This is a genomic window from Marinoscillum sp., assembly GCF_040222955.1.
Classification (GTDB): domain Bacteria; phylum Bacteroidota; class Bacteroidia; order Cytophagales; family Cyclobacteriaceae; genus Marinoscillum.
The window spans coordinates 1-57,671 of sequence record NZ_JAVKCA010000002.1 but is presented as its reverse complement, the minus strand read 5'-3'; the positions used below and the strand labels follow the sequence as shown (position 1 = coordinate 57,671).

The window sequence follows — 57,671 nt, the reverse complement described above, 5'->3', positions numbered from 1 at the left end:
CCAGGTATTTACTTTCTCCAGACAGCCGGGGGTAGCGTTTTAAGATTTATCAAAGAATAAGAGGGATAGCGTATGTTGAAAAGAACCAGTATTCTTATTTTAGGTATTTGGGTATGTTCTCAGCACTCCGGACAGGCACAGGACCTACCAGATCTTTTGTCTGATGAGGCTATATCTAAAGCGAATTATCTACCTGATTTTTCCTATGCCGGATATCACTTTGGTGAAGATCCCATTCCAGCTTCAGCCAGTGGGAAGGTACTTCATGCCACCGATTTTGGGGTAATCCCCAACGACGGGAAGGACGACAGTAAGGCGCTTCAGCGGGCGCTCAGTGCTGCGCACGAGGTGGTCGGACCGGTGACATTGCAGCTTCCTCCCGGACGTCTCATTTTGAGTGAGGTACTTTATATTGAGCGGAGCCATCTGGTGTTGAGGGGAAGTGGGAGTGGAGCGAGTGGCACCACCATTTATTGTCCCCGCCCCATGAGTTATTTCCCTGACCCTCCCGCACTCTCGGAGCTTCGCGAATACCTGGTGGAGCTGGATAAACGACAGAGAGAGCCGGAAAATAACATTGATCTGCCATTTTCACAGTATGCCTGGGCAGGAGGGGTGATCTGGACCCGTCAGCCCGGAGTGAGGACCAAGGCCTATCTGGATAAGTATGATGTTGACCCTGTGGTGCTTTGTAAAGTGCTGACAGGGGAGCGCGGAACTCATCAGGTGACAGTGTCTTCCTCTGAAAACTTAAAGGTCGGACAGGTGATCCAGATAGAATGGTACAATACCGAAGGGCAGGGGGGCTCGCTCATCAGGGCTTTGTATGGCGAACGCCCATTGAAAATAGGTTCGCACCACTGGAACTACCCCACGCACCCGCTGGTGCAGCAGCGCGCGCTTATCACCCGGGTGTCTGGAAATAATGTGACCATCAAGGATCCATTGCTCATGGACATCAGGGAAGCCTGGGCTCCGGCCATGGTGGAGTGGGCGCATCTGGAGGAAGTGGGTATCGAACACATCCGAATTGTTTTTCCAATGGCACCCAATATTGCCCACCATATAGAGGAGGGGTATAACGCCATCTACCTCACCCGGCTTTTCAATGGCTGGGTGACGGATGTGAAGATTGAGAACGCGGACAGCGGGATATTGACGGAAGAAATCGCCAATGTGACGGTCAGTGACATTGAAACCTCCGGGGAGAAAATAGCTCATTACTCTGTGGCCATGAGTGGAGTGCACAACGTGCTGGTGCAACGGTTGAGGGTTCGCAATGAAGTCCGGCATCCGCTGAGCTTCAATACTTTTTCTACCAGGAGTGTCTATACCGACTGTCAGGTGGAGGTGGCTCCCCTTCTTGATCAGCATGCCGGGGCCAATCATCAGAATTTGTTTGACAACATCCGGGTGAATGTGTCCTTGAATGGAGCCGATCAGTACCCCCTTTTTGCAGGTGGGGGAGCTGGTTACTGGAAGCCCGCGCACGGGGCGTACACCACTTTTTGGAACATCGGGGTGACCTTCGGGGATGGGTTTGATACAGCTGATGTGGTGACCTTAAATGGCATGACAGACGGACCGATGGCCCGTTTGATGGGAATATATGCCAACAGAAAAATCGAGGTAGTTTATGGGCCTGATGCCTATATTGAGCGGGTAAATTCGCAGATTAGTGATGTCCGGTCTCTTTATCAGTATCAGCTGGACAGCAGGATTAGATGAGCACAATAATATGGAGAATATTCCGTAAGTTTTACTTGTAGGTGTACCCCAAAGATGATGAGTGTAAAGTTGAAAAATACTTTAATTGAGTGTAGGAGCGCTTTTTGCGTGATGTTCCTGCTATTGGCGGGCTGGGTTAGCCATGGTCAGGAGCATCACAGGTTCAGACACCTTTCTACCGCCGATGGACTTTCGCAGGGCTCCGTGATTTCCATAGCTCAGGATCAAAAGGGTTTATTGTGGTTTGCTACCCGGGATGGCCTGAACACCTATAATGGCAATCAATTCACAGTTTTCAGAAATGACCCTAAAGATTCCACCTCCATCAGCAACAACGACGTACTGGAAATCCTCACCGATCGGCATGGAGACCTATGGATCGGTACGTACAATGGACTGAACCGATACAGTTACAGTGAGGGCCGTTTTTACCGCTTTTACAATGATAAGAATGACCCCACCTCGCTGGCAAATAACAGTGTGTGGGCCATTCATGAGATGGACAATGGAGAGATCTGGGTGGGTACCGGTGGAGGGTTGACTATCTACAAAGATGGCAAGTCTTTCAGGGTACAGCATGATCCGGAAGATGAAAATAGCCTTTCCGGTAATTATGTAGTGGAAATTTTTCAGGACAGTCGGGGGGAGGTTTGGATAGGTACCTCGAAAGGTTTGAACCGGGTATCCCGGCGAACGGGAAACAAAATATCCTTTGATCGCTACCTTGCTGATCCCGGTAATCCGGGTTCCCTCAGCGATAATTTCGTTCAGAGTATTGCTGAAGGTCCGGATGGTAAACTTTGGTTTGGCACTAGGGGTGGGCTGAATCTGCTGGCGGAAAAGGACAGATTTGTGGCCTTCCACCACGATCCCGAAGCGCCTGCTGCCATTAGCAATGATGATGTGAGGTCTTTGACATTCGACCAGGACAAGAACCTATGGATAGGTACTTACCGCGGCCTCAATAAAATGAGCACTCCGGGTGTTTTTTCATCCATCCTCAATGACCCGAATGATGCTCAAAGCCTGAGTAAGAATACGATCAAATCCACCTTTATTGATAAAAAAGGCTCTTTATGGGTAGGGGTGTACTATGGCGGGATCAACATGCTGGATGAGACCAACAGCAACTTCCGAAACTACCAGCAGCTACCAGCAGGCAACGGACTGAGCTATGATGTAGTAAGCTCTATTGTCGAAGATCAGTCCGGAAAAATATTCATTGGAACAGAAGGTGGAGGGATAAATTTCCTCCATCCTAAAACCGGCAAGATCAGTCACCTGAAGGCCAACGGCAAACCCAATGGGCTCTCCAGCAATAACATCAAGGCGTTGTACCTGGAGTCCGGGAAGAACCTGTGGATAGGCACCCTGAATACGGGGATTGATATTTTCGATACTGAGTCCGGTGCGTTCAAGGCCCATTTTGACAAAGAGTTGGGCATCAGTCACAATAGTGTCTATGCGATTCTGAAGGAAAATGACTCCCTTTTTTGGGTGGGAACTTTTGGAGGTGGCCTGCACCTGCTCAATATTCACTCCAACACCTCTGACAATATCCTGTATGATCCGGGGGATGCCACAAGCCTCAGCGATAATCAGGTGCGGCTACTTTGTAAGGATGCTGATAACAACCTGTGGGTAGGGACGCAGTACGGACTCAACAAACTATCTGCTCAGCGCATTGAGGATCGGGAATACACCTTTGAGCGCTTTTTTTACAACGAACAGAAAAAGTCCGGCGAAGATGTGCTGGTGATTTTCGAAGACCACCTCCGCCGCATTTGGGTTGGCACTTATGAGTCGGGGCTGAGCCGCTATGAACCCCACCGCAATGAGTTCATTTCATTCCCCATATTTGATTCGTCTGATGGCAACAGTAATGTGATTCATGGCATTCTGGAGGATAGCGAAAATTACCTTTGGGTGAGTTCCAATCAGGGCATTAGCAAGGTGAATCCGGAGGATGGAAGCACCCTCACTTTTGATGAGTCTGACGGTCTGGTTTCTAATGAATTTAACAACAATGCCTGCTTCAAGAGCCGGTCGGGGATGATGTACTTTGGTGGACCGCAGGGCCTCTCTGCATTTTTCCCCGATCAGATCAGGACCAACAGATACGCACCGTCCACGGTGATCACAGATCTCAAAGTATTTAACCAGAGTGTAAAAGTAGGAGCGGCTGATGGTATTTTGAAAAAGGCCATCATGGAGACGCGTCAGATTATACTGGATCATGATCAGGCGATTTTCTCCCTTGATTTCGCCATACCCAATTTCATCAATCCGGATAAAAACCTCTATGCCTACCGCCTGGCCGGACTGGAAGAAAACTGGAACATCACCCATAAGAATACGGCCACCTACACCATTCAGCGACCTGGTACCTATGTTTTCGAGGTAAAAGGTGCCAATAATGATGGCATCTGGAGTGAAGACATCACTTCCATGAAGATCGTGGTGAATCCTGCACCCTGGAGAACCTGGTGGGCTTTCCTGATCTACTTCATCATTGTGGTAGTGGCTCTGTATGCCCTGAGTAACATCATGCTGTCGCGCTCCCGGCTCCGTCACCAGCTGGAGCTGGAACATTTGGAAAATGAGCGTCAGAAGTCTGTGAACCAGATGAAGCTTCGGTTTTTCACCAACATATCACATGAGTTCAGGACACCGCTTACCCTGATATTGGGACCATTGGAGCAGATTCTTCAGGATTACAAAGGCAGCAATAAGGTATACAAGCAGCTCAGGGTGATGGAGAAGAACTCTGTAAGATTACTGAAGCTGGTCAATCAACTGCTGGATTTCAGAAAGTTTGAAAACAAGCACGAAAAGCTACATGCCGCTGAAGGGAATATGGTGAAGTTCATCGAGGAGATTGTGCTGTCATTCAGACAGTATGCCAAGATTCATCAGATCAACTATGAGTTTGACAAAGGCTCGGAGGAGATCAGAACGTGGTATGATCGGGACAAAATGGAGCGTGTTTTTTATAACCTCATCTCCAATGCCTTTAAATACACCAATGAAGAGGGCAGCATCCATGTGAAGGTTTGGCAGGAAGACCAACGCTTCTTTTTCAGGATTGCTGATACGGGTATTGGGATGGAGCGTGAGCACCTCGATCGCATTTTTGATCGGTTTTATGAGGTGGAGCACACGGAGGCCAGCCCTAAGCATCAGCATCAGAAAGGTACTGGTATAGGATTGGCCATTGCCAAAGGGGTGGTAGAAATGCATGGGGGCATTATCGAAGTGGAAAGTGAAAAAGGGCAGGGCACTGCGTTTACGGTGAGTATGCCGCTGGGTAAGGATCACCTGCAGGAAGACCAGATCATCAAAGACTTTAAAGACAGTGAGGATGTTTCCACTTATGTGAAAATCAGTGCAGTGGAAGCTGAGCTGATGGAGTCAGAAGAACCCCACATCGAGGAGGTTACCCATGTGATGGATGAAGATAAAATGCCCTGCATACTCATCGTGGAGGACAACCCTTCTGTGCGCCGATTCATTGTGGAGGTGTTCAGGGGTGAGTACCGCATAGAGGAGGCAGAAAATGGCATGGAAGGCTTCAAAAAAGCGGTGCAAATCGTTCCGGATCTCATTATTAGTGATGTGATGATGCCCAAAATGGACGGGATTGAGTTTTGCTTTCAGGCCAAATCCAACCTGAAAACCAGCCACATTCCCTTCATGCTGCTGACCGCCCGTACTTCGCTTATTTTTAAGTTTGAAGGATTAGAGTCTGGTGCGGATGAGTACCTCAATAAGCCCTTCAATGTGAAGGAGCTCAAGCTGAAGACCCGAAACCTGATCAATACTTACAGCAGGCTGCGGGAGAAGTTTGCCAGTGAGTCCATCGTGAAACCTAGTGAAATCACCGTTTCGTCCCTGGATGAAAAGCTACTGAAACGTGCGCTGGAGATTGTGGATGAAAACATTTCGAATGAGTTTTTTAATATTCAACTATTCAGTACCGAACTGGGGGTGAGCCGCACCATGCTCTTCACCAAAGTAAAAGCCTGGACCAACCTCACTCCGAACGAATTCATTCATTCGATGCGCATGAAGCGCGCCGCCCAGATCCTGGAGCAAAACAAAGTCTCCGTAGCAGAGGTGAGCTACCACGTCGGATTTTCCAATCCCAAGTACTTCAGCAAGTGCTTTCAGAAATACCACTCGGCCACTCCTACAGAATATGCAGGAAAATTCTCCGTGGCAGAGGTGGATGAGGGCTAAATCGTCGTTTTCAGGAGCTGAAATCACTTTTTAGGACTTCTTTATACCTACTTCTGGATTTTTGTGACCTGCCAAACCCCTAAGATTGACCTTGAATTAACAAACGAAAATTTTGTGAAACATCGAATCAGTTTTCTTGAGGTGGCCCTAAGTCTTTTGATCGCTTTTATGGTGCTCCTGATGATATACCTAGTCTAAACCAAAAAATGTATGAGAATGATTTTTACTTTGAACAAATACTATAAGACCCTGCTGTCTGTAGTATTGATGAGTGTGACATCCTGGGCGATTGCTCAGGAGCGGACAGTGAATGGTACGGTGACTTCCGCCGAGGATGGTACCGGTTTGCCAGGCGTGTCAGTACTAATAGAAGGTACTCAGAGTGGTACCATTACTGATATAGAAGGCAACTATAGCCTGACCGTACCAGGCGATAATGCGTCATTGATTTTTAGCTTCATCGGATTTGAGCAGCAAAAAATCAATGTAGCCGGGCGAAGTAGCGTGAGCGTGTCCATGGCTGTGGACCTGATGTCTTTGGATGAGGTGGTAGTAGTAGGATACGGTGCCGTGAAGAAGAGTGACCTTACAGGTTCTGTCTCATCCGTTAAAGCCGCTGAAATCAATGCTTTCCCGGCATTGTCTGCGGTGCAGACATTGCAGGGACGTGCCGCCGGGGTACAGATATCTTCCAACAACGGAGGCCAGCCAGGCACCAACTATAGCATTAGGGTGCGGGGAGTTAGTTCTATCAACTCTTCCAGTGAGCCTATTCGCGTTGTAGATGGTTTTGTGGGTGCAGAGATGCCGCCACCACAGGACATTGAGTCTATAGAAATATTGAAAGATGCTTCTGCTACGGCTATTTATGGTTCCAGAGGTTCCAATGGGGTAATACTCATCACGACCAAAAAAGGAAGCAGCGGCCAGATCAAAGTCGATTTCAACAGCTCTTATTCTTTTCAAAACACTACCAACAAGCTGGAACTTTTGGACGGACCGGAGTTTGCTTCTTACATCCAGAATTTTTCGCCCAATTACGAGTATTTGGGATCAAACACCGACTGGCAGGATGAAATCTATCGCCAGGGAATGATCGCCAACAATCAGCTTTCTGTGAGCGGCGGTACGGATAATGTCCGATACTACCTGTCTGGTACCTACTTCGATCAGGATGGAGTGGTCATCGGCTCGGAGTACAACAGGTATTCACTCAACGCCAACATGGATGTGAAGGCCAATGAGTTCCTGAAGTTCGGGTTGAACCTTTATGGTCGCCGTAGCCAGGATGAAGGCATTCGTACCCAGGAGGGTAGTGGTGGTTCAGGTCAGGCCGGCGTAGTGGGTGCAGCGATGCGCTTCAATCCTGATTTGGGGATTTACAATGAAGATGGCTCATATACAGTGGCTCAGGTGGGTGATCAGATCGACAACCCTTATGCCATGGCTACTGAGTATGACCGTGAGCGTATCACAGACAGGTTTCAGTCCAATACTTTTGCGGAGCTGGATATCACGGAGTGGTTGTCATTCAAGACCACCCTGGGGATAGGGGTGACCAACTGGCGTGATGGCGAGTTTTGGCCTACCACTTTGATTCGAGGAGCTGGGTCAGATGGCCTTGCCTCTGTTGATGCTCAGAAACAAACTTCATTCCTGAGTGAAAACTATTTTACCATTCACAAAGATTTTGGACAGCACCGCATTCTTTGGGTGAATGGTTATTCTTACCAGAAAAACAGCACCGAGTCATGGGGAGCTTCTTCTTCCGGTTTTATTAACAATGCCGGGCGTTTCTGGGCTTTAAATCAGGGCGCGACTCCAAGTACCCCATCGTCCGGGTATTCTCAGTCCTCTATTAAGTCTTTCTACACCCGACTGAACTACACCATCATGGATCGCTACACCTTCACCTTCACGGGCAGGAGAGACGGGGCTTCCAATTTTGCTGCAGATAAAAAGTGGGGATTTTTCCCTTCGGCAGCCTTCGCATGGGATGTGAAGGGTGAGTCATTTCTGAAATCTGTGGATGTGATAGACCAGCTGAAAATGCGGGTGAGTTATGGCTCTGTAGGAAATCAGGCCATCGGACCATACCAGTCTTTGGCTACCCTGTCTGTGCGAAATCCTCACATAGCAGGCACCAATGCCCTCGGAGTAGGATCACTTGCCAACAATGTATTGAGCTGGGAAACCACCAATCAGTTTGACCTGGGTGCGGATATTGGTCTGGTCAAAGGACGTGTGAACCTGACTGTAGACTATTACAATAAGCAAACCAAAGATTTGCTGTTCAACCGACCACTACCCAGCTACATTGGGGTGGGCTCGCAGTGGCAAAACATCGGTGTGCTGGAAAACAAAGGATTTGAATTCTCTGTGAACACCAGGAACCTGGTCGGAAAAGTCCAGTGGGAATCCAACTTCAATATTTCGGCTAATAGAAACAAAATTGTGGAGCTGGCCGACTCGGTACAGATCTACGGTGCGTCACCTGGGCACATGCTGTTGGGTAGTTCTCAACTTCTTTTGGAAGGAGAGTCCATCGGCGTTTTCTACGGATACGAGTACCAGGGGATTTATCAGAATGGGGACACCTTCCTGCCTGGTTCCGGCTTTGAGCAAGAGGCTGGTGGTGAGAAATTTGCAGATGTGAGCGAAGATGGTGAGCTGAGCAATGATGACCGTAAAATCATCGGGAACCCACATCCTGATTTCATCTGGGCGTTTGGTAATACAGTGAGTTACAAAAACTTTGACCTGAATGTATTCTTTCAGGGATCACATGGCAATGACATGCTAAGCTACACACAAATGGAATTGGAAACCCTTTCGGGAAAAGCCAATGCTTCCCGGATTGCGTTGCGAGCGTGGACTCCTGAAAACCCCAATACGGACATTCCTAAAGCCTCAAGTGGCCGAACGTACAAGGTGTCTTCCCGATGGGTATATGATGCCAGCTATGTCCGACTGAAGAACATTGCTTTGGGCTATACTTTCCCTACGGCGCTGCTCAACGGACTGCACATCAGATCATTGCGCATCTATGCCAGTGCTCAGAACCTCCTCACCATTACGGACTATCCCGGACTGGACCCTGAGGTGAACTATCAGAATAGCAGCAGAAACATTGGACTGGATTACGCCAGTTATCCCAATGTGCGCACCTATACTTTCGGTATCAACCTGGGACTATAATGAAGGCTTTAAAACATAGAATCATGAAAAGATCATATATATTATCAGCATTTTTTGCACTGGGTATGTTGTTCGCATTTTCCTGCGACGACCTGGTGGAGGAGCCTGTAGGCTTATTGTCTCCGGAAGGGTTTTTCAAGACACCTGCAGATGTACAGATAGGCCTCAATGGCGGCTATTCGGCCATGGAGCACGAAGCATTCTGGGGTAGAAAATTGTTCCTGACCCTTATCCTCAGAGGGGATATGGTGAGCATCGGGGATCAAACCACAGCGGCTCGCAGAATAGAAGTAGACAAGATGAACATGAGTTCAAATAATGGAATGGTCAGTGAGTTTTGGCCGAAAGGGTACGAAGCACTTGCCGCCATCAACTACGCACTGGAGGGAGCCAAAAGTGTGGACGCACCTGAGGAAGAGCTCAATGCAGTTGTGGCAGAGGGCCGCTTTTTGAGGGCCTTTATTCATTATCATTTCGTGCGTTTGTTTGGAGAAATTCCATATATCGATGTGGCTTTTTCAGATCCCGAATTGGCGTATTCGTTACCACAAAACCCTGTGGCTGACACCTATGCCGGCATTATTGCCGACCTGGAGTTTGCCAAAGAGTGGTTGCCGGATGCTCCGGCATTGCGTTCCAGACCGGGCAAAGGTACCGCAGCAGGTTTGCTGGCTTCAGTACATCTGACCCTGGAAAACTGGAATGACGCCTACGACGAAGCAAAATGGGTGATTGATAACAGTGGCACTTTTCAGTACGCATTGGAGGGAGAGTTTGCAGACTTGTTTGACCCATCTATCAGTGCGCCTTCCAATGAACTGCTGTTCGAGATCGATTTTTCTGGCAACGATGCGGCCGGAGCCATTGGGGGATCCAATCCTTCCACAGACTATCTGGCATCAGTCACCGGCCCACGTAAAGATGAGCGGTTTGGCATGGGCGAGGGCTGGAGTGTAGCAGTGCCTACATTGGCCGTGTATGACACCTGGGATTCCAGAGACTATAGAAAAGCCGTAAGTTTTGATACGCTGATGACCTACCTTGGAGAGGATACACCATACACTGAGTGGGGCAGTATCCCATTGAATGTGGCACGACCCCATATTGCTAAGTATTACAGGTCTCTCGGAGTATCGGGAGCACCTTCGGGTCTCAATGGTCGTGATTCTGAGATTGACCAGCCTGTGATGAGGTATGCTGAAGTATTGTTGATTGCCGCAGAGGCGTTGAATGAGAAAAACTCAGGACCAAATGCAGAAGCTGAGGGTTATGTGAACCAGGTGAGGTCCAGAGCCCGCAGAGAGTTGGATGGTGATGCAGGTAATGACCGTGCATTCCCGGCCAATATCGCTTCAGGGATGAGCCAGGCTGATTTTCGCACGGCAGTTCTGGAGGAGCGTCGCCTGGAGCTGGCTTTTGAGGGCGGCAGATGGTACGATATTCAGAGAAGAAAAATGGCTGAGACGGCATTTGGTGCAGGAGGCCTTGAGCAGCAGGCATTCAACCCTGCCCGTGATTACTACCTGCCTAAGTATCAGAACGACGTAGATAAAAACGAAAACCTTACTCAGAACCTCAACTACTAATCACGGGATGAACAGGATATTGATATTGTGCGGATTGATAGGGGTGTGGATGAGTGCTTGTAATCAGGGGGGTGCGCAGCCAGAGGAGACGGATGTGGAGAGTACCCCGGTAACAGTTAGCGATTCGGGCCTGAGTGCCCGGATCACTAACATGCTTGATTACCCGGCAATAGCCGGCAGTTTCCCCAGAAGTCTGGAGCCCAACGGCGAAATACGGGGGGTAGCCTCTCGCGACTGGACAAGTGGATTTTACCCGGGCGTGCTTTGGTACGCTTATGAGTACACGGGCAATGAGGCTTATAAAAATCTGGCTCAGGAATGGACCACACTTGTGGAAGATCAGAAAACCAATGCGGGTACCCATGACATGGGTTTCAAAATCAATTGCAGCTTCGGGAATGGCTACAGGATCACCGAAGATCCGAAATACCGGGAGGTCATGATCGAAAGTGCCAAGACCCTCAGTACCCGATTCAACCCCGTGGTGGGCTGCACCCGGTCCTGGGATTTTAATAAGGACATCTGGACTTTTCCGGTCATCATTGACAACATGATGAATTTGGAGCTACTCTTTCTGGCTACCACATTTACCGGAGATTCCACCTATTATGAGATGGCCCGGACACATGCCATTACCACCATGCGGCATCACTTCAGGGAGGATAATAGCTCATGGCACGTGGTGGACTATGATCCGCAGACAGGCGCCGTAAGAGGTAAGCAGACCCATCAGGGGTACTCCGATGAGTCCTCATGGGCGCGTGGGCAGGCCTGGGGCCTTTATGGGTATACCATGGTGTACCGTTTCACAGGGGAGGCCCGGTTTTTGGAGCAGGCTCAAAAAATCTACACCTACATTTTCAACCATCCCAATCTGCCTGAGGACCTGATTCCGTACTGGGATTATAATGATCCCACTGCAGGTAAACCCAGAGATGTATCGGCGGCCACAGTGACTGCCTCAGCACTTTATGAGCTGAGTGCTTATGCGGCTGATCCGAAGATGATTGAACAGGCTGATGCCATCCTGGAAACGCTGCAATCAGACGCTTACCTGGAGGATCGACCCAATAATATGTTTATTCTGACACACAGTACCGGGAATATGCCCAAAGATGATGAGGTGGATGTACCTCTGATCTATGCGGATTATTATTTTATGGAGGCGTTGCTCAGACAAAAAGAGTTAAAGTAAATGAAAAGACAGTTAGCAAGGCCGATAATAGGCGGGGTGTTATATTTCCTTTTGATTGGATCAGTTATTGGCCAGTCATTTTCAGATCGTCAAACCAACATCAATCTGGGGTGGTCCTACCTGGAAAATCCGGAAATGAAAGTGGATAAAGCCCGTACGATGGAAGGCTGGGCCTCCCTAGACCTGCCACATACCTGGAACAACATAGACGCCACAGACCTGGAGCCCGGCTACAGACGCAGCGCAAGCTGGTACAGGAAAGTACTGAATCTTACGCCCGAGCGTGGAAGCAGGTACTTTATCTATTTCGAAGGGGCCAATAATGTCACACATCTCTACGTCAATGGTGCCAAATCCGGTGAGCATATCGGCGGATATGTAGGTTTCGAAATCGAGATTACGGGGCAGTTGACAGATGGAAAAAACGAAGTACTCGTGCGGGTAGACAATGGTTATGACCCACAGCTGATACCATCCCATCAATCGGATTTTTTCATTTTTGGGGGCATTACGCGGGATGTGTGGCTTAAGAAAACAGCCGGATCGTACATTGGAGACATCACCATCCAAACCCCGGAAGTCAGCGCAGCATCAGGGACTACCCGGATCATTGTGGATACCGATTCCCAGGGAAGTGCTTCAGGTCTATCACTGAACCTTCAGATCAAAGACCCATCCGGAAAAGTTGTTCATAGCAAGCAGACTGATGTGCGGGCCGGACAAGCCGAAATACGTTTCACTTTGAAGAATCCTGAGCTTTGGGATGTAAAAAAACCTGCACTGTATACCACAGAGGTACAGCTGCTGCAAGGCAGGAAGGTAATTGATGCCGTATCGGAGACCTATGGCTACCGCTGGTATGAGTTTAAGGATCATGGGCCGTTCTACCTCAATGGGGAGCGGGTGATTCTACGAGGTACCCACCGCCATGAGGAGTATGCCGGATATGGTGCGGCCATGCCCAATGCGCTGCATCGCAGGGACATTGAAGACATCAAGGCCATGGGTGCCAACTTTGTTCGTCTGGGTCACTACCCCCAGGACCCGGAGGTGTATAAGGCCTGCGATGAGTTGGGTATTTTGGTCTGGGATGAGTTGCCCTGGTGTCGGGGAGGCGTAGGTGATGACGTTTGGAAGCAGAATACCAAAAGACTTTTTGAAGAAATGATTGATCAGAATTACAACCATCCGAGTGTGATCCTCTGGTCATTGGGCAATGAGATTTACTGGCTGCCTGAGTTTGAAGACGGAGACAACCCGGAGAAAATCAATGCTTTTTTGCGAGAGCTGAATGATTTGGCACATACCCTGGACCCTTATCGGAAAACAGCGGTGCGCAAGTACTATGAAGGCGCTGATATTGTGGATGTTTTCAGCCCCTCCATCTGGTCAGGGTGGTATTCAGGTACTTATAAGAACTATCAGAATGCGGTTGACAACTCCCTGAAAAAGTATCCGCATTTTGTACACATGGAATACGGTGGGTCGAGCCACATGGGTAGGCATACCGAGAGCCCGGTGACCGGAGATGGGTTGATCAATGCCAATGAATGGGAAGAGCCTATTAATCAGGTGCAGATCGTTAACATAGCCCAAAATGGAGACTGGAGCGAAAACTACATTGTAGACCTGTTTGACTGGCACCTCAGAATATCTGAAACACACCCTGATTTTGCGGGCAACGCACAATGGGCCTTCAGAGATTTTGGTACTCCGTTGCGCCCTGAGAATGACATACCCTATGTCAACCAAAAGGGATTGGTGGACAGGGCCGGAAACCCAAAAGATGCCTATTATGTCTTCAAAAGCTACTGGTCCGATGAACCTTTCGCGTATATAGAATCGCACACCTGGACGGAGCGCTCAGGGCCGGAAGATGTGACCCGAAACATCAGTGTCTTTAGCAATGCCGACAGTGTGGAGCTTTTCATCAATGGGCAGAGCCTGGGGATAAGAATACGCGATATCACGCAGTTTCCCGCCTGCGGACTCAACTGGGACGTGTTGTTTCCTGCGGGAGACAGCCAATTCAGGGCAGTGGCATACCAGGGCGGTCAATCGGTGGCAGAGGATACCCTCACAGTAAATTATACGCATCAGAAGGCCGGCACCCCGGAAGCTCTGGAGTTATCTTATAAGCTTTTAGAAAACGGAAATTACCTGATCACCGCCACGGCCGTAGACAGTGAGCAGAGAAGATGCCTGGACTATGAAGAGCGGGTTTACTTTCAGTGCCTGGCGGGAGGTGTTTTGGTAGAACATATGGGTACGCCAACGGGAAGCTCCTCTATCAAAATGGCCAATGGACACGCAGCCATTGAAGTGGTGCCAGGGAAAGCTTCAAGGGAGTTTGTGATGACCGTTCTGAATCAAAATTTTAAAGGGACCTTTCTCAAGGTGCCCATCAATGTGACCCCTTAAAGTTTGAGTTTTCATCCTCTTCATAGTTGGTGCCCCGGTATTTAGGATCGGGGCATTTTTTGTTGAAGCGGTTGTGGTGATTTCGGGCTACTTTACTTCATAGTAAATCTTCACGGGGCGCACACCCCAGATCAGGGCTTTTTGGATGTCTTCACCCATGTAGATGTCAATTTTTTTGGTCCAGCGGGGATGCATTTTGTCCTTGACGAGAAAGATTCCTTCCATTCCCTCAATTTTCACCTGCGTGTTATGCGTGAGCCCCAGCGCTATTAAATCCCTGGAAACGGCTATCACCTTCATTCCGGGTACCAGCTGATCTCCCCAGGCGGCCGTGGTGGCATCGTTGGGCTTGGTTTGAGCGATGACCGAATTATAGGCGGAAGCCTTCACTTCCAGCGTATCCCATCGGGTGGGCTGAGCCATCGCATAGGCCGATAATAGCAACCCGAAGATCAGAAATAACCAGGGGTAGGAGGTGTGGGAGGGAGTCATTAAGGTCATAGAAGTGCAAACGTACATCGTCCTTCTGAATTATATCCTAACTACCAATAATCCGATGCAAACAGTGAACATGCTCCCTATTCCAAAGAGATCAGGGTGAGCGTGTCCCAGCCGCTTAAGTCTTTGTGATGATCGGACTGTTCTATGGCGGTCAATATTTTCTGCTTGAATGCCCAGCATGTTTCCCGCCGCAGTTCCAGCAGTTCGGAGAGTTCGTTCAGCGTATAGTCAGCATCTTTTCTATTGATCAGGTAGACCATGTAAAATGCCTTTTCTATAGGAAATTTGAGTTTGTGAAAGAGCGTAAACGTAGTAGGTGACTCGTCATAATTACAGTTTTTACAACGTCTTCCAAAGGGAATTCTGCCTTCACTATACTTGTTGTAACCACATTTTTTGCATTTGAATCCGGTTTTCCATTTTAATTCTGACAGGAATTTGAAACACTCTATTTTGTCGGAAAAGATTTTCTTGAATTCCTCAAAATCTACCCCTTTCATCAGCACCCTCGCCCGGCTCACCTCATCAATGTCTGTTTGTAGTTTCTTGTTGTCCTTGCTCAGGAGTTGATTCATTTCAGAAACTTGTGCATTGAGGTCTTCCAGTCGGACATTGTTGGCTTCCAGCAACTCATTTTTTTCAGCCAGGTCTTCCAGCAGGTCTTCTATTTTTCTGGTGCGTTCAGCCACCTTTGCTTCCAGTCTGGTATTCAGTTGATCCTTCACCCGGTTGTGTTCCTGCAGTATAATGATGCGCTCCTTGTTAGCTCGCTCATTCTGCCTTCTCAATGAAACGATCTGACTGATGATGGAAAGGGAGAAAAACGAAACCTCCAGAAAAATGCCCGCATTGAACAGGTACCAGTTGATGACCAGGTTGCTGATAATGGTGATGTCGCTGGCGTACACCTGCACAAAGGATAGAAACAGGCACAGAAAAGCAATGTTACTCAGCCAGAGAAACTGATTTCTCCTAACCTGTGCGATCAAACCGGCCACAAAGGGCACTCCCAGTATTCCAAGACTCAGGATGAACCCAATGTCTGATGAGATAGGAGTGACTATTTCTTCGTAAAAAGAAATACAAAATTTGAGCCCAATGGCTGTCCACGTGAGTAGTCTGATGCGGTGGTAATCGCCCGTATTATTCAGGAATTTGCTTGAAAAAGCCAGGGTACTTATGATCAGCAGCAACTCAGCGATTCGTTGCTTGGCGAAGTAGTTGATGGCCGGAAAGGATGGCCAGAGAAACTGAAACCCCAGACCATCACGGCTGAAAGAATACCAGATGGTGGTGGCAATGAGCAGTGAAAAGTACACGTAAAGTTTATCACGAAGCTTTACCGTGAGGTAAAGGCTGAAAAACATAATGATGAAGAGAAACCCGTAATACAAGCCCAGGAAAAGGTATTCATTGAGGGCATGAAAAATAAAGGCTTCATTGGTCCTGATGTGAAATGAGAATTGAAGGGGATAGGACCGTTTGATTTTGATAAAGTACGTCTTGGTCTCTCCTGGATGTACATCCAGGAGGAACGTGAAGTTCTTGTGAAAGATAGGTCGCATGTGGAAAGGGAGATCGTAGCCCATTTTTCGCACCTGATAGTCCCCGCTATCCATGGGGATGAAGAAGCTGATTTCATCAATATCAAACCCCCAGGATTCAAAATACCAGCTTTCGTTGTGATCAGACCTCTGGTTTTGCACCACGAGTCTCAGCCAGAGGTAATCATCCAGGTGGTCAGGTACCACATCGGCTCTCAGGATGGGTTGAAAGGCTTCGGGCTTTTTGGCCAGGTCTGTGACGGAAAAGTGTTGTGTGCTATCAATTAGAAAATCCATGCGCTTCTGCACTATGTAATGGTCCTTTTCGTCGGTCAAATGGAGTTGAGTCTGTGCATGGATATTACCCCATACCATGACCATTGCCAGATAGAATGTACTTCTCATTCAGGTTGCATATTTAGGTTGGTGCATGCTGCCAGAAGCAGTGTATGCAATAAGTCAAGAGCGGCGAATCTCCGGTCGATAGTTGAAAAAATCACACGGCGCTCGGTTTGTCAAATATGCAATAAACAATCGATTGAAAACAGCTTTTTTTGAAAATTGATAATTATAACTACCTATTAATCAATTATTTGCATTAAGCGCAATAAAAATACCATCGTGCAGCTCTGAGGGGTTAAGCGCGTGAGGTGCAGAAGTGGCGTTTTTCTTACCAAAAGAGGCATTCGGTTGGGCTGATTCACCGACTCTTCGGAAAATGAAAACGTTTCCATTAATCGTAAAAAGTGATCTAACTATCTGATTGTTAGTAAAATAGGATATCGTGTGTTTTTTGACACTGATGGATGGTGTCTTTATCATTGGATTACATTTTTTAACCAACAACCACAATTCAACATGAAGAAAATCAACTTTAAAGTCAACTTATTCACATTACTGGCACTCATGCTGGCTCCCATTTTACAGACTCCATTACACGCACAAATGGCCGATGGACAGAGCAAGTTCGTCGGGAATATTTTCCGAAATGCGGTACCTGAGAGTTTCAACACTTACTGGAATCAGATTACGCCCGAGAATTCAGGTAAATGGGGCACGGTAGAGGGAGCCCGGGATGTAATGAACTGGACTGATTTGGATTTGGCGTACAACCATGCTCAGGCCAGCGGATTTATTTTTAAGCAACACACCTTTGTCTGGGGCATGCAGGAACCGACCTGGATTGCCGGACTGACACCAGCGGAGCAGGCTGCCGAGGTGGAGGAGTGGATACAGGCTTATGCTACCCGATATCCTAATACCGATATGATAGATGTGGTGAATGAACCTCTCCACGTGATTCCTTCCTATGCCAACGCCATTGGAGGAAGCGGCTCCACCGGCTGGGACTGGGTGGTTTGGTCGTTTCAAAAAGCAAGACAGTATAATCCAAATGCGCAACTTATTCTTAATGACTATGGCATACTGGGCAAGCGTAAGGCCACAAGCGACTATATCAAAATCATCAACATTCTGAAGGCTCAAAATCTGATCGACGGGATTGGGGTGCAGGCACATGGCCTGGAGTATGGTCAAAATAGTGCCATTCTAAGCAGTCTTGATGATTTGGCAGCCACTGGGCTTCCTATTTACATTTCCGAATTGGAATTGGATTTTGCTGATGACAATGAACAGTTGAGTAGATACCAGAGCCTTTTTCCCCTGCTCTATGAGCACCCGGGAGTGGCAGGAGTCACTTTGTGGGGCTATATCGCAGGTCAGCACTGGAAGCCCGATGCCTATTTACTTGGACAAATCAATTCACTGGGAAGTACCACGGTTTCTACCGCGTTTCAGGATTACACATTTACCGGCTCAGGAGACATACAGGTACACCTGACCAATGATGATGTGGACAATAGCAATGATCTGGAAACCGACTATGTGATCCTTGATGGTGTCACCCATCAGGCCGAAGATATGTCCGTGAATACAGGTGTCTGGCAAGACAATTCGTGCGGAGGTTCGTTCAGTCAATGGATGAACTGTAACGGGTACATCCAATTTCCAGGTGCTACACAGAACGTAACAGTGAGAGCTCGTGGTGTGAATGGCACTGAAAACATGGAGGTGCATGCAGTGGATATGAGCGTGGAGCGCCCGGCCCTTCAATGGCTGGTCAATGATTATTTTGGAAGTGGCAGCGGTGGCGGAACTGGCGGCAGTGGAGTAGCAGCCGAAGCAGAAGACGGATCGCTCAGTGGCACCACTGTGGGCACATCCCGGTCAGGATATAGCGGTACTGGTTATGTGACCGGATTTGATAATGCAGGAGATGATGTGGTGATTACTGTGAACCTCAGTCAGGCCGGAAATTTCCCACTGGACCTTACCTATGCTGCAGATGGTACGGTGAAGCTATCTGTTGCTGTGAATGGTGCATTAATTCGTAAGAATTTTGCATTCGCTTCTTCCAGCTCGTTTACCACCACAGGCTTTACTGCGGACTTCAACGCAGGCGTCAATACCATTCGGGTGTATGTTGACAATGGCCCCTCAGGCGGTCCTTTGGACTTAGATAAGATCAAAGTACAGGACGGATCCACCGGAGCCAGGACTGCCCCACAGTCCCCGATCGTGCAAGCTGAAGAGACATTCAGGGTATTTCCTAACCCATCTCCGGATGGCAGATTCTCCCTACGATTGCCAGCTGTGCATTCGAGCGAATACCTGGATTTGACCATTTACAACCTACAGGGTAAAATAGTACACAGCGAGAAAATAGATGCCACCTTACTTAGCACCTATGTAAATGCCTCCCTTCCAAAAGGCATGTATCTGCTGAGACTTAGAAATGCTGAGATCAGATACGAATCCAAGCTATTGGTTAAGTAAGCAGGGCTCCCGGTTCATACTCCCCGGAGTACTGAACCGGGTTTTGTTTATCACATTCAAATAAAATTCATATGAAAACAATTAGAACGCTCATATTATCCTTCTGCTTATCACTTGTTGTGGTTGGCACGGCCATGGCACAATTAAATGTTTCTCCCATTTTCGGGTCGGACATGGTGCTGCAGCGAGGCACCACCGTACCAGTATTTGGTACGGCTAATCCGGGGGCTACGGTTTCCGTTCAGTTTTTAAGTCAGAATAAGTCAGCTGTAGCCGATGGAAGTGGCAACTGGCAGGTGGATCTGTCCAGCATGTCCGCCAACTCATCACTTAACACGCTGACCGTCTCTTCAGGAGGAGATGTGGTTACGCTTACAGGCGTGCAGGTGGGAGAAGTGTGGGTATGCAGTGGTCAATCCAACATGGGCTGGTCTCTGGAAAAAGCAGACAACAGTGCTGCAACCATCGCCGATGCTGGAAATCACAACATTCGACTCTTTCGGATGACAGCTGGAAATGGCCCGGCTACCACCACCTGGCAAGTGTCAAATTCCGCCACCGTTGGCAGCTTTTCCGCGGTAGGTTACTGGATGGGTCTGGAGCTTTCTCAGTGGTTTGGCAATGTGCCCATCGGGTTGGTACAAGCCACTCATGATGGCACAGCCATCTCTGCATGGCAACATACCAACGGAGGCACAGGTGAAGACTATGACGCCATGGTAAAGTCCATCCAGCCCTTTGCAGTACAGGGAGTGGCATGGTATCAGGGCGAGAGCAATGGTGGCAGTAGTAATTACGACGTTTTACTGAGAGATATGATTCAGGAGTGGAGAGCCGACTGGGGTCAGTCCAGCCTTCCCTTTGGCATCATCCAGCTGGCTTATCGTTCTGGATGGAACAGTGCCAGAAATGCACAGCTTATAGTGGCTGATACAGAGCCAGAGTGTTTTTTAGTCGTCATCAGAGACCTGCCTGGTGGATCCCTTCATCCTACAATCAAGCAACCGGTTGGACTTAGAACGGCCATTGGGGCAAGAGGATTGGTCTATGGAGATAACATTACTTACTCAGGTCCTATCCGCGATATTGAAAACTCATTCGTAACAGGAAATACCGTGGTACTAAATTGGAAACATGTGGGTAACGGATTGTTTACGGACGACGGACTGGATCCCGGAGACTTCAAAGTAGCAGGAGCTACGGGCCAGTTTAAAAGTGCCACAGCGGTAATCGTAGGTAACACTATTCAAGTATCCAGCTCAATGATTTCTGACCCGGCCAGGGTACAATATTCCTATAGTGGCGTTGGTAATTTGTATAATATGGTCAGTATTCCCACGGCGGGAGGCTCAGTAATTGTAGATCGCCTGAAGGCTTCTGAGTTTGAATTTACCATCGGAGCAGGTGGTGGAAATGTCGCCCCCACGGCTTCATTTTCCTACAGTGCTACTAATCTGTCCGTTAGTTTCGATGGGACGGCAAGCTCCGACAGTGACGGCACTATCACGGGGTATTCCTGGGATTTTGGCGATGGTAACACAGCCACAGGCGCAACTTCCAGTCATACATATGCGGCCTCTGGTAGCTACACTGTGGAACTCACCGTGACAGATGATGGAGGAGCTACCGGCACACAATCACAAGTGGTGAGTGTAAGCGATGGCAGCGGAGGTGGCAGCAGCATGCATGTGCAGGCTCTGATCACCTATAGTCAGAGTGCCGGCCAGGGCAACAAAAACGGCGTAGCTCAGGTGACCATTCATGACGATCAGGAAAATCCGGTAGCAGGTGCTACCGTTAGTGGCACATTCTCGGGTACTTTTAGCGAATCTGCTTCGGGACAGACCGGGTCAGATGGTGTGGTAACTTTCGTAACCAGTGGCACGGCAAAAGGAGGGGTAGTAGTTGACTTTTGTGTGGATAATGTAACCGGTGCGCTTACGTATAACCCTGCTCAAAATGACATTACCTGTGCCGGAGGGGGAGCACGTACCAGCCCTGAGGCAGGCACAGCGGCCCAGTCAAATGCAGCGCTACAGGTCTTTCCTAATCCATCACCTGATGGAAAGTTCAGCATCCTGTTGCCCAAAGGCACGCATTTGAATGGTGAAGTGAGCATCAGCATCCTGGATCTACAGGGTAGATTGGTTCATCAGTCCACTCAAAAGAATGTGGGCCCAATGCTCTCTGTGGATACTCCTCTACAACAAGGCTTGTATTTGCTCAGGTTGAAGCACCTTGATCTGAATTTTGAAAGCCGATTATTGATTAAATAGATTCCCTTGGGGCCCCGACAGCCATTTAAGGCATTGCACAGCGTGCAATGCCTTTTTTTTGTTTCTTAGGCAGAGGGATCATAACCCCAGTCTGAAATGCTGGCACAGTGGCCAGCTCCAATCTGAAAAATTTACCAGCTACCATCCATGGTTAGTTCTGTCCGATCGTTTACATTTAGCCGCTATGGACACAATGCCTTTGGAGTATAAGTTGGTCATTATTTTTATTGTGGCTGGTATTCTGAACCTCCTGCTCAAACGTAACAGAAACTGGGTGTTGGGTTACAGGTCTACCCGGTGTCTGAAGAGCCATGATCGTTTCGCTTTTGCCAACCGTATTTTTGGTTGGGGGCTTATTATTCTTGGCCTGATGTATTTAGGAATTCTACTTTATCTGGCTCAGGATGGTGATGAACTCACCGGCTGGGAGAGTGTTTTTATCATCGTGGGCTACCTGGCTCTTCTTTTCATTCTGATAGAGTATAAGTTATCCAAAGCCTTCAAAGAGTAGATCCTATTTCAGGGATCTGGTCTTAATCCGGATCAAGCAATATTTGCGTGGGTTAACACTATATAGTTATATTTTGTTAAAACCGATTAAAAACACTTGTGAATTCAGAAAAGTAAGGACGTAAAGGCGGGCGGGACATCCAAGCCTTGCCCGGCCGGGGCAAGTGTGAATCATTTTGACTCCAACAATTTTCAAAAAAACCAAACACTGAGTCAAAATGATTTTTTGTGTGCGACCGGCTAGGTTGGTGCCTTCTGACATTTAAATAATTGTTTTCTTTGCCTACGCGGCCCGACCTACGCGGCTCGGGGCAAGCAAAGAAAATGAAGGGTAAGTAGCCAATCAATTAGATTGAGGTATATAAGGTTTCAGATCACTTCCTCAACATCCACCTTTAATTCAATCTCCCCACAGGAATTCTGCTTGATCCCTTAATCCTCGCTCCAACAGGAAAAGGCCTTTTGCGCTTGAAGAGCGCTTTCTGACCCATTCCTTGCCCAAAAGCCATAAAAAAGGCAGGAATCAATTCCTGCCCTCACTAGCTGGTTCAGAGAAAACTATTATTCAGGGAAGCTGTATGGGCCACCTACTGAGATACTCACATTATCAATGCTTTGCGAATAGAAAATGCCACCATCTTCAGCTGTCACCTGCTGACCTGCAGTGCCGCCTGTGCCGTAATCTCTTCTTACTGCCACTGCTATCCGCTGCATGTCTGTAAACTGGAAGGTGCCCAGGGCTGCATCATCGTCAAATGCTGAAGCCGGAATGGAAAGGCTATACCAGCCTTCTTCATTGGGTGTGAAGCCCATATCAGCCAGTTCGGTAGGTGTGGGTACAAATTCATAGTCGTCACCATCAAACCGCATTCTCAGACCAAATAATACCCCATCATAGTCAGCAGGAAGGTCGCCCACATGGATTTGCAGGTTGAAGTAGATGGTTTGGTCAGTAGCTCCTGAGAAAAACTCAGCGTATGTACCAGCTGGCAATGCCGAACTGTTTTGTACGATGGTGGCATAGTTTCCTGAGATGGCGGTGCTGCTGAAACCTTCAAATTGGAAGAAATTGCCATCTATGGCTGCTGGCAGACTGCCGGCAGAAGCGATCACCGTAGCATCATCTGAGGTGCCATACACAGTTGACTCCTCCGGATCCGGTGATCCCGTGAAAGTGCCGGTTTGTTCTCCATCAAAGGTCATGGTAAGATCCGCGTGAAGTTTGATCACATAGAATTTTACCGCTTCAGTAGAGGTGGTATTGGTACCTCCGTCATTGACTATGGTGAGGGCATTCAAACCAATGCTCACACCTTCGGGGATGGTGATCTCCACTGATGTGTCCGTAGTACCCACAATAGTAGCTTCTGTTTCTCCTACTTTTACTGAGGAGACAGTGGTCATCTCCGTACCCATGATGGTTACGTTTCCCCCGGGCTGCGCAGAGGCAGGGCTGACACCTGATACGGTTACAGCGCCTATCACAATGACGGTAAAGTCAGCGCTACTCTGTCCCAGTCCACCTTCGGTGCTCACCGTAATTTTGCCGGTAGTAGCTCCCTCAGGCACTGTGGCCACGATCTCGGTGGCTGTGTTAGATACGATGGTCGCATCTGCCCCACCAATTGTAACCGCCGTGGCATTGTCCAGGTCTGTTCCGGTGATCGTGACATTGTCTCCGGGTTCGCCACTGGCCGGTGAAAAAGAAAGGAGCACCGGAATTCTCGGATCACTTCCGCCTTCATCTTCACCACAGGATACAAGGTATAGTCCTGCAATGACCGTTAAGCACATGAGTCCGAGGGTTCTGAAGAGTTGTAGTTTTTGCATAATCTTAAGTAGTTAGTTTTTTAAAATCTTGACTAATGCATATTTAAGAGGAAGCCTTAATCTGATCATCCGAAAATGGGGGCATTAAAGTACAAAGCGGCTTCAGCTGTGCCTCAGCGGCCAAATGCTGTGGTGATGTCCCGTAGTTTTACCTGACTTCCGGCTTTATTCATACTTTTCTCAAGCTGACTGATGCCATTCCACCAGAGGGTGGTGGTATTTGGGGGATAAATGGTAAAAATGAGGTTAAAGTGGGCTGCATAATTGCGAAATTGTTAAACCGTGTATAAATTACACAGAAAGACCTGACTATGATTTATCGTACCCTCTCTTTACTTATTTGTGTGATGGTTTTGGCTGCTTGCCAAAAGACCACAAAACTGAAGCTTACCAATGACCTCAGTGTAGCCATTAGTGGCAAACGCCTCGTGCTGAAAAAGACAGATTTCCCTGACTTGGCGACTTCTTATTTTACCTTAAAAGATTCCAAAGGAACCCTCATTCCTATTCAGTTTGACGACATGGACGGTGATGGAGTTTGGGATGAGGTTGCCTTTGAGTGCGATTTTGAGGCCAGTGAAGTTTTGGATCTGGAGCTAAGTGCCACGGATAAATTGCCTGAATTTCCTAAGAATACCAATGTGTACCTGGGCTATAGTCCGGAGCGGAATAATGAGTTCACGTCTGTAGCAGCCAACTCCCGGCCCTCAGACCATGTGGCTTTGAGTACTCCGTATTTATATCAGTATGAGGGACCGGCCTGGGAAAGCGAATTAGTGGGATTCAGAACCTACTTTGACAGTCGAAACGGGAAAGATATTTTTGGAAAGGCAAAACCTCAACTCTGTGTGGAGCAGATTGGTTTGGGAGAAAATTACCACGAAATGCAGGACTGGGGTATGGATGTGCTCAAAGTAGGCTCATCCTTGGGTGCTGGTGCCCTGGCCATGTTCCGGGAGGATTCTATTTACCGCCTTGGGGATACGGAAACTGCTGATTTTAGAATAATCACCGAAGGACCAGTGAGGTCAGTTTTGGAACTAACCTATGGCGGATGGAATGTGGCAGGTGCCACCTACACCGTTACTGAAACCATCTCCATCTGGGCAGGTAAGCGCAGTTATGAGAGCCGTGTACGGCTTGGAGGGCGTGAAGGAAATGAGATCCTGGTCACTGGTATTGTGGACCTGAAAAAAGTGGCCAAACGAGAACTGAAATCCGGCGGTATTCAGATCATGTACACCTATGGAGACCAGAGTGAAAACCACGACAACCTGGGAATGGGGCTTTTGGTGGCAGAGGCGGGTTTTGCTGGTTTCAGCAAGGCACCTGAGGAGGGTGACGGGGTGACTAATACCTATACCGCCCTGTTGAATCCCGTAGATGATCTATACAGCTTTCACTTTCTGGCTGGCTGGGAAGTGGAAAATGCGGCGTTTACCAATCAAAGCGGATTTGAAGCAGCGCTGATAGAGGTAGCCAACGAGCTCAACGCCAATATTGCTGTGGAGCTTATTCAATAATTGTAACCAATCAATACTAAGGATGGTCCTTTCAAGGCAGGTCCTGATCAATTTTTAAATCAACCAACAAGAAAATTTATGTATCCGAAATTTGAGGAACTGGCCGGAAAAGTGGCTGTAATAACCGGTGGTGGCGGAGTGCTCTGTAGCACCATGGCTGAGATGCTGGCTGCCCAAAAGGTGAAAGTGGCCATATTGGATCTGAAGCTGGAGAATGCTCAGCGAGTGGCAGACAAAATCGTGCAGAATGGTGGTGAGGCCATAGGGGTAGAAGCCAACGTGTTGACCCTGGAGAGTCTCAAAAGGGCCCATGACACGGTAGTGGATCAGTTGGGACCCTGCGACATTCTTATCAATGGAGCCGGTGGCAATCACCCGAAAGGGACCACCTCCAAAACGCATCTGCACCTGGAGGATTTGGAAGCCAATGATGAGTTGAAAACTTTTTTTGACCTGGATCCGGATGGCGTACAGTTTGTATTCAACCTCAATTTCATTGGCACATTGCTTCCGACTCAGGTGTTTGCCAAAGACATGGTGGGCAAAAAGGGATGCTCAGTCATTAATGTTTCTTCTATGAATGCCTTCACCCCGCTGACCAAGATTCCAGCCTATAGTGGGGCTAAAGCCGCGGTGAGTAATTTCACCCAGTGGCTGGCGGTGCATTTTGCCAAGGTAAATATCCGTGTGAATGCACTGGCACCCGGTTTTTTCCTAACCGATCAGAACAGGGCGTTGCTGACCACAGGTGAAGGTAACCTGACGGATCGCGGAAATACCATCATAGACCATACGCCTATGGGCCGTTTTGGTGAGCCCGAAGATTTACTTGGCACCTTGTTATGGCTTTGCACTGACGGGTCAAAGTTTGTCACAGGTGTGGTGGTGCCCATTGATGGTGGTTTTAGTGCATTTAGCGGAGTTTAAGTAAAAGAATATGAAAGGATTAGAACAAACCTGGAGATGGTATGGTCCAAAGGACTCCATTCCCTTGTCACACATTAAGATGGCCGGTGCTACGGGCATTGTCACGGCACTTCATCACATTCCGAATGGCGAAGTATGGACAAAAGAGGAGATACTGAAGCGAAAATCAGAGATGGAGGAAGCCGGACTTACATGGTCGGTGGTGGAGAGTATCCCCGTGCACGAAGACATTAAAAAAAGAACCGGAAAATTTGAGCAGTACATAGAAAACTACAAGACCAGCATCATCAACCTGGGTGCTTGTGGGATCGATACGGTTTGTTATAATTTCATGCCTGTCCTGGACTGGACCCGCACCGATCTATCCTTTCAGATGGCTGATGGCTCACGCGCTTTGAGGTTTGACGCGGCTCAGTTTGCGGCTTTTGAGCTTTTCCTCCTGAAGCGACCGGGAGCTGAGGAAGCGTATACACCGGCCCAAAAGGAAGCTGCAAAAAAGGCGCTGGAGCGCCTTTCTGAAGCAGAGAAAGAATTGCTCATCAGCAATATCATTGCAGGGTTGCCAGGCGCAGAAGAGGGGTACACCCTGGATCAGTTTCAGACGGTGCTGGACACCTATGCGGCCATTGGCGATCAGGAATTGAGAGGCAATTTGTATGCATTCCTCAAAGCCATCATACCAGCCGCTGAGCAGGCGGGGGTTCTGATGGCCATCCATCCCGATGATCCGCCATTCCCTATTTTGGGACTACCCAGGGTAGTAAGTACCGAGGCAGATGCTAAACAGCTTTTGGAGGCCTGTGATAGCCCTAGTAATGGCTTGTGCTTTTGTACAGGTTCTTACGGAGTGCGAGAAGACAATGACCTGGCTGGGATGGTGGAAAGACTCGGGAATCGCATTCATTTCATACACCTGCGCAGTACGCGGAGAGATTCCGCAGGTAATTTTCATGAAGCTGATCACCTGGATGGTGACGTGGACATGTACGCGGTGATGAAAAATCTCGTTTTGGAACAAAACAAAAGGAGAGCTGCCGGCAGAAAAGACCTGCGTATGCCAATGCGACCCGATCATGGACACCAGATGCTGGATGACCTGGACAAGCAGACCAATCCCGGCTATTCCGCTATTGGCCGCTTGAGAGGACTGGCGGAGCTCAGAGGACTGGAGCTGGGAATCAGGAGAAGTATAAAGTAGCCTACTCTTCTGATCAGGGAATTTCAGGGTTTTGGCTGCCAACCTTTTGGAGAGAGCCGTAGCACACTGTAAATTCCCTGTATGATCAGTAATTTTTTCTTAGTGTTTCTATGGCTCCTGGGGGGCATAGCAGTGATTGTTTTGCTCACCACCCGATTTCAGGTGCATCCATTTTTTGCCTTAATCATTGCGGGGTTTGTGGTGGGAATCGGTGTGGGCATGCCCGTGAGTGAGGTGCTCATACATGTCAAAAACGGATTTGGAAATATCCTGAAGTCACTAGGGCTTGTGATCGTGCTGGGGATTACCCTCGGGGTGATACTGGAGCATACCGGCAGCACACGTGTGATGGCCGGGTTTATCAGGAAGCTGGTGAGCGAGAAACGAGCAGCGCTGGCCATGAACCTCACTGGTTTTTCAGTGGGAACGCTCATTTTTTGCGATTCTGGATTTATCGTGTTGGACGGGCTGAATAATTCACTGGCCCGAAAAACCAAAGTACCTATAGCGACCATGGCGGTTTCGTTGGCGGCCGGACTATATGCCATTCACTGTATGATCCCTCCGCATCCGGGAGCGGCAGCAGCGGCAGAGATCATCGGAGTGGATTTTGGTCAGTTGATCATGGCTGGTATCGTCGTGGCCATTCCTACCAGTTTGGTAGGTTTCTGGTGGGCCACATTTGCCGGCAAGAAGAACCCGGTGATCCTGACAGACGAGGAGGAGCAGGAGTCAGCTTTACCCGATCATTCCGTGATCAGGGCATTTTTACCCATCATCGTGCCTATCCTTCTTATCGCCATCCGATCGTTTATTGTGCTGGATGCACCGGATCAGAACTGGTTCATTTCCATATTTGTGACCATTGGAGATCCGGTTATTGCACTTGCCGTAGGCGTGTTGTTGGCTTTCAATACCAAACGGGGCTGGCAAAAGGACACTGTGTCTCATCTCATGCAGGATGCGGTCCAGAAGTCTGGTGGCATACTGGTAATTATTGGTGCCGGTGCCGCATTCGGAGCGGTGCTGGTGGCGATCAATATTGGCGAATATGTGAATCAGGCGATTCCGCTGGAAGGCCTAGGAATCCTTTTTCCATTTTTGTTGGCTTTCTTATTAAAGACCGCCCAGGGATCCTCTACAGTAGCCGTAATTACTTCCGCGTCCATTGTGCAGCCGCTTTTACCCAACCTCGGTATCACGACCGAAATGGGCTATTTGCTTTGTGTGCTTTCCATGGGAGCAGGGTCGATCATGATCTCACATGCCAATGATTCTTATTTCTGGGTGATCAGCAAGTTTTCGGGAGTCGGTATGAAGGAGATGCTGCGGGTTTACTCTGTAGCTACAATTCTTATGGGGCTTACTTCGTTTATCATGGTGTATCTTTTATCCATAATTCTCTTATAGGAATATGCACATACTCATTGCTCCCAATGCTTTTAAAAACAGCCTGTCTGCCGGAGAGGTAGCCAGTGCCATAGAGACAGGCCTCATCAACAGCAAACTTGAATGCACCACCGAGTGCTCTCCCATAGCCGACGGGGGTGATGGCACGGGTGACCTCATTGTTAGTAAATGTGCCGGTGAAATGATGGAGGTACAGGTACACGACCCACTTGGAAGAAAAATCAAGGCCTCATTTGGGTTGGTTGAAAATGGTCATACTGCGGTTATTGAAATGGCCAATGCTTCGGGCCTCCGATTGCTTAAGTCCGATGAACTCAACCCATTGGAGGCATCTTCCTATGGCACCGGAGAGCTGATAATGGCGGCTCTTGATGCCGGAGCAAAGAAGATCATTCTGACCCTGGGAGGATCAGCCACAGTGGATGGTGGTATGGGTATTTTGCGGGCGCTGGGTGTACAGTTTCTGGATAGGGAGAATGATCCCCTGACGACTGCTGAAACCCTTGTGGATCTGGCCCATATTGAGATCAACGACGTAGACCAGCGCATTACCGACTGTGAGTTTGTCCTTCTTTGCGATGTGGACAATCCACTGCTTGGAGAGGAGGGTGCAGCAGCGGTTTTCGGCCCACAAAAAGGTGCGTCGCCCGATGAAGTGCTGATGTTGGAAGAATCCCTTGCCAGATTGAGGGCGGTGGCTTTGAAGGAACATGGTCTGGAAATGGACGTACCCCATGGGGGAGCGGCCGGTGGAATTTCTGCCGGACTTCATGCTTTTTTGGGCGCCAGTCTGGTGAATGGCATAGATGAATTTATACGCATCACCGCTTTTGATGAATCGATAAAAAGAGCTGGTCTGGTGATCACAGGCGAGGGGAGCCTGGACGAACAAACCCTCAGAGGCAAGGGCCCTATGGGTGTGGCTGTGAGAGCAAAATCGGCAGGGATTCCGGTTATCGGGCTGGCGGGTAAAGTGCCGGTAAACATTCCGGTGGAGATGAAACAGTACTTTCAGGTACTTCTGCCCATCGGCAATGGCCCTACCGATATAGAATCGGCGATGAAACAGACCCGGGAAAACCTGATCCGTGTAGGCGAGCAGATTGGGCGTTTGCTTGCGATTAATGGGCGGATGCAACAATAGATAAAGGAGCGTTTTAATATCAGGAGGGGGTTGAGCGTCCATCCAAGTCATGGTGAAAAAGCTAAATGTAGTTATTCAACCGTTCTGAGTTTGATCCCTTACTTATTGAACCCGGTCTGTTCGGTGGGTGCCGGAAGGAGCATGCCTGTATAGCTGACAATGGTTTGTTTGAGATTGGAAATCTACTACATTTGGTAACGTTACAGTCGGGTATCAGCCATTGGTGGTTGATATTCGGTTAGATGGCATAACTGCAAAACGAAATGACTATACAAGAGTTCAAAGACAATCTGCTGGGTCGAGAATCGATAAAACTTTATACTGTTGGTCAATATTATTACTGTGAACCCCTCCCCGTCAAGGTTAACATAAACAAAGACATTTCGACTCCCGATTGGAAACATAAAGCTTCATTTAAAGTGGTTCAATATCATGATGAATATGTAATTACCAAGAACGGAGACGTAAATTGCTATGGCCTTGAAATTCCCGGCATTTGGAGTGGTGGTTTTTCTATGGATTTTCATACGACCAAAAGCGAACCCGCTGAAACTGATAGTGAAGGAAACGTTTTGAGTTGGCATACAATGCGTCCGCCAATTGGTGAAGAACTATATAGACTCAAATATTGGCGGGAAAAATACAGAGCTGAAATCATAGCTATACCAACATGTGATCTTATAAGAGAAAAGAACGCTTCTTGGAAAATAGATGTAATTATTCCAATGCCTCCATCAGATTTAGATCGAGCTTTTCAACCTGTTTACGAAATTGCTCATCACATAAGTCACAAACTAGGAATACCACTAGATTTAGACTATTTGAGGAAAGCAAAATCAACATCTCAACTGAAATCAATAATGGATCCGACCAAAAGGAAGGAACTACTTAAAGACGCCTTTTCTGTAGCAAGCGACAAATACAAACAAAAAAGTGTCCTTCTTTTTGACGATCTTTATAGATCAGGATCAACCGTAACCGAAGCAACTCGAATTTTGTTAAACTCTGGTAATGTTGACAAGGTTTACGTAGTAACCATAACAAAAACGAGGAGTAAGAGATGACAAATGAATTAGCATGGTATAAACTTCTTAATGTGAAGGGTCTTGGCGCAAAAAGCCTATTACTTCTTTACAGAGCAATAAACGAACATTCACTTCAAGTTTCGGATATCTTTGGTATGGATCAACATCGATTCTATCAAGTCTTTAAAGAATTCGGCAAAGGGAAGTTTGCAAGAGTTAAGTATGAGAGCTTTATTGATCTTGACGAAGATGAAATTTTGGACTCGTACAATAAGATTCAATCAAGTGAAGTTCACATCATCCCATTGAATGATCCTAAATATCCTGCATCTATTAAGAAAAGGCTAAAATCTAATTCCCCTCCTGTCCTTTTCTGCAAAGGATATTTACCCCTACTTAATTCAAGTAATGTTTCAATAGTTGGATCAAGAAATATTGATGAATTTTCATTGATGCTTACAAGGAGTTTGGCCGGAAATCTTGCCAGCATCGGTTATAATGTTGTTTCCGGTTATGCGAAGGGAGTCGACACAAATGCTCATTTAGGCGCACTTGAACAAGATGGAACAACATCTGTAGTCCTCAGTGAAGGAATTAATAATTTAAGCATCAAGAAGGAATTCAGAGAGCATGATTGGGAACGCAACACATTATTTATATCTCAATTTCTTCCTTATGTAAGATGGAATGCTAGAAATGCAATGACTAGAAACAAGGTTGTCTGTGGAATGTCAGAAGCTGTTATAGTCATAGCTTCAGGGCCAGAAAGAGATAGTAAAGGACGAATGAGCGGAACATTTGATGCAGCTAAATCAGCAATGGAAATGAACATTCCCGTTTTTGTACTCAGTCCAACTGTTTTGAATGAACCCCCAAAGGGAAATTATGATCTTTTAAAACTTGGTGGAATTGAATTCAGGGATGGAAGTGACGTACTCCGAACACTCAAGGACTCAACTTTTGCCAATAAAACAACACGTCCAACACAACTTCAAATATTTGGATAAAATCAACGCCATCTAACAAACGCTAAAAATGAATATGCGAACTGAGCTTTTTGAAGGTATTTACACAAATCAAACTTTGGTAGTTCCAGCAACTGGGGCGCACACTCATTTTAGCTAGGCGTTGTGCTCAATAGATTCACCATGAAACAATATGTAATTCCAGCAATTTTCTCCCTTATTGTAGGTGTTGTTCTCTGGCAAATACAGATTCAAAGAACGGAGTTGACATATGAAATTGTTGAGTCAGATCATTTTCCATTGAATAATGGGCAAGCAAAATTTTACATTGTTGTATTAACAAACACTGGAGATAAGGAGATAGAAAACATTTCTGTCGATTCTGAACTGAAAAATGCAACCATTGAGAAATTTGATATTGATGGAGTTAATGGATTAAATATCAGTTCAGATTCGAGCTCTCTTAAGGTAACTATACCTCTATTTAACCCTGACGAACAGCTCAAGTTTACAATTACTGCGTATGAAAATGGTAATGCAACTTTAAGTTTCTCAGCACGCGCTAAAGGTGTAACGGCAAAACCAAAGCATAATGGTACTATAAGCTCTTTTTTGAGTATTCTAATATCCGTTATCACAGGTCTTTTGGCATTTTTCATGATTACCTTTTTCAATAGGCAAAAAGGTACAGTTGATCTAGAGAAAATTGATCACACATTTAGTCAGTCGAAGAATGATCTTGAAGAAATGTTAGAGAAGTTAAAAAATGAGTCCAAAATTCAAAAAAATGAACTTAACGAGAAACTCAAGCAACAAAAGGAAGAATTAGAAAAAGAACAAAAAGAACTCGAAGAAAAGAGAAAGAAGGAGCGAGAGGAACATGAAGAAAGGATGAGGCAATTCAACGAAGAGCAGGAGAAAATTGCTAAAGGAAAACCTGAAAGAGGTCAAATTCTTTTCATGACTTTGAACAAGAACGATTTAGCCCACCTATACTTTAAGTTGATAAACTTAGGGCAGGAAATGACTTATTTAAATACTGGCTTCTTGCTTTTTATGGAGTATTTGAAACAGGAAGAAAACGGTCAAAAAATCCATTCTGCTTTGATAGATTTATCTAGTAATGAAATGGATATAAGATCAAAGGGCATGATCTACTATTTAATAGGGAAAATTGAAAGCCAATCTGGAAATCTAGAAAAAGTAAATTATTGGTTTAATAAGCTCAAAGATGAGGCTCCTCTTCTGTATGAGTATTTAATTCCAAATGATGATCATTTTGATATTAAAACAATTGCGAATTGGATAAAAAGAACTGAGCACAACAAACACTAAAATGAATATGCGAACCCCCCGTTCTTTTAAGGCTTCCAGGGGGAGACTTGAAACTCCTAATGAGTTCGAGTGTCTCCTGACACGGCATTGAAAAAGAGGGGTATTATTTCCATGTCGGAGACACTGGATTTCGTTTAGAGGTTTCAAGTGCCCCGTCAGTTGACGGAACACTTAAAACAACATAGAGATTGTGGATAGTTTACCTAAAATGGAATTTGAGAAATAAACGATATGGCATTTACAAAAGGAGATATTATATGGGTTAATGCTGACAAAAGGCACCCAGACACATTGCGCCATCCTGCTATCGTTTGGGATGAAGAGATTGGTGATGATGCAGATTTCCATGGAATTATGCTCACCCACTCAGAACCAAACGGTCGATATGATAATATCATAATGACTGCCAATCATTTTGAAGCAGGTCATGAAATTGTATTTAATAACACACATTTTGTCAATCAGCTTTTCATCAAATTTCAAGGATGGGGGCCTTTTTACAAAGGGGGTGCATTGACATCTGCTGGAATTGAATTTATTGAATCCACACTGAGTAATGTAGATTCAATGAGTTATGATGAATATGTAGCAAACAATAGAAGATGATACAGAATACAGACAATAAACCCCTATCCGAACTTTTTAGCGCTGACAATAAAGTCATCTATCAAATCCCAAAATACCAACGTGAGTACCCGTTCTTTTAAGTCTTCCAGTGGGAGACACTGGATTTCATTTAGAGGTTTCAAGTGCCCCGTCAGTTGACGGAACACTTAAAACAACATAGGCTTAAACTTAATATCTAGCTGACACAGTTATTGTAACATATCCCCTGAACCATACTCATCCCCCCAATTTTTGAGCGGATGGGTTCAAATTCAAAATAAGTGACATATTTGTGACACATGAGTCACACCAGCCGCTTGCTTTTCACATTCCTGTTTTTTTGCCTGTTGATCCAGGCTGCCTACCCTGCACGGGCCGATGCAAATGACCCTTCCACAACCGCCAGAATTGATAGCTTGATTTCCCTCATGGAAACCACGGTGTGTAATCAGGACAGTCTGACTTTGGTATATTATAGAGAAATAGAAGGTTCCCTCGAAGGCTATCCAGGGGGTGCATTGAAAGCATTGGAGCAATTGGGCAAAATGAAATACTGCGCCGGAGATCTGGACAGTGCCATTTTCTACTATCGGAGAGCCGCTCAGATTGGTTTGACGCACAACCTGAGCGCAGAATCCGTGAAACTCCTCAATAGACTGGGTTTTTATTTCCAAACGGCTGGTTTACTGGATTCTTCCTCATTCTACCTTCATAAAGGGCTCCTGCTTGCCCAGGAGGTTGGCGACAGCCTGTATATAGGGTCTTCCTATATTGGTATTGGCATCCTTCATCAGCACAAAGGACAAATAGATAAAGCCCTGGATGCTTATTTTCAGGCCTTAAGAATTGCCGAAAAAATTGATGATAAGCCACTGATCATTACAGCCAAGCTGAATGTGGCCACGATATACTATGACCACCAGCCGGATAAGCTGAAGTCTTCCGATTTTCTGGAGTTGCTGGATCTGACAAGGGTTATTGGCGATCAGTTGCGGGAGATGAGTGTGCTGGAGTGGCTGGGCTACCTCAAGGCTGATAGCAGTGAGTTTGAGGAATCGGTAGCCTATTTCAATCAGGGGCTCAAAGTGAATGAGTCTGTTCGCGATCAAAACAGTGCGATACTGCTACTGCAGGGCATTTCCTACGCGTATAACCTGGCGGGGGATCATGAACAATCTATCACTACCAATAATAAGATCATTGAACTGGCCAGATCATCTGGCTATGAATTGTATTTACCTTCTATGTATGTCAATAACGTCTCGAATTACCTGGCGCTGGGTAGGTACAGAGAAGCTATCCAGGATGGCCTTTTGGCCGTGGAGGCCGGAAAAAAATCAGGTCAGATAGAGCTCTATCATAAGGTGTTACAGGACATGGCAGTGGCATATAAGCAATTGAATATGCCCGGTAAGGCTTATGAAACCCAGTTGGAATATTCCAGGTTGAGTAAAACCATCCTGGATGCTGAGAAATCCCGGCAATTGGCCGAAATGCAGACCAAATATGAAACCGAAAGCAAGCAATCAGAGATAGAGCTGCTCTCCAGAGAAGCAGCCATTCAAAAGCTACAGCTGGCCAAGCAGGAGTACTTTCTAGCTGGACTGATTATTCTGATATTAGTGATCATCGGAGGTGCAGTATTGATCTATCGCCAGCGTCAGTTGAGGCAGCAGCAGGCCATCACCGATCTGGAGCTGGAGGAAACCAAGAAACGGCTGGTAGTGGAGCAACAGTATCGCGCTTCAGAGCTGAAGGCATTGCGTTCTCAAATGAATCCGCATTTTGTTTTCAATGCGCTCAACTCCATTCAGGAATACATCATGTTCAATGAGAAAAAGCTTGCAGGAAAATACCTGGGAAAATTTGCGGACCTGATGCGGATTTACCTGAACCATAGTCAGGCAAGAGTCATTTCCGTGGCGGAAGAAGTAGAGGCGCTTAACCTTTACCTGGAGTTGGAAAAACTCAGGTTTGAAGATGCACTGACCTATGAAGTAGTCATGGAGGAAGGTACCGACAATGATCAAATCAAACTTCCTGCTTTACTCCTACAACCCTATGTGGAAAATGCCCTGAAGCATGGACTTTTGCATAAAAAGACTGATCGGAAGCTGACTGTCAGGTTTAGCTATCTGGAGGCTGAGGCCGTACTGCGGTGTGAGGTGATTGACAATGGTGTGGGTAGGGTAAATTCCGCAGCGCGAAATCAAAGTCGTGATGCCCGGCACCAACCCTTTGCAACGAACGCTATCAAGAGCCGGATAGAGCTGATCAACTACAACAGTGAAAAGCCTGTGGTGGAGCGAATAGAAGACCTGTATGATGATGCCGGAAATGCCATGGGTACTCATGTAATGATCAGTGTTCCGAAGGGGGCCATTGTTGATTTGGAAGTTTAAAGCCGTATTTTGGAAGTTAGGACCAAAAGCCCATATTCACAGAGGTATATTTGAGACATGAAGGCTGTAATAATAGATGATGAACAAAAAGCCAGACGCCTGCTGAGGCTATTGCTGGAGGAAAACTGCCCTCAGATTACAGCCATAGAAACTGCAGAGGACCTGCCCAAGGGAGTGGCCCTGATCAACGAGTTTCAACCGGACATTGTGTTTCTTGATATTGAAATGCCGGGGTACTCAGGCATCCAATTGCTTGAATTTTTCACACCAGAGCAAATCAACTTTGAAGTGATTTTTACCACAGCCTATTCAGAGTATGCCATCAAAGCCTTCGAACTCAACGCCATCGATTATTTGCTCAAACCCCTTCGGCATGATCAGTTGGAGACAGCCGTACAAAAGGCCATTCAGCAGATCGGTCAGTCCAAAGTGAGTGAACGACTAGAAGAGTTGAGAAATACGCTTAAGGTCAGCAACATCCGTAAAATCGGCCTTCCTGTATCCAATGGAGTGCTTTTTGTGGAGCTGGATGATGTGATCATGATGGAGGCGGATCGAATGTACACCAAGGTATTTACCACCGGGGATGGAGAGCTATTAGTGAGTAAACCCATGAAGTTCTTCACCGATATTCTGGAAGGTGTGCGTGAGTTTTATCGTCCACACAGGTCATTTGTCATCAACCTCAAGCACATCAAGCAGTACGTCAACCAGGACGGAGGCTACATCATCATGGACAATCAAAAGCTTGTGGGGATTTCCAAAGACAAGAAAGACGAGTTTTTTCAGGTCATGCAGGGATAAACCTTTCGGAAACTCATAGGAGCCATTCGGAAACTGACGTAAAAATCCCATTTAGCTAACCGGCATATTTGTTTTAGTCACCCAACAAAACAAAATGCTATGAAAAAATTACTGCTGCCTCTTATTGTCCTGTTCATCTCCGCATTGGAAGGATTTGCTCAGTGTACTGACTCCACTCCTGTGTGGGTAGTCAATGAAAATTTTACAGACCTGAGTGGTACCACACCACCAGATTGCTGGACGCCGGTTGGCAATCCCAATAGTTTTAATTTCGATGCTGGACGTGCAAGCTTTGCCTACCAGGGTGAAATGCTGGTACTGCCCAATACGGTTAACTCCACAGGAGTGCTCACTTTCAAAGCCCGAAATGGTACTTCCCGAACGTATGGGGGGTTGACCATGGATCTGGGAATCTATGATGGAACCACTTTCACCAAAGTGTTTGCCATTGATTATGGTCAGCCTTCTTTTCAGAGTTTCACTTTTGACTTTAGTAGCAATCAGCTCAACGGGAATATTGCCTTTCGGGGTAATAACTCAAGCAGCATTAGCTTTTTGCTTGACGATGTACATTATCAAAGCACCTGTACCAGTAGCAGTTCTGCCACTGCAGTGGCCAAAGACATTACCGTGAAACTGGATGCCTCCGGCAACGTGATCGTCAATGCCAGTCAGGTAGACAATGGATCAATCAATAGCTGTGAAGCACCAATTAGCAATTTATCTCTGGATAAAACACTTTTCACTTGTGATGATCTGGGACAAAATACGGTCACCCTTACGGCCGACGATGGGTTTGGAAACACAGCCACAGCCACTGCGGTAATTACCGTGGAGCCGTCTTTGGCTGTAGGATTTAGTACCGTTTACCTGAGTGAAACCGGAGAGTTTACCCTTACTCCTGAAAATGGCCTGAGTTCGGGTACTACACAGTGCGAGGGGATCACCTATACCTTTGATAAAACCGATTTTACCTGTGAGGATGTAGGAGGGTTGGTAGTGACCCTTATGGCTACTTATGAGGGCGGCACCGCCGCTGCCACCCGCTATATGGAGATCATAGATGAGTACGGACCAACTGCCCTTGCCAATGATATCAGTGTGACCATAGATGAAAACACCGGGATGGCCGTCATTACATCAGATATGGTGGACAATGGATCCTCGGATAATTGCGGAATTACTTCTATGGAGTTGTCCAAAACGACTTTTACCTGCTCAGATCAGGGAGTAAATACAGTCACCCTGGATGTTTACGATGCACGCGGACTTACTGACCAGACGACCTTCACAGTGACGGTAAACTCTTATATCCCTGAGGTAGAGGTTTCCGCTGCCAGTACTACGGTTTGCTTTGATGGCTCTAACGAAAATGCCGGAACCACCATCACTACAGATGGATCAATGATCGGTGTGAAATATTCCTTGCGAAACAGTGCCGATAGCAGTGTGATTGACGGACCTTTCGATGGCACAGGCAGTGCGCTTTCTTTCAGTACCGGGGCAGTGAGTGAAAACACCACTTTTCAGGTTTATGCCGAAGTGCCTTCCGCTGGCAAGGCGTTGTCTCTGCCGGCATCAGCGGATTACCTGGCAGTAGGAACTCCCGGTTCATTTAACTACGCTGCGGGCTATACCTTTTCTGCGTGGATCAAAGAAAGCCTCGGGGGTATTTCCAATTCTTATAATACCATTTTTTATGCTGGTGGAGCCACTGGTAGTGACATAGAAGTTTATCAAAACACCCAAAATGGTGTGTTTACCGTGCTCCACAATCGTGGGAACGGTGGAACGCTTTCCACTTTTGGAACCAGTACAAACCCCTTGCCTTCCGGGGAATATGCCCATTTGGCCGTGACCTACGATGGCGCTACGGTGAGGTTGTTGGTGAATGGTGTGGAAGTTGGAAGTGGAGCCATGCTGCCCCCGGTAAAAAGCGCTGGGAGTGAGTTAACCTTTGGGTACCTGAACAACTCAGGCTTCCCGGGCTACCAGTCATTTGATGGATTGATGGATGACATCCGGGTGTATGACACAGCGCGTACCGCCCGATCTGTCTCGGACGATATGGGTCGATGCATCTCTGGTGCGGAGGATAATTTGGTATTGTATTATGATCTGGAGTCAGTCAGTGGCACCATATACACTGATCTGGTGAGCAGTACACCCGCACAGCTCAAAAATGGAGGTGCGCAGACGGATGATGCTGCAGTTTCATGTGCCTTTGATTGTTATAAAATCATGAGTACCCAGATCACTGTGGGTGACGATGTAGCTCCGACAGTGTTGGTTCAGCATATAGAGGCTCAGGTTGGGAGTTCCGGGTTGGTAGCTATTTCTGCCGATCTCATTGATAATGGATCTTCGGATAACTGCTCAGAGACATCTGCCCTGACTTATAGCCTGGATCGGACCAGCTTTTCATGTGCCGATTTGGGAACGAATACCGTGGTACTCACCGTCACTGACGAAGCTGGAAACAGTGCAAGTGCAGAGGCTACAGTTACGGTTACTTCTCAGATTGCCGACGAAACAGTTACCAGTTCTGTCTCAGGACTCTGTCCGGGAGATACCGAAGGGGCTTCCATTTCAATCGGTAGCTCGGTAGAAGGGGTTGAATATTATCTAAAGAACAGTGCCGACAATAGCATAGTGGATGGCCCTCTGGCTGGATCTGGTACAGCCTTGAGCTTTGCTACCGGAGCCCTCAGTCAAACTACCACTTTCAATGTGACCGGAATGAACGCCGGAAATGCGGGTTCGGGATTGGATTTTGATGGGATGGGTGGCTACGTCAATGCTGGCACTGATGCCAGAGGTATGATCACAGCCATGACCATCGGCATCTGGGTGAAGACTGACTATTCAGGATCGACCAACTACCTGGCAGGTAAGTATGATGGTTACAGAGGTTTTCTGATGTATATCAATGCCAATGGTAAGGTGGTTTTGGATGGACGGGATGCCTCCGGTGGGTACAAGAGTACGGGCGCTTCTACCACGGCAGTCAATGATGATGTATGGCATTACGTCACAGGTACCATTGACCTGACCACAGGTAGTTGGAAGATCTACGTGGATGGTGCATTGGAGAATTCAGCATTGAATGGTGCTGGTTCCAGCCTGGCCAACTCGCAGTACCTGACCATTGGGGCATTGAATAATGAATATTTCCGTGGACAAATGGATGAAGTGGCCTTTTGGAACAGTGCCCTGGATGCGGATACGATCGCCATGCAAAGTGACGTCTGTGGGCTGAAAAATATCGAGACCTCTGCTGGATTTTTTGATCTGAATGAAGGCGAGGGAACCGTGGTGAACGATTTGTCCCCTTCGGCCATCAATGGAGCCCTTACAAACATGGATGCAGCTACAGATTGGATATCCGAGGTGGCTGGTTTGGAATGTACGACTTGTGAGCTACAGATGACCACAGAAGTGACAATCACTGTTGAGGACATCACACCACCTGAGGTGGTGGTGAAGGATATTTCTGTCAGACTTGGAGAGGATAATACGGCTTCCATTACCGCAGCAGACATTGACAATGGGTCCTCAGATGAGTGCTCAGAGATTACATTGACATTGGACATCAGCACTTTTGATGCCTCTCATTTGGGTGAAAATACAATAACCCTCACGGCTTTGGATGGCAATAACAACAGTGCCTCGGCAAGTGCCATTGTGACTGTCAACCCTTACAAACAAACACAGACCATCACAGTCACCGCTGTGAATGATAGAGTCTATGGTGAGGCCGACTTTGCACTGAGTGCATCGGCTTCATCAGGGCTTGATGTTTCTTATGCGGTCATCAGTGGGCCGGTCACAGTTTCAGCCGGCACAGTGAGCATCATTGGCGTGGGTGATGCGGTGATTGAGGTGACGCAAGCGGGTAATGATGATTTCTTAAGTGCCTCCGTGGAAATCACCTTCAGTATAAGTCCAGCGGCGCTTATCGCCACTGCTGACGATCAATCAGTCGCATTTGGTTCAGCCATACCCAATCTTACGATTTCCTATGCCGGGTTTGTGAATGGCGAAGATGCTTCGGTACTGAGTACTGTGCCAGGGGCCAGTACCACGGCCACCAGCGCTTCGGATGTGGGCACTTATCCTATCTCGCTTTCCACGGGAAGTGCAGCCAACTATACCATGACGCATGTAGAGGGTACGCTCACCGTCCATAAAGCTCAGGCCACGGTACAAATCACTGATTTGGCACATCTGGTGGATGGTACCGCCAAAGAGCCCACCATTACCACTGACCCTGCGGGGCTCAATTATGTGGTGACCTATGATGGAGCCCAATCAGCTCCTTCGGCCATCGGGGAGTATGAAGTAGTCGTAGTGATTGATGAAATGAACTATGAAGGGAATGCTACTGCCACATTGGTCATTGGTCAGGTGCTTGGGCTGGAGAACACTGCGGTACGCATTTTCCCCAACCCAACACAAAAGTCGTTTGAAGTGCGCAGCAGTGAGGAGCAAGTGGTAGAGCTTTATGATTTGGCTGGCCAACTTCAAATGAGGACTTCTACCAATCTGGTCACGGATGTCTCTCAGCTCAGTGACGGCACCTATTTGATCAGGGTTTTGGGAGGTGATCACAAAGTCTACCGATTGATTAAGAAAAACTAAGGCAGCTAATTCGGATGATCAGATCATCCCATCAATTAGCAACCGGCTTCCTATGGGAGCCGGTTTTTTTGGGTTTAAGGGAGTCTGCGATCATCCCCACGTAAGGCACCACTACCCTTTCCCCCTCCCAGATCTGCCAGGTTAATGACTGATCCCGGGAGCATTTCGAGTTATATTGGGCAACGGACTAATTTACCATCAGACAACCTATGTCTAAAATGAGAGGTCAGACCGTAATCCCATGCACCAAGGCCCTTTCCACCCCTCTGAGCTCCGCCAGGCCTTTCAGTCGACCGATGGCTGAGTAACCCGGATAGGTGGTTTTCTTCAGGTCATCCAGCATTTGGTGCCCATGGTCCGGCCTCATGGGCAGGCTGATCTGGCGGCGGTTCATCAGGTGAACCACTTCTTTCACCACGGCCACCATGTCTGTATCTCCGTCCAGATGGTTGGCCTCTTCAAAGTTGCCATCAGCATCTCTTTTGGTATTTCTCAAATGTAAGAAATGAACATGATCGCCCAGGCGTTGGAGCATTCCTACCAGGTCGTTATCGGCCCGTGCACCGAAAGATCCGGTGCAAAAGCACAGGCCATTCGCAGGGGAGGGTGCACTATCGATGAGCTCCCGGGCGTCCTGCTCAGTGCTGACTATTCGGGGCAGTCCCAATACGGAATAGGGTGGGTCATCCGGATGAATCGCCATTTTCAGACCCACTTCTTCGGCCACTGGCACCACCTCCCTCAGGAAATGAAACAGATGTTCTTTGAGCCTGGGTGCGTCTATGTGGGCATAGGTTTCAAGTGCTGAGAGCACTGCCTCCGGGGTGAAGGCTTCATCACTCCCCGGCAGACCTAGTAGTAAGTTATTGTAGAGTGTCCGTTTTTCAGCTTCGTTCATCGATGCCAGGCGTAGCTCTGCGGATTGTATTTCTTCTCCGGTATAGTCTTTTTCAGCGTTTGGTCTTTTCAGTAGAAACAGGTCAAAGGCGATAAAAGCAGCTTTTTCAAACCGAAGCGCACTGGAGCCATTCGGGAGGGTGTGGAAGGGGTTAGTTCGTACCCAATCCAGTATGGGCATGAAATTGTAGGTAACCACCTTCAGCCCACAGGCAGCCACATTGCGTAAGCTGGTTTTGTAGTTTTCGATGTATTGCTGATAGTCCCCACTTTGCTTTTTGATGTCTTCGTGTACGGGCAGACTTTCTATCACCGTCCAGGTCATACCGGCTGCCTCTATCTCCTTTTTCCTGACTTCTATTTCTTCTATGGGCCAGATTTCTCCAACAGGAATTTGGTGCAGTGCGGTGACCACCCCGGTACACCCGGCTTGCCTGATGTCCGCCAAACTTACCGGATCTTTAGGCCCGTACCAGCGCATGGTTTGCTCCATTAAATACATAGTTCTCTCGGTTTTACCTTACCAGCTAGGACGAATGCCAGGCGCAAAAGGAAATTTCAATGATTGATAATACTCCAATGATTTTGTTGGAGGTTCTACTGCATCGGGAAGAGGCTGCTTAGAGAAAGTCTGGAAGTAGCTGAGCGAAGCATCTTTCCACCAAATGGCCTCCTTTTCCTGTATGTCAAGTAGCATTTGTACACTTCGGTATCGATTTTCATCAATTTGAGGCTTGATCGATTGCCACTGCCCTTGCATTTTTCTGACGGCATTCACTCCATCCTGGTAGCGGAAGGCCAGTTCGTTCCAAAGGGTTCTCCCCGAATTCATTTCAAAACCCCAGCTCACGTGGTGAAACCAGAGTAAAAATTTCTCTGGAATCTTGTCTTTGGAGTTAAAAATTTTGGCCACTTCGGGGGAATACTGACTGACGGCATTGCTGCCGCTCTCTGATCGGTCAAACCCTACGCCAAAGGCATCAGCTTTGTGGTAATACACCGGTGTCCAGTCTGCCCGCGACAGGTTACTGACCCAGGGGGCCGGGCCATAGTGATGCCCCGTACCCATGAGGTGATGCAGTCCCAGAGGCGTCATGTAGTTCACCGAGGCTTCCCAGGAATTCATCATCATGTCTTTAATGGTGGCGATGGTTTTTGGATCATTGCTGTAGCTCATGCGGATCCAATCTTCGGCAATTTGATCAGCTGTTTGTTCCGGATTCCAGGCCAGAAGGCCAAAGGCATACCAGTTGGCTTGTGCAAAAGGATGCCCGGTCCAGTTGATGTCGGTGCCGGTGTTGGCCACACCGGCAATGCCTGTAATGCTGTAATCATGGAGCGAACCGTCAATTACTTTGGAAACAGTGGATCCTTTACCGTTTACATATGTATCAGCATCGAGGCATTCCTTCCACATAGGAGCCAGGTAGACCAGCTGGGTGGCCTGCCCCAGGTACTCTTGTGTAATCTGAAACTCCATCATCACCGGTGTTTTGGGCATAGCACCAAAGAGTGGATGAAAAGGTTCACGTGGCTGGAAGTCAATCGCTCCGTTTTTCACCTGCACCAGCACATTGGATCTGAAAGTACCATCCAGAGGATTAAACTCTGTGTAGGCCTGTTTGGCCCGGTCATCAGGCTCTTCGCTGCTGTATACAAAAGCACGCCACATCACCACACCACCGAAAGGCTTCAGCGCATCGGCCATCATGTTGGCACCTTCCGCATGTGAGCGACTATAGTTTTGAGGGCCAGGTTGCCCTTCGGAGTTGGCCTTCACCAGAAAGCCTCCAAAATCAGGAATGTAACGGTAAATTTCCTGGACTTTTTCTTCCCACCATTTGATGACCTCTTTATTCAATGGATCTGCAGTATCCAGCCCACCAATCTCAATGGGTGCACTAAAGCGTGCGGTGAGGTATACTTTGATGCCATAGGGTCTGAAAAGGTCCGCCAGGGCTTTCACCTTCTCCAGATAGGCAGGAGTGAGTACCAGAGCGTTGGCGTTCACATTGGTGAGTACGGTTGCATTGAGTCCGATGGAAGCATTGGCTCTGGCATAGTCAATGTATCGCTGATCCAGATAGTCCGGGAGTTTGTGCCAGTCCCAGATGGAAAAGCCTGCGTACCCACGCTCTGATGTTCGGTCCAGGTTATCCCAATGGTTCAATATTCTGATGTCCACTTTCGGATTTTCAAGGACATTGATAGAGGCCAGGTTCTGATGAGTTTGGAGGAGTTTCAGAAAATGGAACGTACCATAGAGCAGGCCCGCCGGGTCTTTGGCAGTGATGAGGAATCGTGATTTCTCTTTTTGCGAGACGCTTTTGACCAGATAGCCTTCTTCCCCTATCTGCTTCAGCTCTGACTCAGACAGGTATTTGGCAATGGATGGCTCACCTGAAAGACCTGCCAGTAGTGAAGCGTCATCGTTAGTGGACGGCACGAAAGGCTGACCCAGTAAACCACTCAAACCTAAACTCAGCTCATTTTTGATGACATCATGAGTAGCAGAAGTGCCTATGACATTAAATGCCTTTATCTGACCAAGATAACTATTGAGTAGTTCCGGGTTTTGGATCTTATTATACCTGAGCCAGAGCTCATATCCTGTTTCAGCTGATGCAGGAAGAATGAAAAGTACGAATATCAAAAAAGTGCTTTGTAGGTATTTCACGTGTGATCTGGTTTGAGTTGAATCAATCTTGTATCTGGCAAAGTCGGACGCGGCTATTTGGCTAAAGTAGTGAGATGTGTGGTAAAACTGAAATTTTTACGCAATCGATTGTTTAAATTTTAAAAATCTGTACTACTTTGCCACTCTGAGTGCCTAAACTTATCAGAATTCAATGTGGATAGCACTTCATTTTTAAGAGGGGGTCTTGTCCAATGTTCATTGAATAAAGCTTGAAATCACAGTGAATATGCGGGCTTTCCTCATTGATTTAGGCACTGTTTGTTAATGAATACCCTACGGATTGTCAGACCCTTCCCAGAATGACTCGGGTGAAGGATATATTTAAAGAACAAACCCAGGTAATTAATTATAATACTCTCAATGATGAAAAAATTTATACCATTTTTATTGATTGTGCTGGCGGCCATCAGCCACAAAGCTGAGTGCCAGGACTACCTCGATGCATCCCTCGATAATGCCACCCGGGCTAAGGACCTGGTAAGTCGCCTTACCCTTGAGGAGAAGGTTCAGCAAATGATGATGAACAGCCCCGCGATCGAACGGCTGAATATCCCACCTTATGAGTGGTGGAATGAAGCGTTGCATGGAGTAGGAAGATCAGGTGTAGCTACGGTATTTCCACAAGCCATCGGACTGGGTGCTTCTTTTGACGAAGAGCTGGCCTATCGGGTGTCTTCGGCTATTTCTGATGAAGCCCGGGCCATGTACAATGCCTCATTAAAAAAGGGTTATTACAACCGGTACAATGGTCTTACTTTTTGGACTCCTAACATCAACATTTTCCGTGATCCCAGGTGGGGGCGTGGACAGGAAACGTACGGCGAAGATCCGTTTCTGACCACCAGGTTAGGTGTTTCCTTTGTCAAGGGACTCCAAGGGGAAAATCCTCAATACCTGAAAACGGCAGCTTGTGCCAAGCATTTTGCAGTGCACAGTGGTCCGGAGCGTTTGCGCCATGAGTTCAATGCCATTGTTTCCAAAAAAGATTTGTACGAAACCTACCTCCCTGCATTCAAAGCATTGGTGGAAGCAGATGTGGAGGCCGTCATGTGCGCCTACAATCGCACCAACGATGAGCCTTGCTGCGCGAATAACTATTTACTTCAGGAGGTACTCCGGGGTGAATGGGATTTTGACGGGCACATAGTGAGTGATTGCTGGGCAATAGTGGATTTTTACTCGGAGAACGGACACGGTACTGTAGAAAACCAGGTGGATGCATCTGCCCTGGCGTTGGAGAGTGGAGTAAACCTCAACTGTGGGAGTACCTTCCCCGCACTTGTGGAAGCAGTAAAACAAGGGTTAGTCAGTGAGAAGACCATTGATGTGGCGCTTACAAAACTGCTGGAGACCAGATTTAAATTAGGCATGTTTGATGAAGCTGGTGCCAATCCATATAATGCCATTTCGCTGGAGGTAGTCAATAGCCCGGCCCATAGGGATTTGGCAAGGGAAGCCGCTGTAAAGTCTATTGTACTGCTCAAAAACAATGGGGTACTGCCTTTGGCCAATGACCTGTCGCGCTACTACGTGACCGGACCGAATGCTGCAGGCATTGACCCTCTGATTGGAAATTATTATGGGGTTAATCCCAATATGGTGACTGTTTTGGAAGGAATCACAGCTGCAGTGGCTCCGGGAAGTCAGGTGCATTATCGGGCTGGTACCTTATTGGATCGGCCTAATGTAAACCCTGTGGATTGGTCATCAGGTGTAGCTCATACCTCTGACGCTACTTTCATGGTGATGGGAATCACCGGATACATAGAGGGAGAGGAAGGAGAGTCCATTGCCTCAGCGCATTATGGCGATCGGTTGGATTACAACATTCCCCCTAACCAGATTGATTACCTGAGAAAGCTCAAGACAGATAATGAAAAACCTGTCATTGCCATTGTCACAGGGGGCAGCCCGATGAACCTGGCGGAGGTTCATGACATTGCAGATGCAGTGTTGCTGGTGTGGTATCCCGGTGAGGAAGGCGGCAATGCCATTGCGGATGTCGTTTTCGGTAAAACCTCTCCATCCGGCCGATTGCCAATTACTTTTCCAAAGAGCCTGGATCAGTTACCGGCGTACGAAGATTATAGCATGGCTGGCAGAACCTACAAGTATATGACTGCTGAGCCCATGTATCCGTTCGGTTTCGGACTGAACTACTCCAAAATCAAATATGGAGCCCCCACCATCTCCCAGGCAGTGATTAAATCCGGAGAGTCTACGGAGGTTTCGGTGCTGGTGACTAATGAAGGGGATTTTGATGTGGAAGAAGTGGTGCAACTCTATGTGACCGATGTGGAAGCAAGTGTGAGCACTCCGCTCTTTTCTTTACAGTCGATCCGCAGGGTAAAGCTTGCGGCCGGTGAGTCACAGCGTCTTTCCTTCAAAGTTGATCCTGAGATGCTTCAGATTGTGAATGATAAAGGTGAAAGCGTTCTGGAAAAGGGAGATTTCAAGGTATATGTAGGCGGATCACTACCCACCGGCAGAAGTCTGGAACTGGGTGCGCCTGCCTCTGTTTTGGTGAATTTGAGAGTGAAATAAACGATTTGAATTGAGGTGATTATTACAGAATTATATTTTATGAAGATGAGTAAAAGAGGATTATTGCTGATTGGGTTGGTGGTCATGGGCCTCATGGCGAAGAGTCAGGAAAAGCCCATCGCCGACGGGATGGAGAAATTTCTTGGAAATGTATACAGTAGCTCACAGCTGAGTGGGTACGAGACTTACTGGAATCAGGTAACCCCCGAAAATGCTGGGAAATGGGGAAGTGTGGAGCGAACGCGAGACAGCTATAATTGGACCACCATGGATGCGGCTTACAACTTCGCGAAGGAAAATAATTTCGTGTTTAGGTACCATGTTTTGATTTGGGGAAATCAGCAACCTTCCTGGATCGAAGATTTGCCAGTGGAGGAGCAGCTGGAAGAAATCACCGAGTGGATGGATGCTGTGGCTGAGCGATATCCGGATATGGATTATTTGGAGGTGGTCAATGAGCCCATCAACGATCCTCCGACCGGTGCAGGTAATGGTAATTACATGGATGCATTGGGAGGAAGAGGAGCTACCGGTTACGATTGGATAGTGACAGCCTTTACCATGGCCAGAGAGCGTTTCCCCAACGCCAAGCTGGTGATCAATGAGTACAACATTGTGAGCAGTAGTAGCAATGCCAATAAATACAAGAAGATTATTGAGCTCTTGCAGGCGGATGATCTCATCGATGTGGTAGGCGTACAGGCTCATGCATTTTCCACCACAGGAAGTTCCAGTACCATCACAGATCAGCTGGATAAACTGGGTGACACCGGGTTACCGATAATGGTTACCGAGATGGACATAGATGGTGCCACAGATCAGGTTCAGTTGGATGAGTACAAGCGGATTTTCCCATTGTTTTGGGAGCACGAGTCGGTGATAGGTGTCACGCTATGGGGGTGGCGCAGTGGCATGTGGCGTACTGCCGAGAAGGCTTATCTGGTCAATACTGATGGTACTGAGCGGCCAGCACTTGAATGGCTCAGAGCGTATGCCTCCCAACCAATAGACAATACAGTGTTGGGGTGGGAGGATGATTATTCGAACCTGCAACTATTCCCTAACCCGGTGGTCAACGGGCAGCTAACCATACGGAGTCCTGAACCGGTTCGTCAGGTCACGCTGTATGATCTGAGCGGTCACCAGGTGGCTGATTTCAGTCATGATATGAGCCGGGAAGTGAATCTCACCCTGGATCTGAGCAGTGGGATTTATCTGATGAAAGTACAGGGATCAGCCAAAAGTGAGTCAAGAAGGCTGGTGATTAAATAGAGGGGGAAATTCTGGGTCTGATGCCCTGTCGCATGAATTGGACCATTTTATTTTAACCTAATTAGTCATACCATGAAGAGAAGACATTTCATATCAAATACCGCCAAGTCCACAGGAGGTGTAATAGTGGCCAGCAGTTTAACTACTCTTGGGCTTTTTTCAGGTTCTTCGAGCAGGGCCGGTGAGAAAAGGGGACTTGGAGTGGCATTGGTAGGTTTGGGTAGCTATGCCACCGGACAGCTGGCGCCGGCATTACAGATGACAGAAAACTGCTACCTGGCAGGCATTGTCACGGGCACGCCATCCAAGGCCGATTCATGGTCAGATCAATATGACATTCCAGCCGAGAATGTCTACAACTACCAGAACTTCGATGGCATAGCTGATAATGATGACATAGACATTGTCTACATCGTGCTTCCCAATTCTATGCATGCGGAGTTTGTGATCCGGGCTGCTCAGGCTGGCAAGCATGTGATTTGCGAAAAGCCGATGGCCACCAATTATGAGGATTGTCAACGGATGATCGACGCATGCCGCAAGGCCGAAAAGAAGCTTTCCATTGGTTATCGGCTCCATTTCGAACCCTACAACCTGGAAGCCATGAGGTTAGGTCAGCAGCAGATATATGGTAAAGTACTCGAATCGGACGCGGGTTTTGCTTTTCCTCTGAGGGATAAAAGTCGCTGGCGTCTGGACAAAGAAATGGCCGGAGGAGGGCCGCTGATGGATGTAGGTATTTATGCCATACAGAGTACGATCTATACGCGGGGGCAGCTACCTGTCTCCCTGGAGGCTATGGATACCACAGTTGACAAGGCTTTTTATGGAGCGGTAGAGGGTACGCTGGATGTCAAATTCGAGTTTCCAGCAGGGATCAAAGCTACCATGAGAACGAGTTACGAGGAGAGTTCCAACTATTTGAAGGTACAGGCTCAGGAAGGTAGCTGGGAGTTGGCGCCTGCTTATTCCTATGGAGGATTGAAAGGGCAGACTCACCTGGGGCCTATGAGTTTTCCAGCTGTCAATCAGCAGGCACTGCAGATGGACGATTTTGCTTCCTGTATTTTGAAAGACAAACAAAGCATTGTTCGTGGTGAAATGGGCCAGCGGGATATGTTCATTATTGATAAGATCTATGAGTCCGCAGCCATTGGCAAACCGGTTTCATTGAAAGGAATTCCAAATATTTTACACTTGGTGTAACATAATTTCTTGACCTGAATAATAGCGCTTATGAGCGAAAAAAAGAATAAACTGCGCAGTGAGGAATGGTTTGGTAAGGACGATAAAATGGGTTTTGTCCACCGCAGCTGGTTGAGAAATCAGGGTCACCCGGACCATATGTTTCGGGGCAAGCCGGTCATTGGCATTTGTAATACATGGTCTGATCTTACTCCTTGCAATGCCCACCTTAGAGAATTTGCAGAAATCGTAAAGCGCGGAATTTACGAAGCGGGAGGTTTTCCGCTGGAGTTTCCCGTGATGTCTCTGGGTGAGACCATTATGAAGCCCACCACCATGCTCTGGAGAAATCTGGTCAGTATGGATGTGGAAGAAACCATTCGGGCCAATCCTCTGGACGGAATCGTCCTGTTGACCGGATGCGATAAAACCACTCCCTCCACCCTCATGGGGGCAGCCAGTGTGGATTTGCCGACCATCGTAGTTCCGGGCGGGCCTATGCTCAATGGTAAGTGGCGGGGTAAAGATGTGGGGTCGGGCACCCTCACCTGGCAGCTTTCTGAGGGATTAAAGGAGGGCACCATCACGGAAAAGGACATGGTGGAAGCGGAGTCCTGCATGTCCAGAAGCGCTGGCCATTGTATGACCATGGGCACAGCCTCCACCATGGGTGTGATGGTAGAGGCATTGGGACTCACACTCCCGGGAGCATCGGCCATTCCAGCCGTTGACTCGCGCAAGAAGGTGATGGCTCACCTGGCAGGAAACCGAATTGTAGAAATGGTTCGGGAAGATTTGAAACTGTCCAGAATTCTTACCAGAGAGGCTTTCGAAAATGCCATTAAAGTCAATTCTGCAGTCGGGGGTTCTACCAACATGCCTATTCACCTGACGGCCATTGCCGGACGGATCGGTGTGGACCTGGATATTGAAGATTTTGATCGACTTGGAAGTCAGATGCCTATGCTGGTCAACCTGATGCCTTCCGGAAAGTACCTGATGGAAGACTTTTATTATGCAGGTGGACTTCCGGTAGTGATAGATGAGATTCGCAAACAGATTCATACCGGGGCGATCACGGTCAATGGAAGAACCCTCGGTGACAATTGTCGCAACGCACCATGCTATGATCGGGAAGTTATAGGCACGGTTGAAGCACCAATCAAAGAGAATGCTGGGATTGTGGTGCTGAAGGGGAATCTTTGTGAAAATGGAGCAATGATCAAACCCTCTGCAGCCACTCCTGCCCTGATGCAGCACAAGGGAAAAGCGGTCGTTTTTGAGACGATCGAGGATTATCATCAAAGGATAGACGATCCGGCATTGGATATAGATGAGACCTCCGTGATGATTCTCAAAGGGGTAGGGCCTGTGGGCTATCCAGGCATGCCTGAGGTAGGCAATATGGATCTCCCTGAGAAATTGCTCAGAAAGGGTGTGAAAGACATGGTGAGAATCTCCGATGGTCGCATGAGCGGCACGGCTTATGGCACCGTGGTGTTACATGTGTCACCAGAGGCTGCCATTGGTGGTAATCTTACTCTGGTGAAAAACGGTGACCTGATAGAACTGGATGTGCAGGGAAAGCGACTCACGTTACATGTGTCGGAAGATGAGTTGGCAGAGCGGAGAAGGCACTGGGAGAAGCCTAAGCCCGTGGCTGAAAGGGGGTATACAAAAATGTTTATTGAGCATGTAGAGCAGGCCGATAAAGGGTGTGATTTTGATTTCCTCAAGGGCTCATCAGGGTCGGAGGTTACCAGAGACTTGCACTAACAGTTAAAACCCTTTTAAATGATGCAGACCATTATCCTAATTATTCTGAGCATTTTACTTATAGTCATTTCGACTAGCAGACTATCTCTGCATCCTTTTTTGGCTCTGATGGTCGCTTGTCTCTTTTTTGGTTTTGGCTCAGGGATGGCACCTGAGGCCATTATCCAGACGATCAACGCCGGTTTTGGAGAAACCATCGGAAAAATAGGGATCATTATCATTGCGGGGATCGTCATTGGTGCGTTTTTGGAGCAATCGGGAGGTGCCTATGCCCTGGCCAGTCAGGTGCTACGGGTGGTTGGACAAAAGCGTGTACACCTTGCCATGGGGGTGATCGGGTATATTGTCTCAATTCCGGTTTTTGCCGATAGTGGGTTTATCATTCTTTCATCTCTCAATCGTGCATTGGCCAAAGAGGCCGGGGTGTCACTGGCTGGCACGGCCATTTCGCTTTCGCTCGGCCTTACCGCGGCTCATACCATGGTGCCACCAACACCCGGCCCTATTACTGCGGCTGGTTTGGTGGGTGCCGATTTGGGTATTGTGATTCTTATTGGTCTCTATGCCAGCACTGGCGCATTAGCTGTGGCCGTGGTGTTTTCAAAAGTTTTTGCAGGAAAGGTTTATATAGACCCTCAGCCAGACCTGACCAGCGAGAAAATTAAGGAGAAAATCCGGGAAGCGCCCTCTTCTATGAAATCCTTCCTGCCCATACTGGTGCCTATACTGCTCATTGTGCTCAGGTCTGTTGCAGATTACCCCACAGAGCCTTTTGGGAGCGGGGGGGTGGTTGATTTTATCTGTTTTTTGGGTAATCCGGTTACCGCACTATTTATAGGGGTTTTACTGGCTCTTTTGCTACCAAAAAAGCTGGACAAGTCTATGCTGAGTACCAATGGATGGGTAGGTGATGCACTTAAAACCGGCGCTGTGATCATTCTCATCACCGGAGCAGGGGGTGCTTTTGGTAAAATTCTTCAGACTTCTAACATTGGTGAAATACTTGGAGGCTTTGCTTCCGATTACAGAATCGGACTTTGGCTGCCATTTATTGTGGCTGCCTGTATCAAGTCGGCTCAGGGCTCTTCTACTGTGGCTTTAACCACTACAGCTTCCATAATTGCTCCGTTGATGTTGGTTTTGGGCATGGACACCGAAATAGAGAAAGCTATGGTGGTCATCTCAATTGGAGCTGGCTCAGCAGTAGTGTCTCACGCCAATGATAGTTTTTTCTGGGTAGTGACTCAAATGAGCGGTATGAATGTGAGTCAGGGGTATCGTCTACAAAGTGTTGGTACTGCGGTTCTCGGCCTTTCAGCTATGGTTCTACTTACTCTGTTAAGTTTTTTTATACAATGAGATAATGACTCTCCGCTAAAGTTTTGAGACATGAACATTAATGACAGACAAGTTTAACCTAACCAATTATTGAATTTTGAAAATCTATAAAACAAACACAGGCATTCTCATACAGAAGGATGAGCAGTACTACACCATTCGTGAAGATTGGGATCAGTTCATTAACAGAGACAATCTATTTGCTTATGCAAATGAGCGGATTTCAACTGAGAACCCGGTATCGGAAGGCGAAAAACTCATAAAGGATGACTTACTTGCTCCTATTGGAAGTCAGGAAATATGGGCATCAGGAGTTACTTATTACAAAAGTAGAGAAGCCCGGATGGATGAATCCAGGGATTCGGGTGGAGGTGACTTTTATGATCGGGTATACAGCGCTGACCGACCTGAGCTGTTTATGAAGGCAATGCCTTACCGGACTGCAGGCCCAGGAGGTAAGGTGAATATCAGGAAGGATTCTGCGTGGAATGTCCCCGAACCTGAGCTTACGCTGCTGGTGAGTTCAGGTGGGAAAATAATAGGCTATACTGTGGGCAACGACATGAGCTCACGTGACATAGAAGGTGAGAACCCTCTGTATCTACCACAAGCTAAGTGTTACGATCAATCTGCTGCCGTGGGCCCATGCATTTATGTTTCGGAGCATCCTATTGCCGGGGATTCAAAGATTCAACTGGAGATATTAAGAGCTGATAAGCAGATGTTTCATGGACAGATTGAAATCAGCCAGATCAAGAGAAAATTCACGGATCTGGTTCATTATTTATTGCTCGAAACATCCTTTCCCAGCGGGTGTTTTCTGATGACCGGGACGGGGATTGTACCTCCTAATGAATTTACACTGCGGGAGGGCGATGAGATCAGGATTACGATCGACCACATTGGTACCCTCATCAATTTTGTAGCTAATCAAAAACAAACATGATACTGACAGGACAAAATTTTATTGGATCAGAGCGGACGGGAGTGGGGTCAGAGACTTTTCAGGCGATGAACCCGGCTACAGGAGACCTATTGCCCACGAGCTTTTATGAAGCTACGGAAGCAGAGGTGGACAGAGCGGTACTAAGGGCTGAAGCCGTCTTTCAGGAATATAAAGAGATGGCAGTGGAGGATCGGGCACTTTTCCTTGAGGCCATTGGTGATGAGCTTTTTGCTATGGGAGACAATCTGATCGATCGCTGTATAGCCGAAACTGCTTTGCCAGCAGCACGCCTCAATGGCGAGCGGATGCGTACCATCAATCAGCTGAAAATGTTTGCCAGTCTTATCCGGGAGGGTTCATGGGTAGATGCCCGCATTGATACCGCCATTCCCGACCGACAGCCGCTTCCCAGGCCGGATATTCGCCAGATGCACATTCCTTTAGGTCCGGTAGGGATTTTTGGTGCCAGTAATTTCCCCTTGGCATTTTCTGTGGCTGGAGGGGACACGGCCTCTGCCCTGGCAGCTGGCTGTCCGGTGGTGGTGAAGGCACACCCGTTGCACCCGGGAACTTCCGAGATGGTAGCACAAGCCATTGTCAGCGCGGCCCATAAAACAGGCATGCCAGATGGGGTTTTCTCGATGGTACAAGGTACCTCGGTGGACGTAGGAATGGCTATTGTGTTGCATCCTAAGATCACGGCGGTTGGGTTTACGGGCTCCTTTCGGGGAGGAAAAGCGCTCTTTGATGCTGCCAATAAGCGTGAAACACCGATTCCGGTATTTGCTGAAATGGGAAGCTCCAACCCGGTATTTCTGTTGCCAGGAGCAGTAAGTGAGCGTGCCGAAGCCTTGGCTGCTGGTCTGATCGGCTCATTGAATATGGGGGTAGGCCAGTTTTGCACCAACCCGGGCCTGTTGATCGTGAATGATTCGCCAGAAACGAGCGAGCTTTTGAAAAAAATGGGGGACATGGTCTCTGAAACCGTCCCGGGTACTATGCTTTCGGAAGGGATCAGAAATAACTATGAGACGGGCGTAAGCAAATTGATGTCTTTTCAGGGGGTGGAGCTTGTTTCTGAGGGTACCTCCGGATCAGGTGAAAATCAGGTGCATTCCAAAGTTTTTAAAACCAAAGCCAATCATTTTATAGAACATTCGGAGCTGGAAGAAGAGGTGTTTGGCCCGTCTACCTTGAGTGTCATTGCAGAAGGGAAAGCCGAAATGCTGGAAATAGCAAGAAAGATGCAGGGGCATCTGACGGCCACTATTCAGGGTACGGATGCGGACCTGGACGCATACAAAGACCTGATCCATATTTTAGAGCGGAAGGTGGGTCGACTACTTTTCAACGGTTACCCAACTGGTGTAGAGGTTGGGCAGGCCATGGTACATGGAGGTCCGTATCCGGCTACCACAGCACCCCAGTCTACTTCTGTAGGGACAGGTGCGATCAAGAGGTTTGTGCGACCAGTTTGCTATCAGGATTTTCCACAGACGTCATTGCCGTTGGCGTTAAGGGATGATAACCCACTCAATTTATGGAGATTGATAAACGGTGAATTGAAGAAAAAATAATGAAAATGAAAGCTTTACAATTTTTGACCATATCCGGGGTGTTTTTGACCCTGACCATTTCTTGTGCTCAGACTGAGAAAATGGAGAAAATGACTCTTCGTACCGCTTATGCGGATGATTTTTATATCGGAGCAGCCCTGGGCTGGGGACAGATTCTGGCGGAGGATTCTGTAGAATCCAGCCTCATAAAGAATGAGTTTAGCAGCCTCTCGCCAGAAAACGCCATGAAGTGGATGTATGTGCACCCGAAGCCCGATACGTTCAACTTTGAATACACGGATAAAATAGTGGCGATGGCCAATCGAAATGATCAGTTCATGATAGGTCATACACTTATTTGGCACAACCAAACCCCAGAGTGGGTTTTCAAGGATGGGAATGATGCACTCATTGACAGCTCGGCCCTCTTTGGTCGGATGAAACATCACATCAATACCATCATGGGGCGCTATCAGGGCAAGATTGGAGGCTATGATGTGGTGAATGAGGCCCTCAATGATGATGGTACCTTCCGTGAATCCATGTTTTACCAAATCGGCGGAGTGGATTTTATCTATAAGGCTTTTGAGTATGCTGCTCAAGCTGACCCTGAGGCTGAGCTTTATTACAACGACTACAGCATGAACCGGGCAGAGAAGTGCGATGGAGCAGTGCGACTGGCCGAAGCGCTTAAATCCAGGGGCTTGCGCATAGATGGTATAGGGATGCAGGGACACTGGGGTTTGGACAGGCCAACTTTGGAAGAAATCGAGACCAGCATTCTAAAAATAAGAAATGCTGGCCTGAAGGTGATGATCACCGAGCTGGATATTACCGTGCTCCCTAATCCACGCAATGTGGAAGGGGCCGATCTTTCAGCCAGTTTTGAAAATAATGCAGAAGCCAATCCATACAAGGCCGGGCTGCCAGATTCAGTTCAGGAGGCCCTGGCTCAGCGATATGCCGACCTTTTTGAACTATTCCACAAGCATAGGGAGACCATCACCAGAGTAACTTTCTGGGGGGTACATGATGGACAGTCCTGGAAGAACAATTGGCCGGCCCGTGGCAGAACAGATTATCCATTGCTGTTCGATAGATCTCTGGCTCCCAAACCAGCCTATCAAGCGGTGCTCGGAGTGGTTGGGAAATAGCTCCTAAACTCATTCCTCGGTGGATATACCAGGAACATACCGCAGCTACGCAGCTTATTCGGTTAGGAATTAATGTCTAAGAACATTCCGCTCCTCCGGAGCTGACTAACCTGGATTCAAGAGGTGTGGTGCGGATTGGACACCAGCGGTGTCTCATGTGAATAGCCTGAGTTAGCAAAGCGTTTGGTAGCTCCGTAGGAGCGATATTTAACCGTCTCACGGAGAAGAAATCGTACAAAGTTAAGAGGAAGATTTAGGAAATGTTCGTACCTCTGTATGAACAGGAACATACCGCAGCTACGCAGGTTATTCGGTTAGGAATAATGTCTAAGAACATTCCGCTCCTCCGGAGCTGACTAACCTGGATTCAAGAGGTGTTGTGCGGATTGAACCCCAGCGGTGTTTATGTGAATCCTATGGACAATCAAGGTCAGGAGGAAGGACTGGGCGGGTTTAAGGCTC

General features: G+C 47.6%; 35 protein-coding genes (1 of these 35 running past the window's edge). 30 read left to right on the top strand and 5 right to left on the bottom strand.

The window, feature by feature from the left end; genetic code table 11:
* The 7 genes from RIH33_RS00290 to RIH33_RS00260 all read left to right on the top strand — a co-directional run.
* Positions 1 to 60, top strand: the 3' end of a protein-coding gene (locus RIH33_RS00290; RefSeq protein ID WP_406651642.1) for a T9SS type A sorting domain-containing protein. 1,245 nt of this gene lie to the left of the window's left edge; only the last 60 of its 1,305 coding nucleotides appear in the window; its start codon lies off the left edge, out of view; its stop codon occupies positions 58 to 60.
* A 12-nt stretch (positions 61 to 72) separates the two neighbouring features.
* The gene (locus RIH33_RS00285) at positions 73 to 1,728 is read left to right on the top strand and encodes a hypothetical protein (RefSeq protein ID WP_406651641.1); all 1,656 of its coding nucleotides are present in this window, start codon (positions 73 to 75) and stop codon (positions 1,726 to 1,728) included.
* A gap of 69 nt (positions 1,729 to 1,797) precedes the next feature.
* The gene (locus tag RIH33_RS00280; RefSeq protein ID WP_406651640.1) at positions 1,798 to 5,967 is read left to right on the top strand and encodes a two-component regulator propeller domain-containing protein; all 4,170 of its coding nucleotides are present in this window, start codon (positions 1,798 to 1,800) and stop codon (positions 5,965 to 5,967) included.
* A 210-nt stretch (positions 5,968 to 6,177) separates the two neighbouring features.
* Entirely contained in the window at positions 6,178 to 9,165 is a 2,988-nt protein-coding gene (locus RIH33_RS00275) for a SusC/RagA family TonB-linked outer membrane protein (RefSeq protein WP_406651639.1), read from the top strand.
* Positions 9,166 to 9,188: 23 nt separating this feature from the next.
* Complete coding sequence (locus RIH33_RS00270; RefSeq protein WP_406651638.1) at positions 9,189 to 10,751, top strand: RagB/SusD family nutrient uptake outer membrane protein; 1,563 nt, start codon at positions 9,189 to 9,191, stop codon at positions 10,749 to 10,751.
* A gap of 7 nt (positions 10,752 to 10,758) precedes the next feature.
* Positions 10,759 to 11,946, top strand: coding sequence for a glycoside hydrolase family 88 protein (locus tag RIH33_RS00265; RefSeq protein ID WP_406651637.1), 1,188 nt, complete (start codon positions 10,759 to 10,761; stop codon positions 11,944 to 11,946).
* Positions 11,947 to 14,367, top strand: coding sequence for a glycoside hydrolase family 2 TIM barrel-domain containing protein (locus RIH33_RS00260; protein WP_406651636.1), 2,421 nt, complete (start codon positions 11,947 to 11,949; stop codon positions 14,365 to 14,367). It begins immediately after the preceding gene.
* A gap of 87 nt (positions 14,368 to 14,454) precedes the next feature.
* Here RIH33_RS00260 and RIH33_RS00255 read toward each other — a convergent pair whose 3' ends face one another.
* Complete coding sequence (locus tag RIH33_RS00255; RefSeq protein ID WP_406651635.1) at positions 14,455 to 14,886, bottom strand: 3D domain-containing protein; 432 nt, start codon at positions 14,884 to 14,886, stop codon at positions 14,455 to 14,457.
* Between the two features lie 59 nt (positions 14,887 to 14,945).
* Positions 14,946 to 16,817, bottom strand: a complete 1,872-nt coding sequence (locus RIH33_RS00250; RefSeq protein ID WP_406651634.1) for a 7TM-DISM domain-containing protein — start codon at positions 16,815 to 16,817, stop codon at positions 14,946 to 14,948.
* Positions 16,818 to 17,270: 453 nt separating this feature from the next.
* On the opposite strand from RIH33_RS00250, the gene RIH33_RS00245 reads away from it, so the two are divergent.
* From RIH33_RS00245 to RIH33_RS00235, 3 genes are all read left to right on the top strand, one after another.
* Positions 17,271 to 19,247, top strand: a complete 1,977-nt coding sequence (locus tag RIH33_RS00245; RefSeq protein WP_406651633.1) for an endo-1,4-beta-xylanase — start codon at positions 17,271 to 17,273, stop codon at positions 19,245 to 19,247.
* Between the two features lie 71 nt (positions 19,248 to 19,318).
* The gene (locus RIH33_RS00240; protein WP_406651632.1) at positions 19,319 to 21,523 is read left to right on the top strand and encodes a PKD domain-containing protein; all 2,205 of its coding nucleotides are present in this window, start codon (positions 19,319 to 19,321) and stop codon (positions 21,521 to 21,523) included.
* A 184-nt stretch (positions 21,524 to 21,707) separates the two neighbouring features.
* On the top strand, positions 21,708 to 22,034 hold the full coding sequence (locus tag RIH33_RS00235) for an SdpI family protein (RefSeq protein ID WP_406651631.1): 327 nt from the start codon (positions 21,708 to 21,710) through the stop codon (positions 22,032 to 22,034).
* A 560-nt stretch (positions 22,035 to 22,594) separates the two neighbouring features.
* Here the strand turns inward: RIH33_RS00235 and RIH33_RS00230 are convergent.
* On the bottom strand, positions 22,595 to 23,863 hold the full coding sequence (locus RIH33_RS00230) for an IPT/TIG domain-containing protein (RefSeq protein WP_406651630.1): 1,269 nt from the start codon (positions 23,861 to 23,863) through the stop codon (positions 22,595 to 22,597).
* A gap of 311 nt (positions 23,864 to 24,174) precedes the next feature.
* Between RIH33_RS00230 and RIH33_RS00225 the strand changes: the two genes are divergently transcribed.
* The 12 genes from RIH33_RS00225 (at position 24,175) to RIH33_RS00170 (ending at position 41,843) form a co-directional block, all read left to right on the top strand.
* A complete protein-coding gene (locus RIH33_RS00225; protein WP_406651629.1) occupies positions 24,175 to 25,386 on the top strand; it encodes a DUF4861 domain-containing protein in 1,212 nt (403 codons plus the stop codon).
* Positions 25,387 to 25,464: 78 nt separating this feature from the next.
* A complete protein-coding gene (locus RIH33_RS00220) occupies positions 25,465 to 26,313 on the top strand; it encodes an SDR family oxidoreductase (RefSeq protein ID WP_406651628.1) in 849 nt (282 codons plus the stop codon).
* A gap of 10 nt (positions 26,314 to 26,323) precedes the next feature.
* Positions 26,324 to 27,511, top strand: coding sequence for a mannonate dehydratase (gene uxuA, locus RIH33_RS00215; protein WP_406651627.1), 1,188 nt, complete (start codon positions 26,324 to 26,326; stop codon positions 27,509 to 27,511).
* Between the two features lie 81 nt (positions 27,512 to 27,592).
* A complete protein-coding gene (locus RIH33_RS00210) occupies positions 27,593 to 28,921 on the top strand; it encodes a GntP family permease (RefSeq protein ID WP_406651626.1) in 1,329 nt (442 codons plus the stop codon).
* A gap of 4 nt (positions 28,922 to 28,925) precedes the next feature.
* On the top strand, positions 28,926 to 30,065 hold the full coding sequence (locus tag RIH33_RS00205; RefSeq protein WP_406651625.1) for a glycerate kinase: 1,140 nt from the start codon (positions 28,926 to 28,928) through the stop codon (positions 30,063 to 30,065).
* Between the two features lie 263 nt (positions 30,066 to 30,328).
* Positions 30,329 to 31,129, top strand: coding sequence for a ComF family protein (locus RIH33_RS00200; protein ID WP_406651624.1), 801 nt, complete (start codon positions 30,329 to 30,331; stop codon positions 31,127 to 31,129).
* The gene (locus RIH33_RS00195; protein WP_406651623.1) at positions 31,126 to 32,097 is read left to right on the top strand and encodes a DNA-processing protein DprA; all 972 of its coding nucleotides are present in this window, start codon (positions 31,126 to 31,128) and stop codon (positions 32,095 to 32,097) included. The genes RIH33_RS00200 and RIH33_RS00195 overlap by 4 nt, the downstream gene beginning before the upstream one ends.
* A 141-nt stretch (positions 32,098 to 32,238) precedes the next feature.
* Positions 32,239 to 33,390, top strand: coding sequence for a hypothetical protein (locus RIH33_RS00190; protein WP_406651622.1), 1,152 nt, complete (start codon positions 32,239 to 32,241; stop codon positions 33,388 to 33,390).
* Between the two features lie 231 nt (positions 33,391 to 33,621).
* On the top strand, positions 33,622 to 33,996 hold the full coding sequence (locus tag RIH33_RS00185) for a hypothetical protein (protein WP_406651621.1): 375 nt from the start codon (positions 33,622 to 33,624) through the stop codon (positions 33,994 to 33,996).
* A 299-nt stretch (positions 33,997 to 34,295) separates the two neighbouring features.
* Positions 34,296 to 36,398, top strand: a complete 2,103-nt coding sequence (locus RIH33_RS00180) for a histidine kinase (RefSeq protein ID WP_406651620.1) — start codon at positions 34,296 to 34,298, stop codon at positions 36,396 to 36,398.
* 57 nt (positions 36,399 to 36,455) lie between these two features.
* Positions 36,456 to 37,202, top strand: coding sequence for a LytR/AlgR family response regulator transcription factor (locus tag RIH33_RS00175; RefSeq protein WP_406651619.1), 747 nt, complete (start codon positions 36,456 to 36,458; stop codon positions 37,200 to 37,202).
* 99 nt (positions 37,203 to 37,301) lie between these two features.
* The gene (locus RIH33_RS00170; RefSeq protein ID WP_406651618.1) at positions 37,302 to 41,843 is read left to right on the top strand and encodes a LamG-like jellyroll fold domain-containing protein; all 4,542 of its coding nucleotides are present in this window, start codon (positions 37,302 to 37,304) and stop codon (positions 41,841 to 41,843) included.
* Between the two features lie 226 nt (positions 41,844 to 42,069).
* On the opposite strand, the gene uxuA (RIH33_RS00165) is transcribed toward RIH33_RS00170, so the two are convergent.
* Together uxuA (RIH33_RS00165) and RIH33_RS00160 are read right to left on the bottom strand one after the other, a co-directional pair.
* On the bottom strand, positions 42,070 to 43,242 hold the full coding sequence (gene uxuA / locus RIH33_RS00165; RefSeq protein ID WP_406651617.1) for a mannonate dehydratase: 1,173 nt from the start codon (positions 43,240 to 43,242) through the stop codon (positions 42,070 to 42,072).
* Positions 43,243 to 43,260: 18 nt separating this feature from the next.
* On the bottom strand, positions 43,261 to 45,417 hold the full coding sequence (locus RIH33_RS00160) for an alpha-glucuronidase family glycosyl hydrolase (RefSeq protein WP_406651616.1): 2,157 nt from the start codon (positions 45,415 to 45,417) through the stop codon (positions 43,261 to 43,263).
* 381 nt (positions 45,418 to 45,798) lie between these two features.
* Between RIH33_RS00160 and RIH33_RS00155 the strand changes: the two genes are divergently transcribed.
* From RIH33_RS00155 to RIH33_RS00120, 8 genes are all read left to right on the top strand, one after another.
* Positions 45,799 to 47,982 (top strand): glycoside hydrolase family 3 N-terminal domain-containing protein, encoded by a 2,184-nt coding sequence (locus RIH33_RS00155; RefSeq protein ID WP_406658685.1) that lies wholly within the window; start codon positions 45,799 to 45,801, stop codon positions 47,980 to 47,982.
* A gap of 45 nt (positions 47,983 to 48,027) precedes the next feature.
* Positions 48,028 to 49,254 carry an endo-1,4-beta-xylanase gene (locus tag RIH33_RS00150; protein WP_406651614.1) on the top strand — a complete coding sequence of 409 codons (1,227 nt, stop codon included), beginning with the start codon at positions 48,028 to 48,030 and terminating at the stop codon, positions 49,252 to 49,254.
* A gap of 72 nt (positions 49,255 to 49,326) precedes the next feature.
* Entirely contained in the window at positions 49,327 to 50,460 is a 1,134-nt protein-coding gene (locus tag RIH33_RS00145) for a Gfo/Idh/MocA family protein (protein WP_406651613.1), read from the top strand.
* A gap of 30 nt (positions 50,461 to 50,490) precedes the next feature.
* A complete protein-coding gene (locus tag RIH33_RS00140; RefSeq protein ID WP_406651612.1) occupies positions 50,491 to 52,215 on the top strand; it encodes an IlvD/Edd family dehydratase in 1,725 nt (574 codons plus the stop codon).
* A gap of 18 nt (positions 52,216 to 52,233) precedes the next feature.
* Positions 52,234 to 53,574 carry a GntP family permease gene (locus RIH33_RS00135; RefSeq protein ID WP_406651611.1) on the top strand — a complete coding sequence of 447 codons (1,341 nt, stop codon included), beginning with the start codon at positions 52,234 to 52,236 and terminating at the stop codon, positions 53,572 to 53,574.
* Between the two features lie 76 nt (positions 53,575 to 53,650).
* Positions 53,651 to 54,499 carry a fumarylacetoacetate hydrolase family protein gene (locus RIH33_RS00130; protein ID WP_406651610.1) on the top strand — a complete coding sequence of 283 codons (849 nt, stop codon included), beginning with the start codon at positions 53,651 to 53,653 and terminating at the stop codon, positions 54,497 to 54,499.
* Positions 54,496 to 56,076, top strand: a complete 1,581-nt coding sequence (locus RIH33_RS00125) for an aldehyde dehydrogenase (NADP(+)) (RefSeq protein ID WP_406651609.1) — start codon at positions 54,496 to 54,498, stop codon at positions 56,074 to 56,076. The genes RIH33_RS00130 and RIH33_RS00125 overlap by 4 nt, the downstream gene beginning before the upstream one ends.
* A gap of 5 nt (positions 56,077 to 56,081) precedes the next feature.
* Positions 56,082 to 57,209 carry an endo-1,4-beta-xylanase gene (locus tag RIH33_RS00120; protein WP_406651608.1) on the top strand — a complete coding sequence of 376 codons (1,128 nt, stop codon included), beginning with the start codon at positions 56,082 to 56,084 and terminating at the stop codon, positions 57,207 to 57,209.
* Positions 57,210 to 57,671: the final 462 nt, after the last annotated feature.

Bases quoted from the DNA above. Each gene is read 5' to 3' on its own strand.
- RIH33_RS00285 (WP_406651641.1), top strand. From the start codon at position 73: ATGTTGAAAAGAACCAGTATTCTTATTTTAGGTATTTGGGTATGTTCT.
- RIH33_RS00275 (WP_406651639.1), top strand. From the start codon at position 6,178: ATGAGAATGATTTTTACTTTGAACAAATACTATAAGACCCTGCTGTCT.
- RIH33_RS00270 (WP_406651638.1), top strand. From the start codon at position 9,189: ATGAAAAGATCATATATATTATCAGCATTTTTTGCACTGGGTATGTTG.
- RIH33_RS00265 (WP_406651637.1), top strand. From the start codon at position 10,759: ATGAACAGGATATTGATATTGTGCGGATTGATAGGGGTGTGGATGAGT.
- RIH33_RS00260 (WP_406651636.1), top strand. From the start codon at position 11,947: ATGAAAAGACAGTTAGCAAGGCCGATAATAGGCGGGGTGTTATATTTC.
- RIH33_RS00255 (WP_406651635.1), bottom strand. From the start codon at position 14,886: ATGTACGTTTGCACTTCTATGACCTTAATGACTCCCTCCCACACCTCC.
- RIH33_RS00250 (WP_406651634.1), bottom strand. From the start codon at position 16,817: ATGAGAAGTACATTCTATCTGGCAATGGTCATGGTATGGGGTAATATC.
- RIH33_RS00245 (WP_406651633.1), top strand. From the start codon at position 17,271: ATGAAGAAAATCAACTTTAAAGTCAACTTATTCACATTACTGGCACTC.
- RIH33_RS00240 (WP_406651632.1), top strand. From the start codon at position 19,319: ATGAAAACAATTAGAACGCTCATATTATCCTTCTGCTTATCACTTGTT.
- RIH33_RS00235 (WP_406651631.1), top strand. From the start codon at position 21,708: ATGGACACAATGCCTTTGGAGTATAAGTTGGTCATTATTTTTATTGTG.
- RIH33_RS00230 (WP_406651630.1), bottom strand. From the start codon at position 23,863: ATGCAAAAACTACAACTCTTCAGAACCCTCGGACTCATGTGCTTAACG.
- RIH33_RS00225 (WP_406651629.1), top strand. From the start codon at position 24,175: ATGATTTATCGTACCCTCTCTTTACTTATTTGTGTGATGGTTTTGGCT.
- RIH33_RS00220 (WP_406651628.1), top strand. From the start codon at position 25,465: ATGTATCCGAAATTTGAGGAACTGGCCGGAAAAGTGGCTGTAATAACC.
- uxuA (WP_406651627.1), top strand. From the start codon at position 26,324: ATGAAAGGATTAGAACAAACCTGGAGATGGTATGGTCCAAAGGACTCC.
- RIH33_RS00210 (WP_406651626.1), top strand. From the start codon at position 27,593: ATGATCAGTAATTTTTTCTTAGTGTTTCTATGGCTCCTGGGGGGCATA.
- RIH33_RS00205 (WP_406651625.1), top strand. From the start codon at position 28,926: ATGCACATACTCATTGCTCCCAATGCTTTTAAAAACAGCCTGTCTGCC.
- RIH33_RS00200 (WP_406651624.1), top strand. From the start codon at position 30,329: ATGACTATACAAGAGTTCAAAGACAATCTGCTGGGTCGAGAATCGATA.
- RIH33_RS00195 (WP_406651623.1), top strand. From the start codon at position 31,126: ATGACAAATGAATTAGCATGGTATAAACTTCTTAATGTGAAGGGTCTT.
- RIH33_RS00190 (WP_406651622.1), top strand. From the start codon at position 32,239: ATGAAACAATATGTAATTCCAGCAATTTTCTCCCTTATTGTAGGTGTT.
- RIH33_RS00185 (WP_406651621.1), top strand. From the start codon at position 33,622: ATGGCATTTACAAAAGGAGATATTATATGGGTTAATGCTGACAAAAGG.
- RIH33_RS00180 (WP_406651620.1), top strand. From the start codon at position 34,296: ATGAGTCACACCAGCCGCTTGCTTTTCACATTCCTGTTTTTTTGCCTG.
- RIH33_RS00175 (WP_406651619.1), top strand. From the start codon at position 36,456: ATGAAGGCTGTAATAATAGATGATGAACAAAAAGCCAGACGCCTGCTG.
- RIH33_RS00170 (WP_406651618.1), top strand. From the start codon at position 37,302: ATGAAAAAATTACTGCTGCCTCTTATTGTCCTGTTCATCTCCGCATTG.
- uxuA (WP_406651617.1), bottom strand. From the start codon at position 43,242: ATGTATTTAATGGAGCAAACCATGCGCTGGTACGGGCCTAAAGATCCG.
- RIH33_RS00155 (WP_406658685.1), top strand. From the start codon at position 45,799: ATGATGAAAAAATTTATACCATTTTTATTGATTGTGCTGGCGGCCATC.
- RIH33_RS00150 (WP_406651614.1), top strand. From the start codon at position 48,028: ATGAGTAAAAGAGGATTATTGCTGATTGGGTTGGTGGTCATGGGCCTC.
- RIH33_RS00145 (WP_406651613.1), top strand. From the start codon at position 49,327: ATGAAGAGAAGACATTTCATATCAAATACCGCCAAGTCCACAGGAGGT.
- RIH33_RS00140 (WP_406651612.1), top strand. From the start codon at position 50,491: ATGAGCGAAAAAAAGAATAAACTGCGCAGTGAGGAATGGTTTGGTAAG.
- RIH33_RS00135 (WP_406651611.1), top strand. From the start codon at position 52,234: ATGATGCAGACCATTATCCTAATTATTCTGAGCATTTTACTTATAGTC.
- RIH33_RS00125 (WP_406651609.1), top strand. From the start codon at position 54,496: ATGATACTGACAGGACAAAATTTTATTGGATCAGAGCGGACGGGAGTG.
- RIH33_RS00120 (WP_406651608.1), top strand. From the start codon at position 56,082: ATGAAAGCTTTACAATTTTTGACCATATCCGGGGTGTTTTTGACCCTG.